Annotated in this window: 52 protein-coding genes, 1 tRNA gene and 2 rRNA genes (2 of these 55 running past the window's edge); 22 read left to right on the top strand and 33 right to left on the bottom strand. The window is 59.4% G+C overall.

All coding sequences use genetic code 11. The features are described 5' to 3' along the window. Window positions 1–2,644: ribosomal RNA gene (locus AC4LE2_RS12210) — 23S ribosomal RNA — on the top strand; it begins 244 nt to the left of the window's first position. Window positions 2,645–2,759: 115 nt separating this feature from the next. Next, a 5S ribosomal RNA gene (gene rrf, locus AC4LE2_RS12205) occupies window positions 2,760–2,875 on the top strand. Window positions 2,876–3,003: 128 nt separating this feature from the next. Here the strand turns inward: rrf and queD are convergent. Next, window positions 3,004–3,360 (bottom strand): 6-carboxytetrahydropterin synthase QueD, encoded by a 357-nt coding sequence (gene queD / locus AC4LE2_RS12200; protein WP_491826015.1) that lies wholly within the window; start codon window positions 3,358–3,360, stop codon window positions 3,004–3,006. A gap of 197 nt (window positions 3,361–3,557) precedes the next feature. Between queD and AC4LE2_RS12195 the strand changes: the two genes are divergently transcribed. The 8 genes from AC4LE2_RS12195 to AC4LE2_RS12160 all read left to right on the top strand — a co-directional run bounded on the left by AC4LE2_RS12195 (window position 3,558) and on the right by AC4LE2_RS12160 (window position 11,881). Continuing rightward, window positions 3,558–3,863 carry a PepSY domain-containing protein gene (locus AC4LE2_RS12195; RefSeq protein ID WP_491826014.1) on the top strand — a complete coding sequence of 102 codons (306 nt, stop codon included), beginning with the start codon at window positions 3,558–3,560 and terminating at the stop codon, window positions 3,861–3,863. After that, window positions 3,864–4,532, top strand: coding sequence for a response regulator transcription factor (locus AC4LE2_RS12190; protein ID WP_491826013.1), 669 nt, complete (start codon window positions 3,864–3,866; stop codon window positions 4,530–4,532). It abuts the gene before it with no gap. Next, window positions 4,529–5,842, top strand: coding sequence for a sensor histidine kinase (locus AC4LE2_RS12185; protein ID WP_491826012.1), 1,314 nt, complete (start codon window positions 4,529–4,531; stop codon window positions 5,840–5,842). Before AC4LE2_RS12190 ends, AC4LE2_RS12185 begins: the two co-directional genes overlap by 4 nt. A gap of 53 nt (window positions 5,843–5,895) precedes the next feature. Continuing rightward, window positions 5,896–7,587: a methyl-accepting chemotaxis protein CtpM gene (gene ctpM, locus AC4LE2_RS12180; RefSeq protein ID WP_491826011.1), complete on the top strand. Its 1,692-nt coding sequence runs from the start codon at window positions 5,896–5,898 to the stop codon at window positions 7,585–7,587. Window positions 7,588–7,681: 94 nt separating this feature from the next. After that, window positions 7,682–8,758 carry an AI-2E family transporter gene (locus AC4LE2_RS12175; RefSeq protein ID WP_491826010.1) on the top strand — a complete coding sequence of 359 codons (1,077 nt, stop codon included), beginning with the start codon at window positions 7,682–7,684 and terminating at the stop codon, window positions 8,756–8,758. Between the two features lie 68 nt (window positions 8,759–8,826). Next, window positions 8,827–10,719, top strand: coding sequence for a penicillin-binding protein 2 (gene mrdA, locus AC4LE2_RS12170; protein ID WP_491826009.1), 1,893 nt, complete (start codon window positions 8,827–8,829; stop codon window positions 10,717–10,719). Window positions 10,720–10,863: 144 nt separating this feature from the next. Next, a complete protein-coding gene (gene wrbA / locus AC4LE2_RS12165) occupies window positions 10,864–11,463 on the top strand; it encodes an NAD(P)H:quinone oxidoreductase (RefSeq protein ID WP_491826008.1) in 600 nt (199 codons plus the stop codon). A 19-nt stretch (window positions 11,464–11,482) separates the two neighbouring features. After that, a complete protein-coding gene (locus tag AC4LE2_RS12160) occupies window positions 11,483–11,881 on the top strand; it encodes a VOC family protein (RefSeq protein WP_491826007.1) in 399 nt (132 codons plus the stop codon). 73 nt (window positions 11,882–11,954) lie between these two features. On the opposite strand, the gene nuoN is transcribed toward AC4LE2_RS12160, so the two are convergent. From nuoN to cspD, 22 genes are all read right to left on the bottom strand, one after another. After that, the gene (gene nuoN, locus AC4LE2_RS12155; RefSeq protein WP_491826006.1) at window positions 11,955–13,424 is read right to left on the bottom strand and encodes an NADH-quinone oxidoreductase subunit NuoN; all 1,470 of its coding nucleotides are present in this window, start codon (window positions 13,422–13,424) and stop codon (window positions 11,955–11,957) included. A 6-nt stretch (window positions 13,425–13,430) separates the two neighbouring features. Then, a complete protein-coding gene (gene nuoM / locus AC4LE2_RS12150; RefSeq protein ID WP_491826005.1) occupies window positions 13,431–14,963 on the bottom strand; it encodes an NADH-quinone oxidoreductase subunit M in 1,533 nt (510 codons plus the stop codon). 40 nt (window positions 14,964–15,003) lie between these two features. Beyond that, complete coding sequence (nuoL, locus tag AC4LE2_RS12145; RefSeq protein WP_491826004.1) at window positions 15,004–16,854, bottom strand: NADH-quinone oxidoreductase subunit L; 1,851 nt, start codon at window positions 16,852–16,854, stop codon at window positions 15,004–15,006. Beyond that, a complete protein-coding gene (gene nuoK / locus AC4LE2_RS12140) occupies window positions 16,851–17,159 on the bottom strand; it encodes an NADH-quinone oxidoreductase subunit NuoK (RefSeq protein WP_491826003.1) in 309 nt (102 codons plus the stop codon). Before nuoK ends, nuoL begins: the two co-directional genes overlap by 4 nt. 3 nt (window positions 17,160–17,162) lie before the next feature. Beyond that, window positions 17,163–17,663: an NADH-quinone oxidoreductase subunit J gene (nuoJ, locus tag AC4LE2_RS12135; RefSeq protein ID WP_491826002.1), complete on the bottom strand. Its 501-nt coding sequence runs from the start codon at window positions 17,661–17,663 to the stop codon at window positions 17,163–17,165. Between the two features lie 9 nt (window positions 17,664–17,672). Then, a complete protein-coding gene (nuoI, locus tag AC4LE2_RS12130) occupies window positions 17,673–18,221 on the bottom strand; it encodes an NADH-quinone oxidoreductase subunit NuoI (protein ID WP_491826001.1) in 549 nt (182 codons plus the stop codon). A 10-nt stretch (window positions 18,222–18,231) separates the two neighbouring features. Beyond that, window positions 18,232–19,233 carry an NADH-quinone oxidoreductase subunit NuoH gene (gene nuoH, locus AC4LE2_RS12125; RefSeq protein ID WP_491826000.1) on the bottom strand — a complete coding sequence of 334 codons (1,002 nt, stop codon included), beginning with the start codon at window positions 19,231–19,233 and terminating at the stop codon, window positions 18,232–18,234. Further along, entirely contained in the window at window positions 19,230–21,947 is a 2,718-nt protein-coding gene (gene nuoG, locus AC4LE2_RS12120) for an NADH-quinone oxidoreductase subunit NuoG (protein ID WP_491825999.1), read from the bottom strand. Before nuoG ends, nuoH begins: the two co-directional genes overlap by 4 nt. Before the next feature lie 116 nt (window positions 21,948–22,063). After that, entirely contained in the window at window positions 22,064–23,431 is a 1,368-nt protein-coding gene (nuoF, locus tag AC4LE2_RS12115; RefSeq protein ID WP_491825998.1) for an NADH-quinone oxidoreductase subunit NuoF, read from the bottom strand. After that, complete coding sequence (nuoE, locus tag AC4LE2_RS12110; protein WP_491825997.1) at window positions 23,428–23,925, bottom strand: NADH-quinone oxidoreductase subunit NuoE; 498 nt, start codon at window positions 23,923–23,925, stop codon at window positions 23,428–23,430. Before nuoE ends, nuoF begins: the two co-directional genes overlap by 4 nt. Before the next feature lie 2 nt (window positions 23,926–23,927). Continuing rightward, window positions 23,928–25,712, bottom strand: coding sequence for an NADH-quinone oxidoreductase subunit C/D (gene nuoC, locus AC4LE2_RS12105; protein WP_491825996.1), 1,785 nt, complete (start codon window positions 25,710–25,712; stop codon window positions 23,928–23,930). Between the two features lie 83 nt (window positions 25,713–25,795). Next, a complete protein-coding gene (locus AC4LE2_RS12100) occupies window positions 25,796–26,482 on the bottom strand; it encodes an NADH-quinone oxidoreductase subunit B (RefSeq protein ID WP_491825995.1) in 687 nt (228 codons plus the stop codon). A gap of 10 nt (window positions 26,483–26,492) precedes the next feature. Further along, window positions 26,493–26,906, bottom strand: coding sequence for an NADH-quinone oxidoreductase subunit A (locus AC4LE2_RS12095; RefSeq protein ID WP_491825994.1), 414 nt, complete (start codon window positions 26,904–26,906; stop codon window positions 26,493–26,495). Window positions 26,907–27,358: 452 nt separating this feature from the next. Continuing rightward, complete coding sequence (locus tag AC4LE2_RS12090) at window positions 27,359–28,099, bottom strand: secretin N-terminal domain-containing protein (RefSeq protein ID WP_491825993.1); 741 nt, start codon at window positions 28,097–28,099, stop codon at window positions 27,359–27,361. Window positions 28,100–28,211: 112 nt separating this feature from the next. Further along, a complete protein-coding gene (locus AC4LE2_RS12085) occupies window positions 28,212–28,637 on the bottom strand; it encodes a GNAT family N-acetyltransferase (protein WP_491825992.1) in 426 nt (141 codons plus the stop codon). After that, window positions 28,630–29,796 carry a ribosomal protein uL16 3-hydroxylase gene (locus tag AC4LE2_RS12080; protein ID WP_491825991.1) on the bottom strand — a complete coding sequence of 389 codons (1,167 nt, stop codon included), beginning with the start codon at window positions 29,794–29,796 and terminating at the stop codon, window positions 28,630–28,632. Before AC4LE2_RS12080 ends, AC4LE2_RS12085 begins: the two co-directional genes overlap by 8 nt. A 76-nt stretch (window positions 29,797–29,872) precedes the next feature. Continuing rightward, window positions 29,873–31,243, bottom strand: coding sequence for an adenylosuccinate lyase (gene purB / locus AC4LE2_RS12075; RefSeq protein WP_491825990.1), 1,371 nt, complete (start codon window positions 31,241–31,243; stop codon window positions 29,873–29,875). 65 nt (window positions 31,244–31,308) lie between these two features. Further along, window positions 31,309–31,932: a high frequency lysogenization protein HflD gene (gene hflD, locus AC4LE2_RS12070; RefSeq protein WP_491825989.1), complete on the bottom strand. Its 624-nt coding sequence runs from the start codon at window positions 31,930–31,932 to the stop codon at window positions 31,309–31,311. Then, entirely contained in the window at window positions 31,929–33,077 is a 1,149-nt protein-coding gene (gene mnmA / locus AC4LE2_RS12065; RefSeq protein WP_491825988.1) for a tRNA 2-thiouridine(34) synthase MnmA, read from the bottom strand. The genes hflD and mnmA overlap by 4 nt, the downstream gene beginning before the upstream one ends. A 68-nt stretch (window positions 33,078–33,145) precedes the next feature. After that, window positions 33,146–33,583 carry an NUDIX hydrolase gene (locus tag AC4LE2_RS12060; protein ID WP_491825987.1) on the bottom strand — a complete coding sequence of 146 codons (438 nt, stop codon included), beginning with the start codon at window positions 33,581–33,583 and terminating at the stop codon, window positions 33,146–33,148. A 53-nt stretch (window positions 33,584–33,636) separates the two neighbouring features. Continuing rightward, window positions 33,637–35,862 carry an NADP-dependent isocitrate dehydrogenase gene (locus AC4LE2_RS12055; RefSeq protein WP_491825986.1) on the bottom strand — a complete coding sequence of 742 codons (2,226 nt, stop codon included), beginning with the start codon at window positions 35,860–35,862 and terminating at the stop codon, window positions 33,637–33,639. Window positions 35,863–36,235: 373 nt separating this feature from the next. Next, complete coding sequence (cspD, locus tag AC4LE2_RS12050) at window positions 36,236–36,487, bottom strand: cold shock domain-containing protein CspD (protein WP_491825985.1); 252 nt, start codon at window positions 36,485–36,487, stop codon at window positions 36,236–36,238. Window positions 36,488–36,711: 224 nt separating this feature from the next. Here cspD and clpS point away from each other — a divergent pair, with 224 nt between their 5' ends. Together clpS and clpA are read left to right on the top strand one after the other, a co-directional pair. Further along, complete coding sequence (clpS, locus tag AC4LE2_RS12045) at window positions 36,712–37,119, top strand: ATP-dependent Clp protease adapter ClpS (protein WP_491828121.1); 408 nt, start codon at window positions 36,712–36,714, stop codon at window positions 37,117–37,119. A gap of 31 nt (window positions 37,120–37,150) precedes the next feature. After that, window positions 37,151–39,421, top strand: a complete 2,271-nt coding sequence (clpA, locus tag AC4LE2_RS12040; RefSeq protein WP_491825984.1) for an ATP-dependent Clp protease ATP-binding subunit ClpA — start codon at window positions 37,151–37,153, stop codon at window positions 39,419–39,421. A gap of 94 nt (window positions 39,422–39,515) precedes the next feature. Here the strand turns inward: clpA and infA are convergent, their stop codons facing one another. The 3 genes from infA to aat all read right to left on the bottom strand — a co-directional run bounded on the left by infA (window position 39,516) and on the right by aat (window position 41,276). Continuing rightward, the gene (gene infA / locus AC4LE2_RS12035) at window positions 39,516–39,734 is read right to left on the bottom strand and encodes a translation initiation factor IF-1 (protein ID WP_003405083.1); all 219 of its coding nucleotides are present in this window, start codon (window positions 39,732–39,734) and stop codon (window positions 39,516–39,518) included. 98 nt (window positions 39,735–39,832) lie between these two features. After that, a complete protein-coding gene (locus AC4LE2_RS12030; protein WP_491825983.1) occupies window positions 39,833–40,540 on the bottom strand; it encodes an arginyltransferase in 708 nt (235 codons plus the stop codon). Between the two features lie 55 nt (window positions 40,541–40,595). Next, window positions 40,596–41,276, bottom strand: a complete 681-nt coding sequence (gene aat, locus AC4LE2_RS12025; RefSeq protein ID WP_491825982.1) for a leucyl/phenylalanyl-tRNA--protein transferase — start codon at window positions 41,274–41,276, stop codon at window positions 40,596–40,598. A gap of 421 nt (window positions 41,277–41,697) precedes the next feature. Here aat and AC4LE2_RS12020 point away from each other — a divergent pair, with 421 nt between their 5' ends. The 6 genes from AC4LE2_RS12020 to cysG are packed head-to-tail and all read left to right on the top strand — an operon-like array spanning window position 41,698 to window position 49,394. After that, window positions 41,698–44,325, top strand: coding sequence for a DNA translocase FtsK (locus tag AC4LE2_RS12020; protein ID WP_491825981.1), 2,628 nt, complete (start codon window positions 41,698–41,700; stop codon window positions 44,323–44,325). A gap of 50 nt (window positions 44,326–44,375) precedes the next feature. Next, on the top strand, window positions 44,376–44,999 hold the full coding sequence (gene lolA / locus AC4LE2_RS12015) for an outer membrane lipoprotein periplasmic chaperone LolA (RefSeq protein ID WP_491825980.1): 624 nt from the start codon (window positions 44,376–44,378) through the stop codon (window positions 44,997–44,999). Between the two features lie 15 nt (window positions 45,000–45,014). Continuing rightward, window positions 45,015–46,340, top strand: a complete 1,326-nt coding sequence (locus AC4LE2_RS12010) for a replication-associated recombination protein A (protein WP_491825979.1) — start codon at window positions 45,015–45,017, stop codon at window positions 46,338–46,340. Beyond that, window positions 46,337–46,711: a fluoride efflux transporter CrcB gene (crcB, locus tag AC4LE2_RS12005; protein WP_491825978.1), complete on the top strand. Its 375-nt coding sequence runs from the start codon at window positions 46,337–46,339 to the stop codon at window positions 46,709–46,711. Before AC4LE2_RS12010 ends, crcB begins: the two co-directional genes overlap by 4 nt. A gap of 16 nt (window positions 46,712–46,727) precedes the next feature. After that, the gene (gene serS, locus AC4LE2_RS12000) at window positions 46,728–48,008 is read left to right on the top strand and encodes a serine--tRNA ligase (RefSeq protein ID WP_491825977.1); all 1,281 of its coding nucleotides are present in this window, start codon (window positions 46,728–46,730) and stop codon (window positions 48,006–48,008) included. Further along, entirely contained in the window at window positions 48,009–49,394 is a 1,386-nt protein-coding gene (gene cysG / locus AC4LE2_RS11995; RefSeq protein WP_491825976.1) for a siroheme synthase CysG, read from the top strand. Here the strand turns inward: cysG and AC4LE2_RS11990 are convergent. The 6 genes from AC4LE2_RS11990 to AC4LE2_RS11965 all read right to left on the bottom strand — a co-directional run bounded on the left by AC4LE2_RS11990 (window position 49,391) and on the right by AC4LE2_RS11965 (window position 52,539). Further along, the gene (locus tag AC4LE2_RS11990; protein ID WP_491825975.1) at window positions 49,391–50,404 is read right to left on the bottom strand and encodes a glycosyl transferase family protein; all 1,014 of its coding nucleotides are present in this window, start codon (window positions 50,402–50,404) and stop codon (window positions 49,391–49,393) included. The two genes, cysG and AC4LE2_RS11990, sit on opposite strands and share 4 nt — an antisense overlap. After that, on the bottom strand, window positions 50,401–50,736 hold the full coding sequence (locus AC4LE2_RS11985) for a TusE/DsrC/DsvC family sulfur relay protein (RefSeq protein ID WP_491828120.1): 336 nt from the start codon (window positions 50,734–50,736) through the stop codon (window positions 50,401–50,403). The genes AC4LE2_RS11990 and AC4LE2_RS11985 overlap by 4 nt, the downstream gene beginning before the upstream one ends. Further along, on the bottom strand, window positions 50,733–51,026 hold the full coding sequence (tusB, locus tag AC4LE2_RS11980) for a sulfurtransferase complex subunit TusB (RefSeq protein WP_491825974.1): 294 nt from the start codon (window positions 51,024–51,026) through the stop codon (window positions 50,733–50,735). Before tusB ends, AC4LE2_RS11985 begins: the two co-directional genes overlap by 4 nt. Further along, entirely contained in the window at window positions 51,026–51,385 is a 360-nt protein-coding gene (gene tusC, locus AC4LE2_RS11975) for a sulfurtransferase complex subunit TusC (RefSeq protein WP_491825973.1), read from the bottom strand. The genes tusB and tusC overlap by 1 nt, the downstream gene beginning before the upstream one ends. A 1-nt stretch (window position 51,386) precedes the next feature. Further along, window positions 51,387–51,779, bottom strand: coding sequence for a sulfurtransferase complex subunit TusD (gene tusD / locus AC4LE2_RS11970; protein ID WP_491825972.1), 393 nt, complete (start codon window positions 51,777–51,779; stop codon window positions 51,387–51,389). Window positions 51,780–51,864: 85 nt separating this feature from the next. Next, on the bottom strand, window positions 51,865–52,539 hold the full coding sequence (locus AC4LE2_RS11965; RefSeq protein ID WP_491825971.1) for a Bax inhibitor-1/YccA family protein: 675 nt from the start codon (window positions 52,537–52,539) through the stop codon (window positions 51,865–51,867). Between the two features lie 259 nt (window positions 52,540–52,798). Between AC4LE2_RS11965 and AC4LE2_RS11960 the strand changes: the two genes are divergently transcribed. After that, window positions 52,799–52,889 (top strand) — tRNA-Ser (locus tag AC4LE2_RS11960). A 12-nt stretch (window positions 52,890–52,901) separates the two neighbouring features. Here the strand turns inward: AC4LE2_RS11960 and AC4LE2_RS11955 are convergent. Next, window positions 52,902–53,846: a LysR family transcriptional regulator gene (locus AC4LE2_RS11955; protein WP_491825970.1), complete on the bottom strand. Its 945-nt coding sequence runs from the start codon at window positions 53,844–53,846 to the stop codon at window positions 52,902–52,904. 147 nt (window positions 53,847–53,993) lie between these two features. Between AC4LE2_RS11955 and AC4LE2_RS11950 the strand changes: the two genes are divergently transcribed. The 3 genes from AC4LE2_RS11950 to pxpB form a co-directional block, all read left to right on the top strand. Further along, entirely contained in the window at window positions 53,994–54,419 is a 426-nt protein-coding gene (locus tag AC4LE2_RS11950) for a VOC family protein (protein WP_491825969.1), read from the top strand. A gap of 178 nt (window positions 54,420–54,597) precedes the next feature. Beyond that, window positions 54,598–55,944 (top strand): MFS transporter, encoded by a 1,347-nt coding sequence (locus AC4LE2_RS11945; RefSeq protein WP_491825968.1) that lies wholly within the window; start codon window positions 54,598–54,600, stop codon window positions 55,942–55,944. Window positions 55,945–55,956: 12 nt separating this feature from the next. Beyond that, window positions 55,957–56,653, top strand: partial view of a 5-oxoprolinase subunit PxpB gene (pxpB, locus tag AC4LE2_RS11940; RefSeq protein ID WP_491825967.1) — the 5' portion only. It continues 77 nt past the right edge of the window; the window shows 697 of its 774 coding nt (coding positions 1–697); its start codon is at window positions 55,957–55,959; its stop codon lies beyond the right edge, outside the window.

The raw sequence follows: 56,653 nt of genomic DNA, 5'->3' as shown, positions 1-56,653 counted from the left end.
GTGGCGAGCGAACGGGGACCAGCCCTTAAGTTGATTTGAGATTAGCGGAACGCTCTGGAAAGTGCGGCCATAGTGGGTGATAGCCCTGTACGCGAAAATCTCTTGTCAATGAAATCGAGTAGGACGGAGCACGAGAAACTTTGTCTGAATATGGGGGGACCATCCTCCAAGGCTAAATACTACTGACTGACCGATAGTGAACCAGTACCGTGAGGGAAAGGCGAAAAGAACCCCGGAGAGGGGAGTGAAATAGAACCTGAAACCGTATGCGTACAAGCAGTGGGAGCAGACTTGTTCTGTGACTGCGTACCTTTTGTATAATGGGTCAGCGACTTATTTTCAGTGGCAAGCTTAACCGAATAGGGGAGGCGTAGCGAAAGCGAGTCTTAATAGGGCGTCTAGTCGCTGGGAATAGACCCGAAACCGGGCGATCTATCCATGGGCAGGTTGAAGGTTGGGTAACACTAACTGGAGGACCGAACCGACTACCGTTGAAAAGTTAGCGGATGACCTGTGGATCGGAGTGAAAGGCTAATCAAGCTCGGAGATAGCTGGTTCTCCTCGAAAGCTATTTAGGTAGCGCCTCATGTATCACTGTAGGGGGTAGAGCACTGTTTCGGCTAGGGGGTCATCCCGACTTACCAAACCGATGCAAACTCCGAATACCTACAAGTGCCGAGCATGGGAGACACACGGCGGGTGCTAACGTCCGTCGTGAAAAGGGAAACAACCCAGACCGTCAGCTAAGGTCCCAAAATCCTGGTTAAGTGGGAAACGATGTGGGAAGGCTTAGACAGCTAGGAGGTTGGCTTAGAAGCAGCCACCCTTTAAAGAAAGCGTAATAGCTCACTAGTCGAGTCGGCCTGCGCGGAAGATGTAACGGGGCTCAAACCAGGTACCGAAGCTACGGGTGTCACGCAAGTGACGCGGTAGAGGAGCGTTCTGTAAGCCTGTGAAGGTCAGTTGAGAAGCTGGCTGGAGGTATCAGAAGTGCGAATGCTGACATGAGTAACGACAATGCGAGTGAAAAACTCGCACGCCGAAAAACCAAGGTTTCCTGCGCAACGTTAATCGACGCAGGGTTAGTCGGTCCCTAAGGCGAGGCTGAAAAGCGTAGTCGATGGAAAACAGGTTAATATTCCTGTACTTCTGGTTATTGCGATGGAGGGACGGAGAAGGCTAGGCCAGCTTGGCGTTGGTTGTCCAAGTTTAAGGTGGTAGGCTGAGATCTTAGGTAAATCCGGGATCTTAAGGCCGAGAGCTGATGACGAGTGTCTCAGGACACGAAGTGGTCGATGCCATGCTTCCAGGAAAAGCTTCTAAGCTTCAGGTAACCAGGAACCGTACCCCAAACCGACACAGGTGGTTGGGTAGAGAATACCAAGGCGCTTGAGAGAACTCGGGTGAAGGAACTAGGCAAAATGGCACCGTAACTTCGGGAGAAGGTGCGCCGGCGAAGGTGAAGGGTTTACCCCGTAAGCCTATGCCGGTCGAAGATACCAGGCCGCTGCGACTGTTTATTAAAAACACAGCACTCTGCAAACACGAAAGTGGACGTATAGGGTGTGACGCCTGCCCGGTGCCGGAAGGTTAATTGATGGGGTTAGCGCAAGCGAAGCTCTTGATCGAAGCCCCGGTAAACGGCGGCCGTAACTATAACGGTCCTAAGGTAGCGAAATTCCTTGTCGGGTAAGTTCCGACCTGCACGAATGGCGTAACGATGGCGGCGCTGTCTCCACCCGAGACTCAGTGAAATTGAAATCGCTGTGAAGATGCAGTGTATCCGCGGCTAGACGGAAAGACCCCGTGAACCTTTACTATAGCTTTGCACTGGACTTTGAGCTTGCTTGTGTAGGATAGGTGGGAGGCTTTGAAGCGTGGACGCCAGTCTGCGTGGAGCCAACCTTGAAATACCACCCTGGCAACCTTGAGGTTCTAACTCAGGTCCGTTATCCGGATCGAGGACAGTGTATGGTGGGTAGTTTGACTGGGGCGGTCTCCTCCCAAAGAGTAACGGAGGAGTACGAAGGTGCGCTCAGACCGGTCGGAAATCGGTCGTAGAGTATAAAGGCAAAAGCGCGCTTGACTGCGAGACAGACACGTCGAGCAGGTACGAAAGTAGGTCTTAGTGATCCGGTGGTTCTGTATGGAAGGGCCATCGCTCAACGGATAAAAGGTACTCCGGGGATAACAGGCTGATACCGCCCAAGAGTTCATATCGACGGCGGTGTTTGGCACCTCGATGTCGGCTCATCACATCCTGGGGCTGAAGCCGGTCCCAAGGGTATGGCTGTTCGCCATTTAAAGTGGTACGCGAGCTGGGTTTAGAACGTCGTGAGACAGTTCGGTCCCTATCTGCCGTGGACGTTTGAGATTTGAGAGGGGCTGCTCCTAGTACGAGAGGACCGGAGTGGACGAACCTCTGGTGTTCCGGTTGTCACGCCAGTGGCATTGCCGGGTAGCTATGTTCGGAAGAGATAACCGCTGAAAGCATCTAAGCGGGAAACTTGCCTCAAGATGAGATCTCACTGGAGCCTTGAGCTCCCTGAAGGGCCGTCGAAGACTACGACGTTGATAGGTGGGGTGTGTAAGCGCTGTGAGGCGTTGAGCTAACCCATACTAATTGCCCGTGAGGCTTGACCATATAACACCCAAGCAATCTGCCAACGGCAGCGCGCAGGGGTGAAGACACACCAGACGCTTGCACACTCACATACCCAGATTCGCCACGACGTGTACGCGCCGCGGCTACCGAATTTCTTGACGACCATAGAGCATTGGAACCACCTGATCCCTTCCCGAACTCAGCAGTGAAACGATGCATCGCCGATGGTAGTGTGGGGTTTCCCCATGTGAGAGTAGGTCATCGTCAAGATTCACACTCAAAACCCCTGATCGCACTGCGGTCAGGGGTTTTGTCTGTTCAATGTTTTAAACCTGCCTGAGCCGAACCTATACCATAAAAAACCGCCTGACTGAAGGCGGCTTTAAAATAGCGCATGGTCACTCGCCGCTGTATTCACACCCACTGGTGCAGGTCTCGTGAATCCTTACCTTGCTCAGCTCAGGTAGTAGGGGCTTGAGCTCAGACCAAATCCACACGGCGAGGTTTTCACTGGTAGGGTTTTCCAGGCCAGGAATATCATTTAGGTAATGATGATCCAGGCGCTCATAAATAGGTTTGAACACGGCCTTGATTTCAGAAAAGTCGCGTATCCAGCCCGTGTGAGGGTCTACTGGTCCAGATAAATGGATACCTATCTTGAATGAGTGGCCATGCAGACGCCCACATTTGTGGCCTGCGGGTACATTCGGTAGTTGATGAGCTGACTCGAACGTAAACTCTTTGAAAATTTCCACGCCAGGAATACCTGTCAAAAAAAGCAAAAAGCCATACTACCAGCATCGAATGCAGTAGGGGTATCTACCGGATTCAGCTTCACTTAAGCACGCGGATATACGCTCCAACCTCACTAAGCCACGCCTCTGATTCTTTATCAATGGCGGCCTCCCTTACCGGGCCTCCCTTACCGGGCGTCCTTACCTGAGGAGCGTACATGCTGCTTATACGCACAGCTGGCATATTTGTGACCCTGTTTGCCCTAGGCCAGGCCACTGCACACGATCTTAATCAAGACGAAGCCCTGCGCTTGCGTCAGCAGGGCGTCATACTACCGTTAGAACGCCTCACTGCGGCTGCATTAGCGCGTCACCAAGGCGCTGCATTTCTTGAGGCCGAGCTTGAGCAGGAGCACGGTCGTTACGTGTACGAGATAGAGGTATTGCTACCCGGCGGGCAGGTGCGTGAGCTGGAGTTCGATGCTGTAACGGGTGACCTGCTTGAGGATAAGGAAGACGACTGAATGCGTGTGTTATTGGTGGAAGACTCCGTACCATTGGCTGATGAGCTCATTGCGCTACTTGGCAGCCATAGCTATGCGGTGGACTGGCGTAGCGATGGGCGAGATGCATTGGTGCAGGGTCAGATCGAGCCCTACGATTGCATCGTGCTCGACTTGGGCCTACCTGGTCTTCCAGGGCTTGACGTGCTTGCGCAATGGCGTGCCTCTGGCCTCACTACCCCCGTACTGGTGCTAACAGCGAGAGGCTCGTGGGCCGAGCGCATAGAAGGCCTCAAGGCCGGAGCGGATGATTACCTCGGCAAGCCCTTTCACCCAGAAGAGTTAGTATTGAGGATGCAATCGCTGCTTCGCCGCTCCAAAGGCCTGCCTAACAACCCTCACCTTCAGGCGGGTGGCTTATCGTTAGATGAGGCCACCCAGACCGTGATGTGCAACGAACAGCCTGTCAGCCTCACTGCGGTTGAGTTTCGGCTACTGCGCTACTTCATGCTTCACCCTGGCCAGATCCTGTCCAAAGCCCAGTTGGCGGACCATTTGTACGATGGCGAAACGGAGCGGGACTCTAATGTAATGGAAGTCCACGTGAACCACTTACGCGGTAAGGTAGGCAAAACCCTTATAGAGACACGGCGTGGCCAGGGTTATCGTTTTGTCACAAGCGCACCATGAAGTCATTGCAGACCAGGCTGAGCGTGGGCTTGCTCAGCGTACTTATTCTGGGCGGTTTGTTGTTTGCCCAAGGTGCGTTATGGCTCTTTGAGAGCGGCGTTCAACGTTACCTCGAAAGCAACTTGCGTAGCCAAAGTGAGAACTTGCTAATTGCACTATTGCGCGGCCCGGACGGGTTGGTACTGGCGCCTGATCGCCTACTACCAGCCTATGATCGGGCGTTCTCTGGCTATTATTTTAAAATCGACTTGCCGGGCCGCCAGATTCGCTCCCGCTCGCTGTGGGATGCTCAACTTCCGGTAAGTCCAACGCCTGGCCTGACCCACGCCGAGGCCCCTGGGCCAGATGGCGAAGAGGTGATCATATTGCGCTCGGACTACCGACGGCTGGGCACGTCGATGTCTATCACCGTTGCTCAGGATTACACCCCCATCCGTGAAAGCTTTGCCCGCTTCAGGCAATGGGGGCTAGCGTTCGGTGCGATGCTACTGATTGCGGTACTTGCTCTACAGCGGCTGATCGTAACCCATGCCATGAAGCCCTTGGACATGGCGCGGTGCCAACTTATGCAGCTACAGCAAGGCAAGCGTGGGGCGCTTCAGCTTGCGGCGCCCTTGGAGCTGGAGCCCCTGATCCTGCAGATCAACCACCTTCATGCTCACACCGAGGACAGCTTGAAAAAAGCGCGCACCGCCTTGGGCAACCTGGGGCATGCGTTGAAAACGCCGCTGGCCGTGTTATTCAGTCAAGTGAATGGGCCACGCCTGCAACAAGACCTGGCGTTGCAGGCCTCGCTGTTAGAGCAATTGCGTCAGATACAGGCCCGGCTGGATAAAGAACTCGCCCGTGCACGCCTGGCAGGCGATGCATTGGTCGGCTCACCCTTTGCCTGTGACGACGAAGTACCTGTGCTGCTCACCATGCTGCGCGCCATCCATGGCACACGGGTCACGCTCCATGCGCAGAGCACCCCAGGCTTGGTATTGCCCTGGGACCGTGAAGACATGCTCGAACTCCTGGGTAATGTGCTGGACAACGCCTGCAAGTGGGCTACCGGTGTGGTCCACGTCTCGGCACGCGCGTCAGGCACAGGTTACTGTTTGACGGTAGACGACGACGGCCCCGGTATTCCTCCCCACGCACGTGAGCAGGTGCTTAGCAGAGGCGAGCGCCTCGACGAGCACATCCATGGGCATGGGCTAGGCTTGGGTATCGTCAAGGATATCGTCGAGGCCTGCCATGGCCAGCTCAGGTTAGAGGATAGCCCACTGGGTGGGCTGCGGGTGTCTGTCGAACTACCTCAACGCTAGACCGCTCAACTTCCAGTAGCCTGTGCCGATAACCGAACATTATTCCCCGGCTTATGAGAACTCCCATGCGCCTTAGTTTAAAGGGCAAGGTCTTGTCCCTTGCCGTTATCCCGGTTGTACTGTTCGCGCTCGTCATCAGCCTGAGCAACTTATGGATCTTGCGCCAGCAAGCGGACCGCGAAATTCAGGAAACCCGTGAGCGCTACCTCAACGATGCCAAAGCGGCACTACAGAATTACGTAGCCGTTGCATTGGGCACCGTTAAGCCCATTTACGACGCAGCAGCAGCAACTGATACCCAGGCCCAGGCGCAAGTCGTCCAGATGCTGTCCAAAGTCACTTATGGCAAGGACGGTTATTTCTTCGGCTACGACTCGAAGGCTGTGCGCCTGTTCAAAGGCAATAGCAGCGAAGGAATAGGGCAGAGCTTCATCGACGCCCGCGACCCTAATGGCGTCTACGTAAACCGCGAGCTGGTAAAGGTCGGCATCGACGGCAGCCATTACGTAACGTACTCCTCTAGCTTGCCAGGCACCCAAAAACTGGTACCCAAGCTTGCGTATACCGAATACCTGTCTAAGTGGGACATGGTAATCGGCACTGCGGTGAACCTCGACGGCATCGACGCGCAGCTTGCCCAGGTGCGTGAAACCGTGCATCAGCGTACGGTCGAGATGCTGACCACTATTCTGGGCATCGCAGCGGTGGTGCTGCTGGTAATCGCCCTGATGGGGTGGGTACTGGCGCGCAACATCGTGCGCCCACTGTCGATGATGAAAGACAGCCTGGACGATATTGCTGCGGGCGAGGGTGACCTTACCCGGCGCCTGCCCATCACCAGCCAGGACGAGCTGGGCCAGTTGGCAGGCTCGTTCAATCGCTTCGCCGACAAGATTCACGGAATGGTCCGGCAAATTGCAGGCATGACCGGCGAGCTAACCGGCCTGGTCAGTGACGTTGCCGACCAAGCCCAGCGCTCCGAGCAAGCCATGGAGCGTCAGCGCCAGGAAACCGATCAGGTGGCCACGGCCGTCAATGAGATGTCCGGTGCCGCGCAGGAAGTGGCCCGCAGTGCACAGGGCGCTGCTACGGCTGCGCAAGATACCGACGCTGAGGGGCGTCAGGCCAAGCAGGTAGTGGACGGCAGCGTTGCGCAGATCCACGCGCTGATTGCCGATATCCGCTTGAGTGGCACGTCGCTCGATACCCTGCAAAATGACGTACGCGCCATTGTTGGCGTGTTGAGTGTGATTCGGTCGATCGCTGACCAGACCAACCTGTTGGCGTTGAACGCTGCAATTGAAGCCGCCCGTGCCGGTGAGGCTGGGCGCGGGTTTGCGGTCGTTGCTGATGAGGTGCGCGCGCTGGCCAGCCGCACGCAGCAGAGTACCCAGGAAATCCAGGGCATGATCGATCGCCTGGAAACAGGTACCCGTGATGCTGTGGACGCCATGCGCCGCTCCAGCGAAGCCGGCGAAGACACCAGCCTGCGTGCCAACGAAGCGGGCCGTTCGCTCGACACCATGAGTGCGCTCATCGAAACCATCCGCAACATGAACGCGCAGATCGCGACGGCGGCCGAAGAGCAAACGGCAGTGGTCGAAGAGATCAACCGCAGCGTTCACCACATTGCAGGGGCGGTGGAGCAGGTAGCCGATGAAACCCGGCACGGTGCTGAAACCTCGCGCAAGCTGGCTGCGCTGGGTCAAGGGTTGGGGCATGTGGTGTCTCAGTTCAAGATCTGACGTCGTCTGCCAGGGCACTTTAGCGCACCCATGTCGGACTAAGCTTCAGGTACCCCAAGGGGGGTACCGAAGGCCTAGCTGACATGGAACGCGCATGAACGAAAACTCTCTCCATTACAAGTGCCTTCTGGTGCTCCTGGTAATGGTCACCGTCGCTTTTATCTGGATTCTCCTGCCGTATTACGGCGCTGTGTTCTGGGCCGTAATTCTCGGTATTTTGTTCGCCCCCCTGCAACGCAAGCTCACCCAGCGCTACAGATGGCCCAGAAACGTCACCTCGGTGGCGACCTTGTCCATCTGCGTGCTGGTAGCGGTACTGCCGGTGATCATTATCAGTGGGCTGTTGGTTCAGGAAGGAACAACGGTTTACAAGAACATTCAAAGCGGCCAACTGGACGTGGCTGCCTACGTGAGCCACTTCAAGCAGGCATTGCCCATGCCGCTTCAGCACCTGCTGGACCGGCTGGGCATGGGCAACTTGGACGGCCTTCGCGAGAAGATCACCGCCAGGGCCCTGCAGGGCAGCGAAGCCTTGACCTCTCAGGCGTTCAGCTTTGGCCAGGGCACCCTGGACTTCATCGTCAGCTTCGGCATCATGCTCTACCTGGTGTTCTTTTTCCTGCGGGACGGCCCTGAACTAGTACGCAAGATGCGCATGGCTGTGCCGTTGGCGGAGCAGCAAAAGCGCCGGTTGCAGTTGAAGTTCACCCGCGTGGTGCGGGCCACCGTGAAGGGCAACATGTTGGTGGCCATTTCCCAGGGGGCGCTGGGCGGAATCATTTTCTGGATACTTGATATCCCCAGTGCCTTGCTGTGGGCCGTCTTGATGGCATTTCTTTCATTATTGCCGGCAGTAGGCGCGGGGGTAGTATGGGCGCCGGTGGCGGCGTGGTTCTTCTTGGACAACGACATCTGGCGCGGTAGCGTACTTACCCTGTACGGTATTTTCGTCATCGGGATGGTAGACAACGTACTGCGGCCGATCCTGGTGGGCAAAGACACCAAGCTGCCGGATTATCTGGTACTGATCTCTACCCTGGGTGGCCTGGCTGTATTTGGCCTTAACGGTTTCGTTATTGGGCCGCTGATCGCAGCGCTGTTCATCTCCACTTGGAGCATCTTCACCAGTAATCGCCCCACCATACAATTGCCCCCTGACCTGCAACGTTGACCGCATGATCTACACATCGAGCGCTCAGCCTGCGGCGGGCGTTTCGATGTGTACCGACGAGCGTTGCCATGCCAGACCCGATTCCCCTGAAAGACCACGACAAGGAACAACGCCTGGTCAATGGTCGGCTGGTGGCGTGTGCCTTATTAGTGATCGGCCTGGCGCTCGCCCTGGTGGGGCGGTTGTACTTCCTGCAAGTGGTGCAATACGACTACCACTCGACGATTTCTGAAAACAACCGCGTCCACGTGCTGCCAATACCGCCCGAGCGTGGCTTGATTTACGACCGCAATGGCGTGGTGCTAGCCAACAACCGCCCCAGTTTCAACCTGACGCTGACGCGCGAGCGGGCCGGCGATACTGCCCAGGTGCTGGATACCCTGGCGCGTCTACTCCAGTTACCTGAGGAAGAACGTCGGCAGTTCGATAAGGACCTGCGCCGGTCACGTCATCCCTTCGAGCCTGTCACGCTGATGTACGAGCTGACTGAAGCCCAGATCGCCTTGGTGGCGGTCAACCAGTTTCTGTTGCCCGGGCTGGAGGTAGAGGCGCAATTCGTGCGCGAGTACCCCTTGGGTGAGCAATTCGCGCACTCCCTCGGTTACGTGGGACGCATCAATGAAAATGAAGCCAAAGTGCTGGACCCGGTGGAGTACCGCGGCACACAGTCTGTGGGTAAGACCGGTGTGGAACGCTTTTATGAAGGCGCGCTGCATGGCCATGTGGGGTTCGAGGAAGTCGAAACCAATGCCCAGGGCCGAGTCATGCGCGTGCTAAGGCACACTGACCCGGTGGCGGGCAAGAACATTACGCTCACCCTAGATGCCACGCTTCAGGTCGCGGCTGAAAAAGCCCTCGCTGGGCGCAGGGGGGCAATCGTTGCCCTTGATCCCCAAACGGGCGAGGTACTGGCAATGGTGAGCGAGCCGAGTTTTGACCCTAATCTGTTCGTTACCGGCATCAGCTACAAACAGTACACCGCCCTTCGTGATTCCATCGACAGGCCGCTGTTCAACCGCGTGCTGCGAGGGCTGTACGCGCCAGGCTCCACCATCAAGCCGGAGGTGGCCGTAGCGGGGCTGGACAGCGGGGTGATCACCGCAGGCACCCGCGTGTTCGACCCTGGTTACTACGAGCTGCCCAACTACGATCATAAATACCGTAACTGGAACCGCAGCGGCGATGGTTGGGTAGACCTGTACGCCGCGATCATGCGCTCCAATGACACCTACTTCTATGAAACCGCCCACCGCCTTGGCATTGACCGCTTGCACGATTACCTGAGCCGTTTCGGCATCGGGCAGAAAGTGTCCTTGGACATGTTCGAGGAGGCGCCAGGCTTGATGCCCTCGGAGCAGTGGAAACGCGCCACACGACGGCAGGCTTGGTTCCCGGGGGAGACCCTGATCCTGGGCATCGGCCAGGGCTATATGCAGGTCACTCCCCTGCAACTGGCACAGGCCACGTCTTTAATAGCAAGCAAGGGTGTGTGGCACCGTCCTCACCTTGCTGAATCCGTAGGGGGGGTCGCCCCTGTGGATATCAACCCTATGCCCAACATTGTGTTACGTGATGCAGGGGAGTGGGAGCAGGTCAACCGTGGCATGCAGGCCGTCATGCACGATGCCCGTGGAATCGCCCGGCAGTCTGCCGCAGGTGCTCAATACCGCATCGCTGGCAAAAGCGGAACCGCCCAGGTGGTCGCGATTCGCCAGGGTGAGCGCTATAACCGCGCCAAAACACTGGAGCGTAACCGCGACAACGCATTGTTCGTAGGGTTTGCGCCTGCGGAGAGCCCCAGAATTGTAGTTGCCGTGATGATCGAGAACGGCGAAGCGGGTGGGCGCGTAGCAGGGCCGGTGGTGCGGGAGGTGTTGGATGCTTGGCTGTTAGACCAAGACGGCCACCTCAAACCCCAGTACGCCAGCCCCTCTGTCGCCCCCAAGGCGCCTGCGACCTGACAGGCCTACGCAAGGCGGCCAGGTAGGGGCGCAATGCACGGCTTCGATCAAAACGTTCGAATCCCTGCGTTTTTATCCTGTCCCAGTCTGTGCGAAGGTTCATCGGCCGGCGTCATTGTGGCGCGGCATCCTAAGGAGCGTCTCATGGCTAAAGTTCTTGTTCTGTATTACTCCACGTATGGCCATATTGAAACCATGGCCAACGCGGTCGCCGAGGGGGCGCGGGACGCGGGTGCAACTGTAGACGTCAAGCGCGTACCCGAGACCGCGCCTGCCGAGGTCGCCAAGGCCGTCCACTTCAAGCTTGACCAGGCCGCCCCGATCGCCACCGTACAAGACTTGGCCAACTACGATGCAATCATTCTGGGCAGCCCCACCCGCTTTGGACGGGTCAGCAGCCAGATGGCCGCCTTCCTGGACCAAGCAGGCGGGCTGTGGGCTTCAGGGGCGCTGAATGGCAAGGTAGGCGCAGCCTTTACCTCCACTGCGTCCCAGCATGGCGGCCAGGAAACCACGCTGTTCTCGCTTATCACCAACCTGCTGCACTTTGGCATGGTGATCGTGGGCTTGCCCTACAGCTACCAAGGCCAGATGAGCATGGAAGAAATCGTGGGCGGCACGCCTTACGGCGCGAGCACGCTTGCAGGGGGTGACGGCTCCCGACAGCCTAGCGAGATCGACTTGGGCGGCGCGCGCCATCAGGGCGAGCTGGTTGCCAAGACTGCGGCCAAGCTGTTCAGCTGACCGCTAAGGGAGGGCCGTTATGTACTCGCACATTATTGTTGGCGCACAGAACCTCCAGCGTATGGCCGCCTTTTACGGCAGTGTCCTGCCTACGTTAGGCCTGGAAGCGATGCCTGACGAGGATGACAGCGGCCCACCCGGCAAAGGGTGGCAGCGGCCAGGGCAGCGTTGGCCGCAGTTCTTTGTGCAAGCGCCATTCAATGGCTTGCCTGCGACCGCCGGCAACGGCACTCAAGTGAGTTTTGCCTGCGCATCCCGTGAACACGTCAACGCCGTATGGGCTGCGGCATTGGCCCACGGCGGAACTGATGAAGGCTCGCCGGGTGTCCGTGACTGTTATGGGCCTGACTATTACGGGGCTTATTGCCGCGACCCTGAGGGCAATAAATTGTGCTTCGTGCACGCCGACGGTTTATAAGCGCTCTACCTGAGGCGCACCACAAAAAAAGCCCGCCAGGCATCGCCAGGCGGGCTTTTTTACGCAGCAGGGATCAGCCCATCAGGTGCAGCCCTGCGTGCTGTACCAAGTCAACCAGCGGTTGTGGATACACGCCCAGCACGAATGCCAGAATGGCGATTGCCAGCAGCATCACGCCGCCGGTGCGCTGTTCCCAATTCAACGGGGCATCTTGGCGCGGAATGCTCGACTCCATCAGGTACATGGTGACCATGACGCGAAGGTAGTAGAACAAGCCGATCGCGCTGCCCAGTACCAGGGCGCCCACCAGCCACCACAGGCCGGATTCAACGCCAGCGGCCATTACGTAGAATTTACCGATAAAGCCCGCCGTGAGGGGGATACCCGCCAGCGACAGCATCATCACCGTAAGTACAGCCGTGAGGTAAGGGCGCCGCCAGAATAGCCCGCGGTACTCGAACATAGCATCGGCATCACGGCCCTTGAACGGTGAGGACATCAAGGTAATCACCCCGAAGGCGCCAAGGCTGGTGATGACATAGGTGACGAGGTACACCCCAATCGCTTCCACCGCCAGGCCTTTGCTGGCCACCAGGGCAATCAGCAGGTAACCGAAGTGCGCGATGGAGGAGTAGCCCAGCAGGCGCTTGAGGTTGGTCTGGTTCAGCGCCAGCAGGTTACCTACCAGAATGGACGCGACTGCAATGACGCTCAGCACAGTGTTGAGTACACCGCTGCTGGCTGCCGGCGACAATTGGAACAGCCGCACGATCACTGCAAAGACCGCCACCTTGCTAGCCGTAGCCAGGAAGGCCGCGACCGGTGCAGGTGCGCCTTCATAAACGTCGGGCGTCCACAGGTGGAATGGAACCAGTGACAACTTGAATGCCAGGCCTACCAACATCATCCCCAGCCCCAACTGGGCCAGCATGCTAGGCAAGCCAGTGGCGGCAAGGGCTGCGCCGATACCGCCAAAGCTCAAGGTGCCTGCGTCTGCATACAGCAATGCCATGCCGAATAACAGGAACGCCGACCCGGCAGCCGACAGCACCATGTATTTGATGCCAGCCTCCAGCGAGCGCTTGTTGAAGAACGCATAGGCGACGAGGCCATACACGGGCACCGACAGCAGCTCCAGGCCAATGAACAGCGACGCCAGGTGCTGGGCACAAACCAGCACCATGCCGCCCGCTGCGGCCAGCAGGATCAGCAGGTACAGTTCTTCCCGGTTGCCGGGGTAGCCCGAGCCCGCATCGCCCAGGTACGCATGCGCCAAGGTCACGCAGGCCAAGGTTGCGACCAGAATCAACGCCATGTACAGGCAGGCAAAATTGTCTACTTGCAGCAAGCTGGTCACGCTCAGGGGCGTCACATTGAGCACGGGCAAAAGCGACAGCAGGGCCAGGTTAAGGCCAGCACACGACAACAGGAAAGTTTGTGAATGGTTACGGCGCCAGGCGATGGCCAGCATTACCACCACGATGGTGACGCTGGTAATCAGCAGTGGCGCCAGCGCCAGAAAGTGTTGAGAGGTCAGTTCCATTGCAGGTTACCGGGCCGATGCAAGTTGAGAGAAAGCCGAGCCGAACCAGTGCTGAACCCCCGCCATGGTAGCGGCTGAGGTGTCCAGGATGGGTTGCGGATACACGCCCAGCAATACCAGCAGCACCGCCAGCACTAAGATCATCGCCAATTCGCGACCGTCCATGCCATGCAGTACGGTATCGGACTTGGCGGGGCCAAAGTAGGCGCGGTGGATCATGATCAATGCGTAGACCGAGCCCACGACCAGGCCGAAGGTCGCGATAGAGGTGACCCAAGGCGCGACCGTGAAGCTGCCCAGCAGAATCAGGAACTCGCCCACGAAGTTACCAGTGCCTGGAAGCCCGAGCGAGGCTGCCGCGAAGAACAGACTGATCGCAGGCAGGTAGCTGATACGCGACCAAAGCCCGCCCATCTCACGCATGTCTCGGGTGTGCAAGCGTTCGTACAGTTGGCCGCTGAGGATGAACAACGCAGCGGCCGACAGGCCGTGAGCGACCATTTGCACCACAGCGCCTTGCAACGCTTGCTGGCTGCCTGAGTAGATGCCAATCAGCACAAAGCCCATGTGTGAAACGCTGGAATAGGCGATCAGGCGCTTGATGTCCGTCTGCGCAAAGGCCAGGAAGGCACCGTAGAAGATCCCTACCAGCCCCAGGCCCATGGCGATCGGCGCGAACTCTGCCGACGCATTCGGGAACAGCGGCAAGGCAAAGCGCAGCAGGCCATAGGCGGCCGTTTTGAGCAAGATACCGGCGAGGTCCACAGAGCCTGCAGTAGGCGCCTGGGCGTGTGCGTCTGGGAGCCAGGAATGCACGGGCACGACCGGCAGCTTCACGGCGAAGGCCACGAAGAAGCCCAACATCAACAAGTACTCAGTGCCCGCTGGCAGCTTCGCTTTGAGCAGGTCACTGTAGTTGAAGGTAATGACGCCTGTGGTATTGAAGTTCACCAGGACCAGCCCCAGGATCGCCACCAACATGATCAGGCCGCTGGCCTGGGTGAAGATGAAGAACTTGGTCGCCGCGTAGATCCGGGTGCGCTTGCCGTCTGACGAGCTGTGACCCCATAGGGCAATGAGGAAGTACATCGGTACCAGCATCATTTCCCAGAAGAAGAAGAACAGGAACAGGTCCAGCGACAGGAACACGCCAATGACACCGCCCAGGATCCACATCAGGTTCAAGTGGAAGAAACCCACATGGCGCTGAATTTCTTTCCACGAGCACAGTACCGACAGCAAACCCAGCAGGCCGGTCAACAGGATCATCAGCAGCGAGAGGCCATCGAGCGCCAGGTGCACGCTGATACCGAAGCGCTGAATCCAGGCCAGCTTGAATTCCACTGCCCAGACCGGGTCAGCGCCGGGCGCAGGTGCCAAGGTGTAATCACCGTGCGCCCAGAGCCATAACCCAAGCGCCAGTTCCAGTGACATTGTCAGCAGAGCGATCCAGCGGGGGAGGGTAGCGCTCGAGCGCTCAGCCATCCAGCACAGGAGTCCGCCGATGAAGGGAATCAGGATCAGCCAAGGCAAAATCATGACGGGTTCGTTTCCTTTCGCAAATTCGCAAGGTTCATAGTCAGGCCGCCATTACTACAGCGCCCAGCACCAGGACGGCGCCAAAGCCGATGGACGCAGCGTACCAGCGCAACTGGCCGTTCTCGGTGCGGCTCATGACGGCATTGCCGCTTTTGACCAGCCGAGGGACCAAGCCGATACCGCGATCCATAGGGTCCTTACGCAGTACATGGCTGATCCATAAGTACGGTTTGACGAAGAGCTTGTCGTACAGCCAGTCAAAGCCCCACGCCGCATACCACCATGCAGACAACAACCGGCCTGGCCCACTGTTGGCAATAGCGGTAGCTACCCGACGTTTGCCAAGGAATAACAGCGCTGCAAGCAGAATGCCCGCCAGTGCGATAGCCCCCGAGGCGATTTCCAGGCTGTGTTTGGCGTCACCACCGGCATGACCCACGCTTTCTGGCAGTACACCCGCCAGCGGCGGATGAATCCAGGCGCCAATGAAGGTGGACAGCACCAACAGCACGCCCAAGGGCAGCGCGTGAGCGATACCGTGACCAGGGTGCGCGTCTGTTTTCGCCTCGCCGTGGAAGGCGATGAAGATCAACCGGAAGGTGTACAAGGACGTCATGAACGCGCCTACCAGGCCGGCGTACAGCAAACCGGTATGGCCGCTGGCAAATGCCTCCCAGAGGATTTCGTCCTTGGAGTAGAAGCCTGCCGTCAGGAGTGGCAAGGCTGACAACGCTGCCCCGCCCACGATGAAGCTGGCGTAGGCCAAGGGAAGTTTTTTCCAGAGCCCGCCCATCTTGAAGATGTTCTGCTCGTGGTGACAACCAATGATCACCGCACCCGAAGCCAGGAACAGCAGCGCCTTGAAGAAGGCGTGCGTCATCAGGTGGAAGATCGCGCCTTCCCATGCGCCTACTCCCAGCGCCAGGAACATGTAACCGATCTGGCTCATGGTTGAGTAGGCCAGGACGCGCTTGATGTCGGTTTGCACCAACGCTGCGAAGCCGGCCAGCACCAAGGTCACCCCACCCACCACGCCCACGAGGTGCAGGATATCCGGCGCCAGTGCGAACAAGCCGTGAGTGCGAGCGATCAGGTAAACGCCTGCGGTCACCATGGTCGCAGCGTGGATCAACGCGGATACAGGTGTCGGGCCGGCCATGGCGTCTGCCAGCCAGGTTTGCAAAGGTAGCTGAGCCGATTTACCCACTGCTCCGCCCAGTAGCATCAAGGTGGCCAGTACGATCCAGAAGTCGCCGACCTTGAAGTGCTCCGGCGCACGCACCAGCAGCTCCTGGATATTCAACGTACCCAGCTGCTGGAACAGGATGAACATGCCGATGGCCATGAATACGTCACCGATCCGGGTGACAATGAAGGCCTTGAGCGCAGCGTTGCCATTATTGCGGTTGCCATAATAGAAACCGATCAACAGGTAGCTGCACAGCCCCACGCCTTCCCAGCCAAAGTAAATGAACAGCAGGTTGTCGCCCAGAATCAGGAACAGCATGCTGGCAATGAACAGGTTGGTATAGGCAAAGAACCGCGAATAGCCTTCTTCGCCCCGCATGTACCAGCTGGCGAACAGGTGGATCAAGAAACCCACGCCAACCACCACACCCAACATGGTGACCGACAGGCCGTCCAGGTAGAGGGTGAAGCTTGGCGCGAAGCCGTCAACCGACATCCAGGTCCAGAGCAGTTGGGTGAAGGCACCACCTGCTGGGGGGGCCAAGTTAAATTGCCAGATCACATAGGCGGCCACGATGGCCGACAAGCCAATGGAGCCGACACCGATCAGCGCCGAGGTGTTTTCCGAGAGGCGGCCCCGAGAGAACGCCAGTAGGAAATAACCCAGCAGAGGGAAGACGAAAGTCAGGAAGAGTAGGTTCATCCGTGCATCTCACTGGCAGCGTCGATATCGAGCGTATGGAAGCGGCGATACAACTGGATCAGAATGGCCAGGCCAATACTGGCCTCGGCCGCGGCCAGGCTGATCACCAGAATAAACATGATCTGCCCGTCCGGTTGTGCCCAGCGGCTACCCGCGACGATGAACGCCAATGCGGCAGCGTTCATCATGATTTCAAGGCTCATCAAGATGAAGAGTATGTTGCGGCGAACCAACAGGCCTACCAGGCCCAGCACGAACAATATGCCCGCGACGGCCAAGCCGTGTTCTAGAGGAATGGCTGGCATAGGTTACTCCTTCGCCTCGTTACGGCCGATATGGAAGGCGGTAATGGCAGCCGCCAGGAGCAGCATGGACGCCAGTTCCACCACCAACAGGTATGGCCCGAACAGGCTGATGCCCACGGCTTTTGGCCCAACGGTGGTTTCCCCCAGCGGGATGTTGCCTGGGCCCGAAAACAGGACGTACATCAATTCCAGCAGTAGCAGCACTGCCAGCAACATTGGGCCTGCCCAGATCCCTGGCTTGAACCAGGCACGCTCTTGCTCGGCGGACGCGGTGCCCAGATTGAGCATCATCACCACGAACACAAACAGCACCATGATGGCGCCAGCGTACGCGATGATTTCCAGGATGCCGGCAAAGGGCGCCCCGAGTGAGAAGAACGTCATGGCGACAGCGATCAAAGAGATGATCAAGTACAGCAAGGCATGGACCGGATTGGTGCCAGTAACAACCCTGAGGGTCGCCAGCACCGCAACGCCAGAGGCGAAATAGAACGCGAATTCCATTGTGGTTCCTTAAGGCAGCAGGCCCTTCACGTTGATCGGCTCGGCTTCGTTCTGCGCAGCGCCCTTAGGCTTGCCAGCAATGGCCATGCCTGCGACGCGATAGAAGTTATAGTCCGGGTTCTTGCCTGGCCCTGAAATCAGCAGGTCGTGTTTTTCATACACCAAGTCCTGACGCTTGTAGTCCGCCATTTCGAAATCCGGCGTCAGCTGGATCGCGGTGGTGGGGCAGGCTTCCTCGCACAAGCCGCAGAAGATGCAGCGCGAGAAGTTGATCCGGAAGAACTCTGGGTACCAGCGGCCGTCGTCTGCTTCAGCCTTTTGCAGCGAAATGCAGCCGACAGGGCAGGCGACCGCGCACAGGTTGCACGCCACGCAGCGCTCTTCGCCATCCGGGTCGCGGGTAAGCACGATCCGGCCTCGGTAGCGCGGGGCCAGATAGACCTCTTCCTCCGGGTACTGCAGGGTGTCGCGCTTGCGGAAGCCATGGCCGAATACCATGATCAGGCTGCGCAGTTGGGTATAGGTGCCATGGGCAATATGGCCGATATATTTGAACATCACGCGTTCCTCAAGTCCCCGCCGGTGTGTTTAACAACACGACCGCGGCGGTTACCAGCAAATTGATCAGGGTCAGCGGGAGGCAGAACTTCCAGCTGAAGTCCATCACTTGGTCATAGCGCGGCCGAGGTATCGAGGCGCGCAGCAGGATGAACAGCATGATGAAAAAGGCGGTCTTGAGCGCGAACCACAGGAACGGTACCTGCGGCAGGATATCGAAGGGGCCATGCCAGCCGCCGAAGAACAGCGTGACCAGCAAGGCAGATACCAGGACGATACCGATGTATTCACCTACGAAGAACATGCCCCATTTCATGCCGGCATACTCGATGTGGTAACCGTCGGCCAATTCCTGTTCCGCCTCGGGCTGGTCGAACGGGTGACGGTGAGTCACCGCTACGCCTGCGATGAAGAACGTACAGAAGCCGAAGAACTGCGGAATGATGAACCACAGGTTCTGCGCTTGGTACTCAACGATGTCGCGCATGTTGAACGAGCCGGCCTGGACAATCACGCCCATCAGCGCAAGGCCCATGAACACTTCGTAGGACACCGTCTGGGCCGATGCCCGCAGGCTACCCAGCAGTGCATACTTGTTGTTGCTCGACCAGCCCGCGAACAGCACCGCATACACCGAAAGCCCGGCCATCGCGAAGAAGAACAGCACCCCAATGTTCAGGTCAGCCACCCCCCAGGTAGGGGTGATGGGAATGACCGAAAAGGCGATGAGCAGGGCGCTCATCGCCACCACAGGGGCCAGGGTGAAGATCACCCGGTCCACGAAGGGCGGGTTCCAGTCTTCCTTGAAGAACATCTTCAGCATGTCAGCCGCGATCTGGAACATGCCGAACGGGCCAACCCGGTTGGGCCCGTAACGGTCTTGCCACCAGCCTAGCAAACGGCGCTCCACGAAGCTGAGCAGCGCACCACAGACCACGACGGCCAGCAAAATGACGATAGATTTCAAGGCCGAGACGATCACGTCGATCACTTCAGGGGTAAACCAGGTCATTGCGCAGCCTCCTGCAAGCGTTCAACGGGCTGCCCGCCAAAGGCCGGGGGGATGCCCGGCAAGCCTTTGGGCAGGGCAACCAGGCCTGCGGCGAGTTGATCATCCACACGCAGCGGCAAACGCAATTCAACCCCCGCCACGCTGAAGCTGAGCAGGGCACCATCGTTCACACCTAGCCGATCAGCTTCCGCTTTGGCCAAGGCAATGTAGGGCGTCGGGATACGCGACTGCACCGGCGCGGCCCGTGAAGAGGTTTCTTCACTGCCGAACAGGTGATACACCGGCACGGCCGTCCAGGTACCCCGCGCTGGCGCGAAGGCCGCTGGCACGCTGGCGAACCAGGAGAGACCATCGCCTCGCGGCTCGATCAGGCGCACACCTGGGTCGCCTGCTCGCAGATGACCGCCCACTTCGTCCTGGAATTTGTTCCAGGCCTGCGGGGAGTTCCAGCCTGGCAACCAGGCGAACGGTACCTGCTGACGGAGTTCCTTGCTCCCGGAGTAACCTTCCATGGAGAAGGCGAACGGGCTGTCGATGTCCTGGCTGGTACGCGGTTCATGCACGCTGATGTTGGCGCGCATTGACGTACGGCCGGAATAGCGCAGCGGCTCACGGGCCAGCTTCTGGCCCTTGATGCGGAACGCCGCAGACGGTGCGGCGCCAACGATACCCGCAAGCTGCGGGGCGCTAGCGGCGCAGGCAGCCGTGACCTGGTCAAGCTGGGTCCAGTCCACCTTGCGCTCAAGCAGCGTGGCGCGCAGGGCATGCAGCCAGCGCCAGCCTTCATGCACGAAGTTCTGGGGGTCCAGGTAATGCGGGTCGAACACCTGGAAGAAGCGCTGTGCGCGGCCTTCCTGACTGACCAGGGTCCCGTCGGCTTCAGCGAAGCTGGCGGCGGGCAGTATCAAGTGTGCGCGGTCGGCCGTAGGGGTTTGCTGGTGGTCCGCCACGATGACCACTTTCGCCGCTGCAAGCGCTGCATCCACCTTCGCCTTGGGCGCGCGGGTGTACAGGTCGTTTTCCAGCACCACGATGGCATCTGCGCGGCCGTCGATCACTGCATCCAACGCAGCGTCGAGGGAGTCACCGCCCAACATGGCCAAGCCCAGGCTGTTGGCCTCCGGCACGATCAGGCTCAGCGAACCGGCCTTGGCACGCAGGGCAAGTGCCTTGGCGATGTTGGCAGCGGCTTCGATCAACGCGTTGGAGCCCAGCGACGTGCCCGATACGATCAGGGGGCGCTTGGCGGCCAGCAGCGCGTCGGCGATACGCTGAACCAGCCCGAGGGTCTCGTCATCCAGGCCAGGCACGGCCGGGGCGCTCGCATCCAGGGCATGGGCCACTGCGAAGCCCAGGCGGGCGAGGTCTTCAGGCGCTGCGTGTACGCATTCCTCGGCAACGTCATCCAGGCGTGTATCCGTCAGGCTGGCGATGAACAGCGGGTACATTTCGTGTTGCCCGATGTTTTTGACCGCAGCATCCAGCCAGGGCGGGACGCGCATGGCTTCAGCCATCGCTTCTGCCTTGCCTTTCACCGATTGCCGCAAGGCCAAGGCCATACGGGCAGCGGTTTGGGTAAGGTCTTCGCCCAGCACGAAGACCGCATCGTGGTCTTCTACCTCTCGCAGGCTTGGGATCGGAAGCGGGCTATTGTTCAGCACCTCCAGCGCCAAGCGGATACGGCTTAGCTCGGCTGCTTCGATGCCGGTGGAGTACCACTCGGCGCCCACCAGTTCACGCAGTGCGTAGTTGCCTTCCAGGCTGGCTCGTGGCGAGCCGATGCCGACGATGGTACGGCCACGTAGCAGTTGAGCGGCCTGATCGAGTGCGGCGTCCACGCCCAGCATGGCGCGTTCCTGACCCAGCATCGGATGCTTGGGGCGGTCCTTGCGGTTGACGTAGCCATAACCGAAGCGGCCACGGTCGCACAGGAAGTAATGGTTGACCGAACCGTTGTAGCGGTTCTCTATGCGGCGCAGTTCGCCGTAGCGTTCGCCCGGGCTGATGTTGCAGCCGCTGGAGCAGCCATGACAGATGCTGGGCGCAAACTGCATGTCCCATTTACGGTTGTAGCGCTCGGAGTGGGTTTTATCCGTGAACACGCCCGTTGGGCACACTTCAGTGAGGTTCCCGGAAAACTCGCTCTCCAGCACGCCATCTTCAACGCGGCCGAAGTACACGTTGTCGTGCGCCCCGTACACGCCCAGGTCCGTACCGCCGGCATAGTCTTTGTAGAAACGTACGCAGCGGTAACAGGCGATGCAGCGGTTCATTTCATGCGCAATGAACGGCCCCAGGTCTTGGTTCTGGTGCGTACGTTTGGTAAAGCGATAGCGGCGCTCGTTATGGCCGGTCATCACCGTCATGTCTTGCAGGTGGCAGTGGCCGCCTTCTTCGCACACCGGGCAGTCGTGCGGGTGGTTGGTCATCAACCATTCCACCACGCTGGCACGGAATGCCTTGGATTCTGCATCGTCGATGGAGATCCAGGTGTTATCGGCCGCCGGGGTCATGCAGGACATGACGATACGGCCACGGGTGTCGTTTTCGTCGGTGTATTGCTTGACCGCGCACTGGCGACATGCGCCAACGCTGCCCAATGCGGGGTGCCAGCAGAAATAGGGAATGTCGAGGCCGAGGGACAGACACGCCTGTAGTAGGTTGTCTGCGCCATCGACTTCGAGCGCTTTGCCGTCTACGTGGATAGTGGCCATGGTTCAAAGGTCTTCGTTGGCCCGGTTGCCCAGGCTTGGCTAATGGAAATCTTGTTCTGCGCCTGGCGCCGAAGCGCGCAGGCGGGGGCGGGGCAAGGCCACCGCCTACGCATCAATCAGGCACCGGCCGGGATGGGCCGTGGTTGGCCAAAGCCCGGAGCCGGGGTCGCCGCTCCCACGGGGGCGATGCCGGCTTCGAATTCTTCACGGAAATACTTGATGGCACTGCCCAATGGCTCCACCGCCCCAGGGGCGTGGGCACAGAAGGTTTTGCCAGGCCCCAGGAAACCTACCAGCCCCAGCAGGGTGTCGATGTCCCCCTGGGCCCCCTGGCCGGTTTCCAGTGCCCGCAGCAGCTTGACCGACCATGGCAGGCCATCCCTGCAGGGGGTGCAGAAGCCACAGGACTCACGGGAAAAGAACTCTTCCATGTTGCGCAGCAGCGAGACCATGTTCACCGTCTGGTCCACGGCCATAGCCAGGCCGGTGCCCATGCGGGTACCTACCTTGGCAATACCGCCGGCGTACATTTGGGCTTCCAGATGCTCGGGCAGCAGGAAGCCAGTGCCAGCGCCGCCAGGCTGCCAGCACTTGAGGGTGTACCCGTCGCGCATCCCGCCTGCGTAGTCTTCGAACAACTCACGTGCGGTTACGCCAAAGGGTAGCTCCCACAGGCCAGGGTTCTTGACCTTGCCGGAAAAGCCCATGAGCTTGGTGCCGTGGTCTTCACTGCCTTCACGCGCCAGCGCCTTGTACCAGTCAACGCCATTACCGACGATTGCCGGAACGTTGCACAGCGTCTCGACGTTGTTAACACATGTAGGTTTACCCCACACGCCTACGGCGGCCGGGAACGGCGGCTTGGAACGCGGGTTGGCGCGGCGGCCTTCCAGTGAGTTGATCAGTGCGGTTTCTTCGCCACAGATGTAACGGCCCGCGCCGGTGTGTACAAACAGTTCGAAATCGAAGCCGCTGCCTAGAATGTTCTTGCCCAGGAGGCCTGCGGCCTTGGCTTCTTCGACGGCACGGTTGAGGTGCCGAGCAGCAGTGGTGTACTCGCCTCGCAGGAAGATATATCCGCGATAGGCCTTCAGCGCCCGAGCGCTGATCAGCATGCCTTCGATCAGCAGGTGGGGCTGCTGTTCCATGAGCATGCGGTCTTTCCAGGTGTTGGGCTCCATTTCGTCCGCATTGCACAGCAGGTAGCGGATGTTCATGGATTCATCTTTAGGCATCAGGCCCCACTTCACGCCCGTAGGAAAACCGGCGCCACCGCGGCCTTTGAGCCCGGAGTCCTTGACCGTTTGCACGATCTCGTCCTGGGTCATCTGTGCCAACGCTTTACGGGCGGCCGTGTAGCCATCCTTGCGCTGGTATTCCTCCAGCCAGACGGGCTCCGCGTCATCGCGCAAGCGCCAGGTAAGGGGATGGGTCTCAGCGGCGCGCGTGATGCGGTTGGCCGGGCCAAACGAAGTGAGGGTCATACGTAGGCCTCCAGCAAGTGGCTAACGCCGTCGGGCATGACGTTGCCAAACGTATCGTCGTCGATCATCAGCGCGGGCGCCTTGTCGCAGTTCCCCAGACAGCACACCGGGAGCAAGGTGAAACGGCCATCGGCGGTGGTTTGGCCAAGGCCGATGCCCAGTTCACGTTGGATCTGGGCTACCACCGATTCGTGCCCGCCGATGTAGCAGACCATGCTGTCGCACACGCGGATGATGTGGCGCCCCACAGGTTGGCGGAATATCTGGCTATAGAAGGTGGCAACCCCTTCAACGTCGCTGGCCGGAATCCCGAGCAGCTCGCCGATGGCATAGAGCGCGCCATCAGGGACCCAGCCGCGTTCCTTTTGTACGATCTTGAGTGCTTCGATAGAGGCCGCGCGCGGGTCTTCGTAGTGGTGCAGCTCGTGCTCGATGGCCGAGCGCTCGGTTTCGCTCAGTGCGAAACGGTCAGTCTGGATAAGCGTCGTGTTCATGCTTAGCGGTCCACATCGGCCATGACGAAGTCGATACTGCCCAGGTATGCAATCAGGTCGGCGACCATGCTGCCGCGGATCACCGAAGGAATCTGCTGCAAGTGCGGGTAGCTGGGGGTACGGATACGGGTGCGGTAGCTCATGGTGCCGCCGTCGCTCGTCAGGTAATAACTGTTGATGCCCTTGGTCGCCTCAATCATCTGGAAGGACTCGTTGGCCGGCATAACCGGCCCCCATGACACTTGCAGGAAGTGAGTGATGAGGGTTTCGATATGCTGCAGGGTGCGCTCTTTAGGCGGCGGCGTAGTCAGCGGATGGTCTGCCTTGTAAGGGCCCGCCGGCATATTGCGCATGCACTGCTCGATGATCCGCAGGCTCTGGCGCATTTCTTCGACCCGCACCATGCAGCGGTCGTAGGCATCGCCTGAGTGAGCCAACGGCACTTCAAATTCGAAGTTCTCGTAGCCCGAGTACGGCCGCGCTTTGCGCAGGTCGAAATCGCAACCCGTAGCGCGCAGGTTCGGGCCAGTGGTGCCCCATTCCAGTGCTTCGCGGGTGTTGTAGGCGGCGACACCAACGGTACGGCCCTTGAGGATGCTGTTCTGCAGCGCCGCCTTGGTGTATTCGTCCAGGCGTTTGGGCATCCAGTCGATGAAGTCTTTGACCAGTTTTTCCCAACCGCGAGGCAGGTCGTGTGCAACCCCGCCAATGCGGAACCAGGCCGGGTGCAGGCGGAACCCAGTGATGGCTTCGATGACCGTGTAGGCCCGCTGCCGGTCGGTGAAGGTGAAGAACACCGGTGTCATGGCGCCCACGTCCTGGATGTAGGTACCCAGGAACAATAGGTGGCTCGTGATGCGGAAGAACTCCGCCATCATGATACGGATGGTATTGACCCGGTCGGGCACGGTAATGCCGGCCAGCTTCTCTACCGCCAGTACGTAGGGCAGGTTGTTCATCACCCCGCCGAGGTAGTCGATGCGGTCGGTGTACGGAATGTAGCTGTGCCACGACTGGCGCTCGCCCATCTTCTCAGCACCACGGTGGTGGTAGCCGATGTCGGGCACGCAATCGACAATCTCTTCGCCGTCAAGCTGCAGGATGATCCGGAAGGCACCGTGGGCGGAGGGGTGGTTGGGCCCCAGGTTGAGGAACATGAAGTCCTCGTTGGCTGTGCCGCGCTTCATGCCCCAGTCTTCAGGGCGGAAGCGCGCGGCTTCCTCTTCGTGCGCCTGCTTGGCGAGGCTCAGGCTGTAGGGGTCAAACTCGGTGGCGCGGGCAGGGTAGTCCTTGCGCAGCGGGTGGCCTTCCCAGGTAGGCGGCATCATGATGCGGCTCAGGTTGGGATGGCCCACGAAAGTAATGCCCAGCATGTCCCACACTTCACGCTCGTACCAGTTGGCGTTAGGCCACAGGTTTGTGATGGTGGGGAGGTTCAGGTCGCCCTCGCTCAACGCCACCTTGAGCATCACATCGCTGTTACGCTCCAGTGACATCAGGTGGTAGAAGACGGTGAAGTCAGCCTCGGGCAGGCCACGGCGGTGGGTACGCAAGCGTTCGTCCACGCCGTGCAGGTCATACAGCATCGAGTAGGGCTTGGGCAGGTCGCGCAGGAACGCCAGCACGTCCTTTATCTGGGCCCTTGGCACCCACAGCACAGGCATGCCCGTGCGGGTGTGCTGGGCAGTGAAGCTGTCAGGGCCGAAGCGGTTGTTCAGTTCAACGACCACATCCTGGTCGTCAGCCTTGTAAGGCGGGATATACAGAGCGGTGTCCGCTGTTGTCATGGTGTCGGTCGCTTTCGCTTTCGGTCAACGTAAAGGATGAGCCCCAGACGCGCGCCTGCCAGCCTGTGGCAGGCGCGCCCGGATCACACTTCGTCTGGGCTGCGCAGGTTGGTGACTTGAATACGCTGTTCGCGCCGCAGGTCTTTCTGGGACGGCATCTCGGCGCGGTAAACACCTTGATCGCCCACCACCCACGACAGAGGGCGCTTCTCCTTGCCGATTGACTCCTGCAACAGCATCAGCCCTTGCAGGAATGCCTCTGGACGAGGAGGGCAACCGGGGACGTAGACGTCCACGGGCAGGAACTTGTCCACCCCCTGAACGACCGAGTAGATGTCGTACATGCCACCTGAGTTAGCGCAAGCACCCATGGAGATTACCCACTTCGGCTCAAGCATCTGTTCGTACAGGCGCTGGATGACCGGCGCCATCTTGATGAACGGGGTGCCAGCGATCACCATGAAGTCTGCCTGCCGGGGTGACGCGCGGATCACTTCAGCCCCGAAACGGGCGATGTCATGGGGTGCGGTAAAGGCCGTGGTCATTTCCACGTAACAGCAGGACAGCCCGAAGTTGTAAGGCCATAACGAGTTTTTACGGCCCCAGTTGACGGCGCCGCTTAAGACGTCCTCAAGCTTGCCCATGAAGACGCTACGGTGAACCTGGTCTTCGAGCATCTTGTCATCGACGATGCCCTGCTTGCCCAGGGGGTAGCGCTGTTCCGGATCCTGAGGAGCATCCGGGTCAATCTTGGTAAGGTTATATTGCATTGCCAAAGCCTCATTGTTTCAGCTTCGCCTGCCGCTTGTGACGACCTTCGGGCGCCCAATCGAGTGCCCCCACTCGCCATAGGTAGACAAGACCCGCCAACAGAATTGCTATGAAAATGAGCGCTTCGACAAAGCCTGCCCACCCGCTTTCGCGAACGGACACTGACCAGGCGAACAAAAAGAGGGCTTCTATATCGAAGATCACGAACAGCATCGCGACCAGATAGAACTTGGCGGACAAGCGGAGCCGGGCGCTGCCAACGGGTAACATGCCTGACTCGAAGGGGTCGTTCTTGCTACGGCCCCAGGCCTTGCCGCCGAGAAGGCTGGACAGGCCAAGCATGAAGGCACAGAGCCCCGCGACACCCAGGAGGAAGATGGCAAAGCCCCAGTTATGGGCGATGAGTCCTGCTGAAGGGGTCATGCTGGCAATCCTTAACAGAGCGCTAGGTCTCTGAATCTAAAGAGGGTATAGCAGTGACGAAATGTCGCAGCCATGGATCGACGAATTTTATGGGCAAACCCGCGGCAAGTAAATTTATAGGATCAAATTAATTCACCCAATGGTGCAAATAGTACACACCTATACCGCGCCATGCCTTGTTGTTAGCGGATTAGAGCGGTTTTGTTCAAAGCTCTTTTCTTTTAACGGCAACAACTTGAGTGTGAATGATAATTGATCGCAACAATGGGTGGTGTCTGTATTAGTTGTAGCTCACTCAAGTGACTATAGCCCCGGTTTGAGTTTATGCCCCAATCAATTGCAGGCCTTAGATCTGAATCAATGAAAGGCCAGATACCGCTATGTTACGAAGACGATAAAGGCATGAGGCCATCAAGCCATGCCCTGCGACTGTACGTCCGCACAGGCCTGCCTCACGGCAGCGCATCGACCCGTACCCGAAGCGTCATGTCGTCACGCCCCTGGGTGCTGTAATAGCGGCTAGTCCCGCTGCGCCCGGCTTGGCTTTGGCTATTGACGCCCGCTACGGTGATCCATTGGCCCAATGGGCCACTAACGCGGGTATCAGTGCTTTGAACATTGACTACGTCCGGGCGCTCTTGGCTCATGCGGTCATTGTTGGCGCTGATGGCCAAGTGCACCGTGTCGCCTGTCACGCTTGCAGTCACGTAAAAGCCTTGGGTGACGTTGCGGTATTCGGTCTGAGTTTGTAGCCGGCCATAGGCGTCCGTCTGAGCGGTAGTCAGGGGTATGCTCTGGCCAACTTGTATCAGCGCGGGGGTGCCTTCACTGGCCTGCACTTGTTGCAGCCCGCCGGTGCGGTTGGCCGTGCCGTACTGGATGATCCGGCCGTTACCCGCACCGTTGGTTGTGGCACGGTTGGCGTCACTGGTGTCCACGCTAATCAGCAGGCGCTTGGCGGGGATGTCCAAGCGTTCGAGCAGTGCCCCCAGCTCGTCCAGCTTGCCAGGCTCGGCATTGACCACCAGCTGGTTGCCCAGCGCACTGATCGTGCCCTGGTTGCCAAGAAACGACCGTAAGGTAGGCAGCAACTCGTCGCTGCTGCGGTAGTGGAGCTCCATTACCTGAGTGGCGGCGTTGGCGAATGAGCCAAACGCCATGAGCAGAAGGGTAATATAAGGGCGCAGCGGCATGGCTAGTTACTCCGCAAGGTGAGCACCTAGTATGACCCAGGCGCCCTACGAAAAGTGGTTGTGTTAGCCACTATCGCTTAGGTTGCCGAGCACCGCCATACCGCCAGATGGGTCAGGCAGCGTGGCGCAGCATTTCCACATGGGCCAGGCCCGCTTCCAGAAACTCGTCGCTGACTACTTCGAAGCCGAACCGCTGATAAAACGCCGTGGCATGTACCTGTGCGGTGAGCTTCAGCGCTTTCATTTCACGCCGCCTGGCCTCCGCAATGACGGCGTGCATTAACGCATCTCCAACGTGCAGGCCGCGCCAGTCCTTTAGCACAGACAAGCGGCCAATGTAGCCGTCCAGTAGCAGCCGAGCGGTACCAATAGGGAAGTCCCCCTGTTCGGCCAGAAAGTGGATCGCGGCATCGTCCTCGGAATCCCACTCCTGCTCGGGCGCTACTGCCTGCTCGGCCACGAACACTGCTTCACGTATGTGATGAATCTTGGCGTAGTCCCGATGCCAGTCTGCCAGGCGGATACGAAGATCATTCATCGGCAAACCCCAGGCTGCCCTGAAGCACGAGTTGGCAGAGCAGGGTCACCGCCTCGTCATCTTTCAGCCAAGGCCCCAGGTTGGTCTGGTGCAGCGCATCCGCAGAGCAGACCAATTGCAGCAGGCCACGCAGGCTGCCGGGCAGCAGGCGGCTCTGGCCGCTGGCAAACAGCATCAGCTCGCTGCCCATTTCCGACCACGCCAGGCGCGCGCTGGGGTTTCGGATCATCACCGCCCCTTGGCTTAAAGCGTCAAGAAGCTCTTCTTCGCTCAGTTGAGACCCTGCCACGCGTTCCGCATAGCGAGGCTCGGTCATGAACTGGCCGAACCAGGTGAGCAGCAATCGATCGTCGCTCATATGGTCCGCCAGCAGGGTTTTGAGCCGGACCAGCGCGTCATGCTGGATCTGATTGGGGTCGTTGGCGGCCTGGATATCAGGGTCGCTGTAGCGTTCATCATCCGGAATGAACTGACTCAGGAAGTCGGTGAAGTGGGTCAGTACTTCACTGGCACTTGGCGCGCGGAAGCCAATGCTGTACGTCATGCATTCGTCCACTGCCGTGCCGTAATGGGCAAGCCCTGGCGGTAGGTAGAGCATGTCGCCAGGCTCCAGTGTCCAGGCGTCGGTTTCCTCGAAGTTCGCCAAGATGCGCAGGTCGGCGTGCTCCAGCAAAGGGCTGTTCGAGGTGCAGGCCTGGCCTACTCGCCAGGTGCGCTTGCCATGGCCTTGGAGAAGGAACACGTCGTAATGGTCGAAATGCGGGCCTACGCCACCGCCAGGGGCGGCATAGCTGATCATCACGTCATCGATACGCCAGGTGGGCAGGAAGCGGAACGGCTCAAGGAGGGCGCCTACCTCAGGCACGAATTGATCCACGGCCTGCACCAGCAGCGTCCAGTCGTTTGCAGGGAGCTGAGCGAAGGCGTCTTCGGCGAACGGCCCGCGGCGCAACTCCCAGGGCTGGTTGCCGTGTTCGAGCACGATACGGGATTCTATTTCTTCTTCGAGTGCCAGCCCGGCCAGCTCGTCGGGGCTGATAGGGTTCTCAAAGTCAGTGAACGCCTGGCGCACCAGTAGCGGTTTTTTCTGCCAGTAATCACGTAGAAATTGTTGCGCAGTCAAGCCGCCGAGCAGTTGAAGAGGTTTATCGGAAGGCATCGTTAACTCGTTGAATGTCGTTGAATCACAGAATGAAAAACGCCCGGCGAGGCCGGGCGTCATGGCGCGGGCGTGGTTAGATTCTGCGGGCCTGCTCGGCCGCATTGCCGATGTAGCTGGCAGGGGTTAGGCGCGCCAGCTCAGCCTTGGCAGCCTCAGGCATATCCAGACCTTCAATGAACGCCTGTAGCGCCTGGGCAGTAATGCCCTTGCCCCGGGTCAGCTCCTTGAGCTTCTCGTAGGGGTTCTCGATGTTGTAGCGGCGCATGACGGTTTGGATGGGCTCGGCCAATACTTCCCAGCAGGCATCCAGATCGGAGGCAATGCGCTGGGCATTGATTTCCAGCTTGCTGATGCCTTTGAGGCTGGCTTCGTAGGCAATAACGCTGTGTGCAAACCCTACGCCCAGGTTGCGGAGCACCGTGGAGTCCGTAAGGTCGCGCTGCCAGCGCGATACCGGCAGCTTGCTGGCCAGGTGTTGGAGCAGTGCGTTGGCGATCCCCAGGTTGCCTTCGGAGTTTTCGAAGTCGATCGGGTTGACCTTGTGCGGCATGGTGGACGAGCCGATCTCACCCGCAACGGTGCGTTGCTTGAAGTAGCCCAGAGAGATATACCCCCACACATCTCGGTCGAAATCGATGAGGATCGTATTGAAGCGGGCGATGGCGTCGAACAGCTCGGCAATGTAGTCGTGTGGCTCAATCTGGGTGGTGTAGGGGTTGAATATCAGGCCCAGTTCGTCTTCGATGAAGGCCTGGGCGTTCGCTTCCCAGTCGATGCCGGGGTAGGCCGAGAGGTGGGCGTTGTAGTTGCCCACCGCGCCGTTGATCTTGCCCAGCAGCGGCACTGCCGCAATCTGGGTGACTTGGCGCTCAAGGCGGTACACCACGTTTGCCAGCTCTTTGCCCAGTGTCGTGGGGGAGGCAGGCTGGCCATGGGTGCGGGACAGCATCGGCACGTCTGCGAAGCGGATCGCAAGCTCTCGGATGGCACCTGTAATCTGGCGCATCAGTGGCAGCAGCACGGTATCCCGGCCTTCACGCAGCATCAGCGCATGGGACAGGTTGTTGATGTCCTCGCTGGTGCAGGCGAAATGAATGAATTCGCTTACGCTAGCCAGTTCTGGAAGGCGAGCGGCCTGCTCTTTGAGCAGGTACTCAATGGCCTTGACGTCGTGGTTGGTGGTGCGTTCGATCTCTTTCACGCGCTCTGCGTGTTCGAGGGCAAAGCCGGTGGCCAACTCATCGAGCAGCGCGGTGGCATCAGCCGAGAACGGAGGTACTTCGGCAATCCCTGGGTGTGCGGCCAGGCGCTGCAACCAGCGCACTTCGACCATGGCGCGGAAACGGATCAGGCCGTATTCGCTGAAAATAGGACGCAGGGCCTCGGTTTTGCCGGCATAGCGGCCGTCAACAGGGGAAACCGCAGTGAGCGAAGAAAGCTGCATGGGGTGTTCTCGGCAGTTGGGCAACGAAAAGGGCGCACATCATACACGAAAAACCAGGCCGCCGATTATCTGTCACGGAGCATGGGATACAGTTCCGCTAGCAGCTTGCGGCGGCTTACCAACAATTGCCAACGATGCCCGCCCAGCTGGCGCCACAAACGTGCGCAGCGTATGCCTGAGAGTAAAAGTGCCCGGATCTTGGACGCGTTATTGAGTTGCTGCAGGTGGCGCATGTCGCCATTGACCTGAATGCGCTGACGTAAGGTGCTGAGGGTGTCCTGGTACAGGCCGCCACACGCAGCCACGACGTTTTCATGAGCAGGGCCAAAATGCTCTACCTGCCCCTGGATCTGAGGCAGCCGCTTGCCAATGGCTTCCAGCATGGCAGGGCGTTTTTGCAACTGCCGTTCGAGGGTGACCATGGACAGGGCGTATCGCAGTGGCTCGCGCTGGAGGGTAGAAGGTTCGCGCTCCAACGCGGCGGCCAAGGCCTTATAGCCATCACGCAGCTGATTATCGGTGCCGCCGAACACATCAAGGGTATCTTTGGGATCGCGTACCAACAGGGTACCCAGCATGCTGCCCAAGGCGGCCTCGCTGATCTGACCGGTCTTGGCTACCTGATCGACAAGGATCGCCGCCTGGAACACCCCCCCAAGTGCAATGAGTTGCTCGTGCAGCGTACTCATGCGATAGCGCTCTGGCGTGGGTAAGCGGGTTCTGCGATTTCAATCACGCCGCCCCCTAGGCAGACCTCGCCCTCGTAGAACACTACCGACTGCCCCGGAGTAACCGCCCGCTGCGGATTATCGAAGGTCACCCTGTAACCCTCAGCCGTCAGGCTCAGCGTGCAGGGTTGATCGGCCTGGCGATAACGAACCTTTGCCGTAAGCTGGCGTGGATGAGTGACGTCTATGGGGTTCACCCAGAAAATACCTGAAGCCGTGAGCGCCTTGGCAAACAGCCAGGGGTGATCGTTGCCCTGGCCTACGATCAGCTCGTTGCGGGCCAGGTCCTTGGCCAGTACGTACCAGGGCTCTTCGCCCGCGCCGTGAAGGCCGCCAATGCCGAGCCCCTGGCGCTGGCCAATGGTGTGGTACATCAGGCCATGGTGGCGCCCGATGACGGCGCCATCGGTGGTTTTGATCTCGCCAGGCTGCGCGGGAAGGTACTGCTTGAGAAAGTCGCTGAAACGCCGTTCGCCGATGAAGCAGATGCCGGTGGAATCTTTTTTCTTGGCAGTGGCCAGCCCATGAAGGTCCGCGATAGCCCGGACTTCAGGCTTTTCGAGCTCGCCCACAGGAAACAGTGTGCGGGCGATCTCGTCGCCACCTACGGCGTGCAGGAAGTAGCTCTGGTCTTTGTTCGGGTCCAGCCCCTTCAGCAGCTCGGTGACGCCGTCGCGGTCACGCCGGCGCACGTAATGCCCCGTGGCAATCAAATTGGCCCCCAGGCTTAGCGCGTAGTCGAGGAACGCCTTGAACTTGATCTCGCGGTTACACAGGATATCGGGGTTGGGCGTGCGCCCGGCCTTGTACTCGGCCAGAAAGTGTTCGAATACGTTATCCCAGTACTCGGCAGCGAAATTCGCCGTGTGCAGCGTGATGCCCAGGCGGTCACACACCGCTTGGGCGTCGGCCAGGTCTTCGCGCGCCGTGCAGTATTCGGTACCGTCGTCCTCTTCCCAGTTTTTCATGAATAGGCCTTCTACCTGAAAGCCTTGTTGCATGAGAAGTAGGGCAGACACGGAGGAGTCGACGCCGCCGGACATGCCGACGATCACGCGCGTATTACGGGGATCCTTGTAGGGATCGGGAAGGGCAGGCTCACGCATGGGCTTGGAAAGAGTTCTGGTGAAAAACGCAGTATTCTAACAGGCCACGCCTGCGCTGGGTAAACGGCTCAGTCCCGGATAAGGTCCAGGCTATGCAGTGGGCCCTTGAGGTAGTCATCAAGGCAGCGCATCACCAGTTCGCTGCGCCAGCGATGGGGTTCGGCGGCCAGCGCCTCGCGCGTTAGCCAGTGTGTTGCGGTGATGTCACGGTCCAGAGGATGGTCCTTGCGACGAAGGGGCTTGGCAGCGAAGCAAATGCGCTGGTACGTCACGCCATTGAAAGGCGCTGTGTACAGGTAGATGCCTACCACCGCCGTCAATTCGACGTCCCAGGCGGTCTCTTCGCGTGTTTCCCGCAGTGCTGCCTGCCGCAGCGTCTCGCCTCGCTCGAAGTGGCCCGCGGGCTGGTTGAGCACCAGGCGGCCCTCTTTGTGCTCTTCGACGAACAGAAAACGGCCGTCGTCTTCGACAACGGTGGCAACGGTAATGTGGGGGTGCCAAGTCATGGGCGAGTATCCCGGTCAGAAAGAAAAACCCCGGCCGGAGCCGGGGTCTTGGGTCACTTCAGCGAAGCGATCGCTTCGTTGAGCGTAGTGCTGGGGCGCATGGCCTCGCTGGCAAGGCTTGCCGTCGCGAAGTAGTAACCGCCGATATCCACCGGCTTGCCTTGAGCGCCGTTAAGCTCCGCAACGATAGTTGCCTCCTGCTCGGTTAACGTCTTGGCCAGCGGCTTGAAACGTGCCTGCAGATCAGCGTCCGCAGTTTGCTCGGCCAGCGCCTGAGCCCAGTAGGTGGCCAGGTAATAGTGGCTGCCACGGTTGTCGATACCGCCTACCTTGCGCGAAGGCGACTTGTTGGTGTCCAGGAACTTGCCCGTTGCCTGGTCCAGCGTGTCTGCAAGCACTTGCGCCTTGCTGTTCTGGGTGGTAGTGGCCAAGTGCTCTAGTGAGGCGGCAAGGGCCAGGAACTCACCCAGTGAATCCCACCGCAGGAAGCCTTCTTCGTTGAACTGCTGCACATGCTTGGGTGCAGAGCCGCCCGCGCCGGTTTCGAACAGGCCGCCGCCGTTCATCAGCGGTACGATGGACAGCATCTTGGCGCTGGTGCCCAGCTCCATGATAGGGAACAGGTCGGTGAGGTAGTCGCGTAGTACGTTGCCAGTCACCGAAATGGTGTCCTGACCTGCACGGGTGCGTTTCAACGAAAACTTCATGGCGTCCACGGGCGACAGTATCTGAATATCCAGGCCCTTGGTGTCGTGCTCCTTGAGGTAGCGCTGCACCTTTTCAATCAGTGCAGCGTCATGGGCGCGCGCTTGATCCAGCCAGAAGATCGCTGGCGTGGCGCTGGCGCGAGCACGGTTGACGGCAAGCTTTACCCAGTCGCGAATCGGCGCGTCCTTGGTCTGGCACATGCGGAAGATGTCGCCTGCCTCTACCGGCTGCTCCATCAGCACCTTGCCATTGGCCGCCAGTACGCGTACCACGCCGGCGGCTTGCACCTGGAAGGTTTTATCATGCGAGCCGTATTCTTCAGCCTTCTGGGCCATCAGCCCTACGTTCGGCACGCTACCCATGGTGGTAGGGTCAAAAGCGCCATTGCGCTTGCAGTCTTCGATAACTGCCTGGTAGATGGTTGCGTAGCAGCGGTCCGGAATGACCGCCTTGGCGTCTTGCAGTTGGCCTTCGGCGTTCCACATCTTGCCTGAATCACGGATCATCGCTGGCATCGAGGCGTCGACGATTACGTCGCTTGGTACATGCAGGTTGGTGATGCCCTTGTCGGAATTTACCATTGCTACCGCAGCACGCACGCCATATACCGCCTGGACGTCAGCCTCGATCTGGGCTTGCGTGTCCGCTGGTAGCGACTTGATGCGGGCGTAGAGGTCGCCGATGCCGTTGCTGCTATTGAAGCCCACTTGGGCCAATGCATCGGCGTGCTTGGTCAGTACGCTCTGGTAGTACTCTTCGACGAACTGCCCGAACATGATCGGGTCCGAGACCTTCATCATGGTGGCCTTGAGGTGTACTGAGAACAGCACGCCCTGTGCCTTGGCGTCTTCAATCTGAGCCGCTACGAAGGCGCGCAATGCCTTACGGTTCATCACGGCGCTGTCGATGATCTCGCCAGCATTTACTTTAGTTTTTTCCTTCAGCACGGTGGTGGTGCCGTCGTCCCCGGCCAATTCGATACTCACAGTGTCGTCAGCGTCGATTACCAGCGCTTTTTCGGTGCCGTAGAAGTCACCCTGTTCCATATGCGCTACATGCGCTTTGGAGTCGTTCGCCCAGGCGCCCATCTTGTGCGGGTGCTTGCGTGCATAGTTTTTCACCGACAAGGGTGCCCGGCGGTCGGAGTTACCTTCGCGCAATACCGGATTAACGGCGCTGCCTTTGATCTTGTCGTAGCGAGCGCGAGTGTCTTTGTCCTGATCGCTGTCACCCGTATCGGGGTAATCCGGCACATCAAAGCCCTTGGCCTGCAATTCCTTGATCGCTGCCTTGAGCTGGGGAATGGACGCGCTGATGTTGGGCAGCTTGATGATGTTGGCCTGCGGCGTCGTCGCCAGCTCGCCTAACTCGCCCAAGTCATCCGCAACGGCTTTGTCGCCCAGGCGCTCCGAAAACGCGGCCAGAATACGGCCAGCCAGGGAGATGTCGCGGGTTTCGACACTGATGTCAGCGGTCTTGGTGAACGCTTCGACAATAGGCAGGAGGGAATAGGTGGCGAGGGCAGGGGCTTCGTCGGTGAAGGTATAGATGATCTTGGATCGGGTGGGCATGTCGGGTTAACTCTCTGTTTTGCTGAGCATGCTAAGCATCTCGTTATACGGGATAGCGCTCCGGCGCTTGCCGCGTACAGCGCTCGCGACGGGCGTCGAGAAGCCTTGCGGTGATGTTGGGTGCATCAGTCGAGCGTCAAACGGCCGGGCCAAGGTGCAGGCCCGAACAGGTTCACACGTGCCGCGGGCGCCCCTGTGTGAAGGGGAACGCCGCCATGACCAGTGGTCACGCAACCGAGTATATCAAACCCATGGAAAGGCGCACCTAGGTCGGCGTGATACAAAACAAAGAGGCTTGGATGGGCGGGAGAAGGTGGGTAGTAGGGCTGGTTGCCATGGTGAGAGGCAACCAGTCATCAGTCGAGACGCGGCGTCAGGCAGTAGAGGTTAAAGACGCTGGGGTGGTGACGGTCGCCGTTTCGGTTACCGCTGAAATGTCGATGGCATGCAGGCCTTTAGGCCCTTGAATAATATTGAATTTGACAGGTTGCCCAGCCTTGAGCGTTTTGTATCCGTCCATGGTTATAGCGGAGAAATGGGCGAAAAGATCTTCCGATTTTCCGTCCTCAATGATAAATCCGTAGCCCTTGGCATTGTTGAACCACTTGACTTTACCGCTTTGCATGCTCATATCCCTCTGCAAAGGACCCCATCTCTGGAGTATTATCCACCAGGCCCACACGTCGGCCGAAAATTTTATTTGACTGTGCGGACCTTTCCTCCCCAATCTGGGTTCTACTGTTTGTAACACCGTTTTGCCGATAGTCAAGGTCATGCGGCGGCCGAGTCACAATCTGTCCACACGTCTCACCACTACCTTCAAATCGCTCAACGATGATCACTTCCGAAATGCATGCGACCAATCACATTCGTCTAACCTTCAAGCAAGATCGGCACGGCCTGTATGGGTACGGCCATCACAGGCTAGGTCCTGACAGCCCCGACCCTCTGGAAGATGATGCTTCCGGCGTAGCGGTGGAAGCGTCACGGCCCTCGCTACAGGCACCGCCGATGTACAAGGTGGTGTTATTCAATGACGACTACACCCCGATGGATTTCGTGGTGGAAATCCTGGAGCTGTTTTTCAACCTGAACCGCGAGCTGGCAACGAAAGTAATGCTGGCGGTCCACACGGAAGGGCGCGCAGTCTGCGGGCTCTACACCAGGGACATCGCGGAAACGAAAGCAATGCAGGTGAACCAGTACGCCAGGGAAAGCCAGCATCCGCTACTCTGTGAAATCGAGAAGGACGGTTGAAATCCGGCCACTTGGGTTATGAGGTGAAGCTATGTTAAACCGCGAGCTCGAAGTCACCCTGAATCTGGCCTTCAAGGAGGCTCGTTCAAAGCGTCATGAATTTATGACCGTCGAGCATCTCTTGCTGGCCCTTTTGGACAATGAAGCTGCCGCCACGGTATTGCGTGCGTGCGGCGCCAACCTTGACAAGCTCAAGCATGATCTGCAGGAGTTCATTGATTCCACGACGCCCCTTATCCCGGTGCATGACGAAGATCGCGAGACTCAACCGACGTTAGGGTTCCAGCGTGTGTTGCAGCGCGCCGTCTTCCATGTGCAAAGCTCGGGCAAGCGTGAAGTGACCGGTGCCAATGTCCTGGTCGCCATTTTCAGCGAGCAAGAAAGCCAGGCGGTGTTCCTGCTCAAGCAGCAGAGCGTTGCGCGTATTGATGTCGTCAACTACATCGCTCACGGCATCTCCAAGGTGCCTGGTCATGGTGAGCATTCCGAAGGAGAGCAGGAAATGCAGGACGATGAGGGCGGTGAGTCTTCTTCTTCCAGCAACCCGCTGGACGCGTATGCCAGCAACCTGAACGAGTTGGCGCGTCAGGGGCGCATTGACCCGTTGGTGGGGCGCGAGAGCGAGGTTGAGCGCGTTGCGCAGATCCTCGCCCGCCGTCGCAAGAACAACCCGTTGCTGGTCGGCGAAGCTGGCGTGGGCAAAACGGCTATTGCCGAAGGCCTTGCCAAGCGAATCGTGGATAACCAGGTGCCTGACCTGCTCGCGAGCAGCGTTGTGTATTCGCTTGACCTCGGTGCCTTGCTGGCCGGTACCAAGTACCGTGGTGACTTCGAAAAACGCTTCAAGGCGTTGCTAGGTGAGCTGCGCAAGCGCCCTCAAGCCATATTGTTCATCGATGAGATTCACACCATCATTGGTGCGGGCGCAGCGTCGGGTGGGGTAATGGATGCATCCAACCTGCTTAAGCCGCTGCTCTCATCGGGCGAAATTCGCTGCATTGGTTCTACCACCTTCCAGGAATTCCGCGGCATTTTCGAGAAGGACCGGGCCTTGGCCAGGCGCTTCCAGAAAGTAGATGTCTCCGAGCCTTCCGTAGAAGACACCATCGGTATCCTGCGAGGTTTGAAGAACCGCTTCGAGCAGCACCACAGCATCGAGTACAGCGATGAAGCGTTGCGTGCGGCCGCTGAGTTGGCCTCTCGGTATATCAATGACCGGCATATGCCAGACAAGGCCATTGACGTGATTGACGAGGCAGGGGCTTACCAGCGCCTGCAGCCGGTCGAAGCGCGCGTTAAACGCATCGAGGTGCCCCAGGTAGAGGACATCATCGCCAAGATCGCGCGTATTCCCCCAAAACACGTGAGCAGCTCCGACAAAGAATTGCTGCGTAATTTGGAGCGTGACCTCAAGCTCACAGTGTTCGGTCAGGATGCTGCGATCGATTCGCTGTCCACGGCTATTAAGCTGTCGCGTGCAGGCCTCAAGGCACCCGACAAACCTGTAGGGTCGTTCCTGTTCGCAGGCCCTACCGGTGTCGGTAAAACGGAAGCGGCTCGCCAGTTGGCCAAGGCCTTAGGCATCGAGTTGGTGCGCTTTGATATGTCCGAGTACATGGAGCGTCATACGGTCTCTCGTTTGATTGGTGCCCCTCCAGGGTATGTGGGCTTCGACCAGGGTGGTTTGCTGACCGAGGCCATTACCAAGCAACCTCACTGCGTGTTGTTGCTCGATGAAATCGAGAAGGCCCACCCGGAAGTCTTCAACCTGCTGCTGCAGGTCATGGACCACGGTACCTTGACCGACAACAACGGGCGCAAGGCTGACTTCCGTAACGTCATTCTGATCATGACCACTAACGCAGGTGCAGAAACGGCTTCGCGCGCCTCCATTGGCTTCACGCACCAGGATCACTCGTCTGATGCGATGGAGGTGATCAAGAAGAGCTTCACGCCTGAGTTCCGTAACCGCCTGGACACCATCATCCAGTTTGGTCGGCTCACGCACGAGGTCATCAAGAGTGTTGTCGACAAGTTCCTTACCGAACTTCAGGCTCAGCTCGAAGACAAGCGCGTACTGCTGGAAGTTACAGATGCGGCGCGCAGCTGGCTTGCGGCAAGCGGCTACGATGCCCAGATGGGCGCGCGACCGATGGCCAGGCTTATTCAGGACAAGATCAAGCGGCCGTTGGCTGAAGAGATCCTGTTCGGTGAGCTGGCTGAGCACGGGGGGGTGGTGCACATCGACATCAAGGATGGCGAGATGACCTTCGACTTCGAAACCACGGCCGAAATGGCGTAAAAAAGCACCGGCGGGGACACCTCGCCGTTGTGTGGGTGTACTCCAGAAACGAAAAGCCCGGCTTTTATTGCCGGGCTTTTTCGTTGCCGTGCCGTTAGCGAGCGCGGTAGGTAATGCGACCTTTGCTCAGGTCATAGGGCGTTAGCTCAACGCGGACCTTATCGCCAGTCAGGATGCGGATGTAATTCTTGCGCATTTTTCCAGAGATATGCGCGGTAACGACGTGCCCGTTTTCCAACTCCACACGGAACATGGTGTTAGGCAGGGTGTCGGCGACAGTGCCTTCCATTTCGAAGCTGTCTTCTTTCGACATGCAGTAAAGCCCTCGGTATCCAGTAAGTGGCCCGGTGCAACTGCGCCAGGCAAAAGCGGCGCATATTGTGCCCGAAAAACAGACCGCGCGCCAAGCACTCAGTTCAGCCCGACCCACCGTTGATTGATCAACAGCTCGATAGGGCGGTATTGCGTCTTGTAACTCATTTTCTGGCAGTTCTTGATCCAGTAGCCCAGATAGACTGCAGCGAGCCCTAGCCGTACAGCTTCACCTATCTGCCACAGAATAGCGAATCGGCCCAGGCTGCGCCTTTCTTCTTCGGGCTCGTAAAAGGTATAGACCGCTGACAGACCGTTAGGCAGAAGGTCGGTTACTGCCACAGCCAGCAGACGCGACCCGGCACGAAACTCATAGAACGTAGAGAAGGGCAGGTCCCGCACCAGGAAGGCTGAGAATTGCTCGCGGCTGGGCGGGTACATGTCGCCGTCCGAATGACGTTGTTCGATGTACCGACGGTATAGGTCGAAATACTCATCGGTATAACGTGGTTGCGCGGCCACTACGGTGATGTCTGCGTTGCGCTTGAAGATGCGTTGATGCTGGCGGCGAGGCTCGAAGCGCTCGGCTGGAATCCGCGCAGGTACGCAGGCGCTGCAACGCTGGCAGTGAGGGCGATAAAGGTGATCGCCACTGCGGCGAAAGCCCAGCTCTGAAAGGTCGGCGTAGATGCCCACGTCCATGGGCTGGCTCGGGTCCAGAAAAAGTGTTGTTGCTTGTTGGTCCGGCAAGTAGCTGCAGGCGTGAGGTTGAGTGGCATAAAACTTCAAGCGCGCCAGCTCGGTCATGATCAGCCCTCGATCGAAACGTACACCTGAGTGTATGTCAGGCAGCGCACCTCGCCTAGTCAGCCCATCGGGCGCTGTTAGATTGATCCAGGTACTGCTCCAGGTACTGAGCAAAGGCTGCGCGGCTGATCTCCCTGGCTCCCAGGCTATGAAGGTGCGACGTGTGCATCTGGCAGTCGATCAGTACGAAGCCGTGCTGCTCCAGGTACTGCACAAGTGTCGCGAAGGCCACCTTGGAGGCATCGGTTGCCCGGCTGAACATCGATTCGCCAAAGAACAGCCGACCCATGGCAATGCCGTATAAGCCGCCCACCAGCTCAGTTCCTTGCCACGCTTCCACGCTGTGCGCCACACCTTGCTGGTGGAGCGCGATGTAGGCTTGTTCAATGGCCGGCGTGATCCAGGTGCCTTCAGCATAGGCGCGCGGCGCAGCACAGGCGCGAATAACAGCAGCGAAGTCTTGGTTCAGCGTCACCGTGAACCGCCCTTGGCGCATGACCTTGCGCAGGCTGCGCGAAAGGTCAAGCTCTGCAGGCTTGAGCACCATGCGAGGGTCGGGCGACCACCACAGAATCGGCTGGCCCTTTTCGTACCAGGGGAAGCACCCATGGCGGTACGCTGCCACCAGCCGGTCTACGGTCAGGTCGCCGCCTACGGCAAGCAGCCCGTTGGGTTCGCGCAGGGCACGTTCCAGGGGCGGGAAGGTGAGGTCGTCGCGGGTTAGCCAAGTGAGCATGGTGAAGGCCGCAGTACCAGAGTGAAGAGGGGAGGGCAGTATTGCGCCGGTGTCGGCCAGCGTCGAGGCCTATGCGCAGGTAATTATCCACTAGGCCGCTCTACGCGGTTCGTTCCAAGCCGTTGAGCTTCGCATGTCAGGCGCGCGCCATGGAATCCATGAAGCTTCGAGCAGGAAGCTAAAATATTCACTTAACCCTTTGTCAGCGTTCATAAAACATGGTGAAATCAGGCCCATTTCCGTGCTGCCTGACCTGAAGGGCCGAAACAAGGCAGCCATCGCTTGCGGTGTTCGTAGTGGCAGGATGCCACCCTATGACACCCATACTGTAAATCCGTACAATGGTCGGCCATGAACGGAACCGGCCGCGATACAGTTTTTTTAGCCCTGATCGCGCGCACCGCGCAGGAAAGAATGCGTTTTGAAGAAGTCCACTGTTAAACCCGTCCCCGTGCCCCTTTGGCGGCAACAGATGCACTACCGTCTCAAGGAAGGCGCGCTCATTGCTGTGGCAGCGCTGTGCCTGTACCTCTGGATGGCCTTGCTCAGCTACGACCAGGGCGACCCTGGCTGGAGCCACACCGGCACCAGTGTCGGTCAGGTGCAGAACGCCGCAGGCCGCGCAGGCGCCTATGCCGCCGATATCCTTTTCATGGTGCTGGGCTACTTTGCCTACATCTTCCCGTTGTTGCTGGGCGTGAAGGCCTGGCAAATCTTCCGCGAGCGCCATCAGGCCTGGCAGTGGAGCGGCTGGCTGTTTTCCTGGCGCCTGATCGGCCTGGTGTTTCTGGTGCTGTCCGGCGCGGCGCTGGCGCACTTGCATTTTCACTCAGGCAATAGCCTACCGGCTTCCTCTGGAGGGGCCTTGGGCGAAAGCCTTGGGGACCTCGCCCGTAATGCACTGAACGTCCAGGGCAGCACGCTCATGTTCATTGCTTTGTTCCTGTTCGGCCTCACCGTGTTCACCGACCTGTCTTGGTTCACCGTGATGGACATGACGGGCAAAATCACCCTTGATCTCATTGAGCTTGTGACGGGCGCCGCGAGCCGTTGGTGGTCTGCACGCACCGAACAGCGCAAGCTGGTGGCCAGGTTACGGCCTGAACCACCTGTGCGGGCCCCTGAGGAGCCATCAGGGCGTCGCGAAGGCCGTGCCGAGCCACGGCTAGAGCCTATGGCCGACATCAAGCCTGCGGCGCCTGTGATTCACGCTGCGCCGGTGGTTGAGCCGCGCCCCGTCACACCCGTAGCGCCCCTGGCACCGAGGGCTCGTGTACCTGTCTCTGAAGCTGCGCTGCGCATGCCGTGGGATGACGAGGAAGACGTATTGGAGAGTTTCACGGCGACCGATCACCAGCCAGTGCTGGAAGCGCCGCGGGTAGTGCCTGCGCCAGCTGCTCAAATAAGTGCGCCTGTCATGCCGCCCATCATCGCGCCTTACGCACAACCGCCCGCCGTTGCAGCGCCTACGCCCAAGGCAGAACCGATACGCCGGCCCTTCCCTGAAAAGCCTCAGCCGCCTCAGCCGCCTCAGGTGGACGCAGCGCTCGAAGGCACGATTCCGCCGCTATCGATCCTGGACCCCGTGCAGAAGAAGCAAGTGCAGTATTCGCCGGAGTCCTTGGCAGGCGTAGGGCAACTGCTGGAAATCAAGCTAAAGGAGTTTGGCGTAGAGGTCACCGTGGACTCGATCCACCCAGGCCCGGTGATTACGCGTTATGAAATCCAGCCCGCTGCTGGCGTGAAGGTGAGCCGCATCTCCAACTTGGCCAAAGACCTGGCTCGCTCTATCGCGGTCACTAGCGTGCGCGTCGTGGAAGTGATCCCCGGCAAAACGACCGTGGGCATCGAGATTCCCAATGAAGATCGGCAAATCGTCCGCTTCTCCGAGGTGTTGTCCACGCCGCAGTATGACGATGCGCAGTCCCCTGTCACGCTTGCCCTCGGTCACGACATCGGCGGCAAGCCGGTAATTACCGACCTGGCCAAGATGCCCCACTTGCTGGTGGCAGGTACCACGGGCTCCGGTAAGTCCGTGGGTGTAAACGCAATGATCCTGTCCATCCTGTTCAAGTCGACGCCTCAAGACGCCCGGCTGATCATGATCGACCCCAAGATGCTCGAACTGTCCATCTACGAAGGCATTCCGCACCTGTTGTGCCCTGTGGTCACCGACATGAAAGACGCCGCCAATGCGCTGCGTTGGAGCGTGGCCGAGATGGAGCGCCGCTATAAGCTTATGGCGGCCATGGGGGTGCGTAACCTGGCCGGTTTCAACCGCAAGGTGAAGGACGCCGAAGAGGCGGGCCACCCATTGGGCGACCCGCTGTACCGCCGAGAAAGCATGGAAGACGAAGCGCCACTGCTCAAAACCCTTCCTACCATCGTGGTGGTGGTGGATGAGTTTGCCGACATGATGATGATCGTTGGCAAAAAGGTAGAAGAGCTTATCGCACGTATCGCCCAGAAGGCGCGTGCGGCGGGCATTCACTTGATTCTCGCGACCCAGCGCCCTTCGGTGGACGTGATCACGGGCCTTATCAAGGCAAACATCCCTACGCGCATGGCCTTCCAGGTGTCTAGCAAGATAGATTCGCGCACCATCATCGACCAGGGTGGCGCCGAGCAGTTGCTGGGGCATGGTGACATGCTCTATATGCCCCCTGGCACTAGCCTGCCGATCCGCGTTCACGGTGCCTTCGTCTCCGACGATGAGGTTCACCGCGTGGTAGAGGCGTGGAAGATGCGTGGCACCCCCGATTACAACGACGATATCCTCAACGGTATCGAAGAGGCCGGCTCAAGCGGGTTCGAGGGCTCAGGTGGGGGGGACGGTGACGACAGCGAAAGCGACGCGCTCTATGATGAAGCGGTTGCGTTCGTACTCGAAAGCCGTCGGGCATCGATTTCGTCTGTTCAGCGCAAACTGAAGATTGGTTACAACCGTGCCGCTCGCATGATCGAGGCCATGGAAATGGCCGGTGTGGTTACGCCCATGAACACTAACGGCAGCCGCGATGTGATCGCCCCGGGGCCGACGCGCGACTGACTTCCCGGCACCTACGGGTGCCGGTTCGCCTACCTGACAAGAGGATTACCATGCGCCTGATTCGCATGCTGTTGGTGTCTGCCCTGGCCCTGGCCAGCGTTTCTGCTACGGCGGATGACCACGCCGTCAAGTCTCTTACCCAGCTGTTAGAAAAGTCCCAGACCCTAACCGGTCGTTTTTCCCAGCTCACATTGGATGGCGGCGGCACGCAGTTGCAAGAGACCAGTGGGGAAATGGCCCTACAACGCCCTGGCCTGTTCAATTGGCACACCGATGCGCCTCAAGAGCAGTTGATGGTATCGGATGGCAAAAAGGTATCGCTGTGGGACCCTGACCTTGAGCAGGTAACTATCAAGACCTTGGATCAACGGCTAACCCAAACCCCGGCGCTGCTGCTATCCGGCGACGTCTCCAAAATAAGCCAAAGTTTTGATATCACCTCCAAAGAGGCAGGGGATGTTGTGGATTTCGTCCTCAAGCCTAAAACCAAAGACACCCTATTCGACTCCCTGCGGTTGTCGTTCCGCCGTGGGCTCATCAACGACATGCAGTTGATCGACGGCGTAGGCCAGCGTACCAATATCCTGTTCATGGGGGTCAGGGCTAACGAGCCGGTGCCTGCTAGCAAGTTCACGTTCGTCATCCCCAAGGGTGCCGACGTGATCCAGGAATAGGGCAGCCCCGCCTCGATGGACCTCTTTAGCTCGCCGCCACCGGCCCAGCCCTTGGCGGCGCGATTGCGTGCCAGCACCCTGGATGAGTATGTGGGGCAGCAACACCTGTTGGCGCCTGGCAAGCCGCTCAGAGAAGCATTGGAGCAGGGTGCATTGCACTCGATGATTTTCTGGGGGCCACCGGGGGTGGGCAAAACCACCCTCGCACGCTTGCTGGCCAAAGTGTCCGACGCTCACTTTGAAACGGTCTCTGCCGTGCTGGCTGGAGTAAAGGACATTCGTCAGGCCGTCGATATTGCTCGCCAGCAAGCGGCTCAATATGGCCGTCGTACCCTGTTGTTCGTAGATGAGGTGCATCGCTTCAACAAGTCCCAGCAGGACGCCTTCCTGCCCTATGTGGAAGATGGCACGCTTATTTTCGTAGGCGCCACGACCGAAAACCCATCTTTCGAGCTCAATAATGCCCTGCTTTCAAGGGCGCGGGTTTACGTCCTCCAAAGCCTGGACGAAGCGGCGATGCGTCAGTTGGCGCACCGTGCTCTCACCGAGCCCAAGGGGCTTGGGGATCGAAAGCTCACCCTGGCCGAAGAGGCGTTCGCGCTGCTGATGGCCGCTGCCGATGGCGACGGCCGTCGTTTCCTGAACCTGCTGGAAAACGCTTCTGACTTGGTAGAAGACGGCGACACCATCGATCAGGCTCTGCTGCAGGGTTTGCTGGGCGATAGCCTGCGGCGGTTCGACAAGGGCGGCGAAGCCTTCTACGACCAGATTTCAGCGCTGCACAAATCCGTAAGAGGTTCCAGCCCCGATGGGGCGCTCTACTGGTTTGCACGCATGATCGACGGCGGCTGCGACCCACTGTATATCGCCCGTCGCGTGGTAAGGATGGCCAGTGAAGACATCGGTAATGCCGACCCCCGTGCGCTGGGTTTGTGCCTGGCGGCCTGGGATGTTCAGGAGCGCCTCGGCAGCCCTGAAGGGGAGCTTGCCGTAGCACAGGCGATTGTCTACCTGGCCTGTGCGCCCAAGAGCAACGCGGTGTATACCGCTTTCAAGGCGGCCAGGGCGGACGCAGCCGGCCTTGGCTCCCAAGAGGTGCCACTACATCTGCGTAACGCGCCTACCAAACTGATGAAGCAACTGGGTTATGGCGAGCATTACCGCTACGCCCATGACGAGCCCGATGCGTACGCCGCAGGCGAGGACTACTTCCCTGAAGGCATGACGCCGCGGCATTATTATCAGCCCGTGCCCCGTGGCCTCGAACTGAAGATAGGCGAAAAACTTCGGCACCTCGCCGAACGGGATCGCGCGAGCCCCTTGCAGCGGAGAAAACCATGATCCAAAGCGTTGTTTCAGTAGCCCTGTTCGGGATCGCCGGTGGGCTATTACGCTTTGTGACGGGTGCCTGGGTATCGGCACACTATCCGCGGCATTTCTTTCTGGCCACCTTGGCGGTTAACATCGCCGGGTGCCTGATCATCGGCGCCTTGTACGGTGCCTTTCTGGCTCGCCCCGAGGCACCGCTTTACCTGAAGGCCGGTTTATTGGTGGGGTTCGTAGGTGGCCTGACCACCTTTTCCTCTTTTTCCCTCGACACACTACGCTTGCTGGAAGGTGGTCAAGCCCCGCTGGCCATCGGTTATGCCGCCGCGAGTGTGTTCGGCGGCCTGCTCGCTACCTGGGCCGGCCTGTACCTGACAAAAATCTGATCAACGAGAGAACCACATGCTCGACTCCAAACTGTTACGCGGCCAACTGCAAGACGTCGCCGAGCGCCTCGCCACGCGCGGCTTCAGCCTTGATACTGCCCGAATCGAAGCGTTGGAAGCTCAGCGCAAAGTGGTGCAGACGCGCACCGAGCAGCTTCAGGCCGAGCGCAACAGTCGTTCCAAATCCATAGGCCAGGCCAAGGCCCGTGGTGAGGATATCGCCCCCTTGATGGCGGACGTAGAGCGTATGGCCCAGGAGCTGGCCCAAGGTAAAACCGAGCTGGATGACATCCAGGCCCAATTGGATACCATCCTGTTGGGGCTACCTAATCTGCCTGACCCGTCCGTCCCTGTGGGCAAGGATGAAGACGACAACGTTGAAGTGCGCCGTTGGGGCACCCCCCCTACGTTCGATTTCGACACACAAGACCACGTAGCTCTGGGCGAGCGTTTCGGTTGGCTGGATTTCGAAAGCGCCGCCCGCCTGTCTGGCGCGCGCTTTGCGGTGTTGCGTGGCCCAATTGCCCGCCTGCATCGCGCGTTGGCCCAGTTCATGATCAATCTGCATGTGGGTGAACATGGCTATGAAGAAGCCTATACCCCGTACCTGGTGCAGGCCCCGGCCTTACAGGGCACCGGCCAGTTGCCCAAATTCGAGGAAGACCTGTTCAAGATCGCACGTGAAGGCGAGGCGGACCTGTACCTGATTCCTACGGCTGAGGTTTCCCTCACCAACCTTGTCGCCGACCAGATCCTGGACGCCAAGGCGCTACCGCTCAAGCTCGTAGCGCACACGCCGTGCTTTCGCAGCGAAGCCGGCGCCTCGGGCCGTGATACCCGTGGGATGATTCGTCAGCACCAGTTCGATAAGGTTGAGATGGTGCAGGTGGTCGAGCCTGGCAAGTCGATGGAGGCGCTGGAAAGCCTGACGGCCAACGCGGAGCGTGTGCTGCAGCTGCTTGAGTTGCCATACCGGGTATTGGCCCTGTGCACCGGCGACATGGGCTTCAGCGCTGTCAAAACCTACGACCTTGAAGTCTGGGTGCCCAGCCAGGGCAAATACCGGGAGATTTCGTCCTGCTCCAACACGGGCGATTTCCAGGCGAGGCGCATGCAAGCTCGCTGGCGCAACCCGGAAACCGGCAAACCTGAATTGGTGCATACCCTTAACGGCTCTGGCCTGGCCGTCGGCCGTACGTTGGTCGCCGTGCTGGAAAATTACCAACAGGCCGACGGTTCGATCCGCGTGCCTGAGGTACTGAAGCCCTACATGGCCGGCCTTGAGGTTATCGGCTAAATGGACTACCTGCCGCTGTTTCACAAGCTGTCCGGGCGCACAGTGCTAGTGGTAGGCGGTGGCGAGATCGCGCTGCGCAAGTCGCGCCTGCTGGTCAGCGCCGGCGCGCGGCTGCGAGTGGTCGCGCCGCAGGTCGAGGGCCATTTGGCCGAGCTGGTTCATGGCAGTGGTGGCGAGGTGCAAGAGCGAGGCTACGCACCGGGTGACCTTGACGGCGTCGTGCTGGTGATTGCCGCCACGGACGATACGCCCCTCAATGCCCAGGTGTCGGCTGACGCTCAGCGCCAGTGTGTGCCGGTCAATGTGGTGGACGCGCCGGCCCTGTGTACGGTCATTTTTCCTGCCATCGTGGATCGCTCGCCTTTGGTTGTGGCCATTTCCAGCGGGGGTGATGCCCCCGTGCTGGCGCGGCTGATTCGGGCACGGCTTGAGTCCTGGATCCCTGCGGCTTACGGCGAACTGGCCAAGCTGGCTGCAGGCTTCAGAGACAGGGTCAAGGAGCGGTTCCCGCACGTGAACCAGCGCAGGGCCTTCTGGGAGGAAGTCTTCCAGGGGCCTATTGCCGAGCGGCAGCTGGCAGGACGTTCCACTGAAGCCGCTGCCATGTTGGCTGAACGGGTAGAGGGCGCGCCGCCCCACGCCCCTGGCGAGGTGTACCTGGTAGGCGCTGGGCCAGGCGACCCGGACCTGCTCACCTTCAAGGCGCTGCGCCTGATGCAACAGGCAGACGTGGTGCTGTACGACCGTCTGGTGGCGCCTGCGATCCTGGACCTGTGCCGTCGTGACGCCGAGCGTATCTACGTAGGCAAACGGCGCGCCGAACATGCCCTGCCTCAAGATCAAATCAACCGCCAGTTGGTAGACCTTGCTCAGCAAGGTAAACGAGTGGTTCGGCTAAAAGGCGGCGATCCGTTCATCTTCGGGCGTGGCGGGGAAGAAATCGAGGAGCTGGCGGCTCACGGTATTCCCTTCCAGGTGGTACCGGGTATCACTGCCGCCAGCGGCTGTGCAGCCTATGCCGGGATTCCGCTGACGCACCGTGACTACGCGCAGTCCGTGCGGTTTGTGACAGGTCACTTGAAGGACGGCAGTACCGACTTGCCGTGGCTGGACTTAGTTGCCCCGGCGCAGACCGTAGTGTTCTACATGGGGTTGGTAGGGTTGCCGGTGATTTGTGAGGGTATGATCCGCAATGGCCGCTCGCCCGACACGCCAGCGGCCTTGGTACAACAGGGCACTACCGTCCATCAACGCGTATTTACCGGCACCCTTGCAGATCTGCCCGCACTGGTTGCCCAGCACGACGTACACGCTCCCACCCTGGTAATCGTTGGGGAAGTGGTACGCCTTCGCGATAAGCTTGCCTGGTTCGAAGGCGGCGCCTAAGCTGCGGTGTCTCGATTGGCCCACCACGCGTTGGCGGTTTCAAACGCCTCCTCGCGCGGTGTGCCTATCCCTCGAAGGGCGAGGGCCATGGTTGCGGTAACGGCCAGCTCTCCATACCGGTCTTGAGCGTCGCCCCGCCATACAGCGCTCAATTGGGCAGGGTCAAGGTAACCCGGCTTCAAATGCCGTTGGGCAGACAGCTGTGGCCATTCCTCATCCCAGGCGTCGCCCCCTTCGGTGCCGTAGAGGTGACACGCCGCATCAGGATTCACCTCCAGTTCGCCGCCGTCCCCTTTGATCACAATCGACGTATCCCCTAGCAGACGGCTGGCTTCTCGGTGAGCCGCCTGGTAGCCGGGGTGAAAAATACTTTGCAGCCCACAACGTGCATTGAGCGGGTTCAGTACCCTGGCCAGGGAGTGGATGGGGGAGCGCAGGCCCAACGTGTTACGCATGTCAATCATGCGCTGCAAGGGGCCGGCCCAGTCGCTCAGTGGCGCGAAGGCTACCCCGTGAGCCTCTAAGGCAGCCGAGACCTCCGCCCAGTCACGGCACAGCGGGATATTCAAGGCGCCCAGCAAATGTTCGGTGTACAGCCGGCCTGCCGTATGAGCGCCTCCGCCATGCATGAACACGCGCATGCCATTGAGGCCCAGGCATTTCACGGCCAGCATGTACCAGGAGAGATGGCGTTTTTTCCCCGCATATGAAGGCCAGTCGATGTCTACTTGCAACGGCGGCGCACTCACCCTGGCGCGTACCGCCTCAGTGAAGCCTGCCAGCTCTTCTGCACTCTCTTCCTTGTGCCGTAGCAGCATCAAGAAGGCGCCGAGTTGGGTGTCTTCTACTTCCCCGTCAAGCACCATGCCCATGGCACGCATGGCTTCTTCTCGGGTAAGCGGGCGAGCCCCGCGCTTACCTTTGCCCAGAATGCGTACAAATTCGGCAAATGGATGCTCGGCGGGTGTGGTCAGGCGCAGCGGTTCGGGCGTGGTCACAGGGTTACTCATATGCAATTAGCCGGTTTGGGCAAACCCGCCAGCTTGGCAGCCAGCTTGGCAGGGGTGCCTTTGAACAGGTGATTGAGGTAGGCACTATTGCCTTTTTCCGCTCCCAACTGTGCGGCCACGTATTTCACCAGGGGGCGTGTGGCAGGTGACAGCTGGAAGGTGTCGTAGAATTGCCGCACGACCGCCAGCACTTCGTGGTGCGCTGGCGTGAGCGGTATACCTTCACGCGAAGCCAGCGCTTCGGCCACCTCCGTTGACCAGTCGGCCAGATTAACGAGAAACCCTTCTTTATCCACGGCGACGTGTGCATCGCCTACCGTCAGGCTATTCACGACCATGTGTTAACTCGGTCATACGCCAACGAAAGCGCTACGAACTGCGCGTAATCTACGGGGTTAGCCGCCGTTGCCGACAGCCCTCGTGCCTGGCAATCCTCCTGCAGTGCATACAGGTGCGGCACAGGTACCTCACGCAAGCGTGCCTCTAAGGCGTTACCGGCTCGCAGGGCCTGTACTGCCTCGCCGCACAGCAACAGACCATCGCCCGAGCCTAGTACGCGCAGGCAGCTGTTGAGACGGCCGTCTTCAAACGGGGAGCTGGACACAATATGCAGGGTAGCCATCAGAGTGTGATTACCTCGTCGAAACGGTTGAACAGCGAAGGCAGGCCCTCAGCAGATACCACTTGGGCCTGTAAGGCCAGCGCGCTAGCGGCCACACCGCGCGCCTCCAGGCTAAGGGCGCAAGCGAAGAGGTCAGTGACGCCAAATAGTGGCAAAGCGCTGAGGTTAGCGCCCAGGTCTTTTACGTCCACTGCGTGAGGTTGCTGCCCTGGGAGCAGTTGGAAGACGCCGTCGTCCATGAACAGCATCGCGACAGGGAGGTCGTACGCGCCAGCAGCCAAGGCGATGTCTAGCGCCTCCCGGGCCGCCAGGCCGCTCCAGGGTGCACGCCGACTTACGATAAGCAATGACTTGGCCACCTCAATCGCCTCCAAAACACATGAGCCGGTCGGCTTCCTGAGCGGCCTCGTGCAATTGGCCCAAGCCCGACAGCTCCAGGGGCGGTAATACATTCACGCCCGGCCGCTCCCACCGTTGGGCCTCTTCGGCATTCAGGGTGCCACGTCGCAAGCCTGCAGCGATGCACACCACCCCGTCCACGCCATGATCGCTAATGAGTTGCCTCCATGCCGCGGCGATGTCTACTTCGTCCTGAGGCGCGATAACGTTCGACGACGCGTTATAAACGCCGCCCTGGTAAAAGAACACACGCACGATGTGGTGGCCTGCGGCGAGTGCTGCTTCGGTGAAACGCAGCGCACGGCGAGAGGAGGGCGCGTAGGGAGGAGAAAACACGGCGATGGCAAATTTCATGGGGCTTCCAGGCGCGATAACGCCACAATTCTAATCCGTCGCCCACAAAAAAGCCCGCCGAAGCGGGCTTTTAGACAAGGCCGACTTAGTCGTCTCGGCCACCCATCAAGCCAAACAACTGCAGCAGGCTGACGAACAGGTTGTAGATCGATACGTACAGGCTCACGGTCGCCATGATGTAGTTCCGCTCACCGCCATGAATGATGGCACTGGTCTGGAACAGGATGCAAACCGAAGAGAACAGTACGAAGCCGGCGCTGATCGCCAGATGCAGACCACTTATCTGAAAGAAGAACCCGGCAACGGTTGCGCCCAGCAGTACGAAGAAACCAGCGGTGATGAAACCCGACAGGAAGGACATGTCCTTGCGGGTAATCAGCACGTAGGCCGATAGGCCACCGAAGACCAGTGCGGTCATGGCGAAGGCCGAGCTGACGATCTCTGCACCGCCTGCCATACCCAGGTAGCGGTTGAGGATAGGCCCAAGGATGTAGCCCATGAAACCTGTGAGGGCGAAGGTGGAGACGATGCCCCATACGGAATCCTGGAGCTTGTTGGTGAGGAAGAACAAGCCGTAGAAGCCGATCAGCACCACGAAGACGTTGGGGTAGCGCACGTTCATCTGTTGCGCCACGAACGCCATCAGGGCGCTGAACGCCAGGGTGAGGGCTAGCAAGCCGTAGGTATTGCGAAGCACGCGGCTAACTTCAAGCTCCGCCCCCTTCGCACTGTGACTGACAATGTAGTCTTGTTCGCGCATTGCGAAACTCCTTAAAGGTCGTTGATGAGGCGATTGAACAGGCCTTTGGGCCTGGGGGCAAGCGCCATATCCGCCCCTGACACCTATAGTTGCAAATGAGCATACCAAAGCGACCTTATAACACCAGTTGAAGTGTTTGACAGGTTGTTTCATTCGGGTATGATGGCGCCCGCAAAGCAACGAGGTGGTGCCCAGTGGTTCAAAGCGGCGGCCCTAGCGTCCGTACCTTGGAATTTTCGGGTTCTACCTCAGATGCACCGGGAAATTGGCAGAGTGGTTGAATGCACCGGTCTTGAAAACCGGCGTACGTTAATAGCGTACCCAGGGTTCGAATCCCTGGTTTCCCGCCACAAATCATGGAATCAAGGGTCTGGCTCAGCGCCAGGCCCTTTTTTTTGTCTGTCATTTAGACAGGCGCGCTCCACACTGCCCGAACCGTCCTTCGCAGCCAAGGCCTCAATCATCCGAGCAAGCACCATCACCGGCTCGTTCACATTACGTTTGGCAGGGTATACCAGGCCAATTTCCCGGTAAAACGTGTGTTCTTCAAGGTCGAGGGCACGTACGCCGGGCGGCCAGGCTTTATGCCCGAGCGTTTCGGGTACCAGCGCAACGCCCAGCTCATTGCCTACCAATTTTGCAATAGCGTCCAGTTCGTCCAGCTCACACACTTCCCGAGGGGTAATGTGCAGCTTTCGCAGAAAGCGGTCTACCTGGCGCCCACCGAAGGAGGCGCGGTCGTAGCGAATGAAAGGCTGCGAGGTAATCAGGTTTTGCCAGCTATGCCCTGGTGTCTTTTTGGGCACCAATAAACGATAAGGCTCGCGCGCCAGCGGCACCCAGGTAAGGTCGCTCTGGAGTGAAAAGACGGGGTGGATAATTACCGCCATGTCGATTTCGCCCGCGTCCACCTGGTCTAGAAGCTCCATCGACAACCCAGGCAGTACCCGTGTTCGAGAATGAGGGCACTGGCGGTGAAAGGCGGCCAGCGCCCCTGGCAAAATCATCCGCTGGATCGAAGCGATCGCGCCCAAGGTCACCCGCTGCGGAGCTTGGGTTTCAGGCGTGAAGGCGCCAAGGTTGCTATACAGCTTCACCATTTCCTGCGCTTGAAGCAGGGTCTGATACCCAATGGCGTTAAGCACGGCATTGCGCCCGGTGCGGTCGAACAGCTGCACGCCCAGCTCAGCCTCCAATCGCGCAATCTGAGCGCTCACCGCCGCCTGGGTCAGGCCAATTTTCTGCGCGGCGGCCGCGAAGGTACCCTCTCGCGCCACAGCAATCAGGGTCTTGAGTTCGCGGATCATTGATAAAAATCCTTTGTTAAAACCAAAAAAATATATTGTTTTTTTTGTTGGTAGGCCACCCCTATGATTCATTCAAAGCGTAGGCCGCCGATGCTAAATACGGCGGGCCCTGAACGCCGCAGTAACACGACAAGACCGGAGCCACTGATGAGCCTTTCTCCTTTTCACCTCGCAATTCCCGTGTATGACCTTCCGGCCGCGCGATCTTTCTACGGCGAGACCTTTGGCTTGGCGGAAGGGCGTTCCAGCGCCCAGTGGGTCGATTTCGATTTCTATGGTCATCAACTCGTCATCCATGAGCACCCCAAGACCACCAACCAGGAAGCGGCACATACCAACCCGGTGGACGGCCACGATGTACCGGTTCCGCACTTCGGCATCATCCTGGGCTGGGAGGAGTGGGAGGCGCTGGCCGATCGGTTGAAGTCGCGTGGGACCCAGTTCGTGATCGAGCCCTATGTACGCTTCCAGGGCCAGGTGGGTGAGCAGGCCACCATGTTCCTGTTTGACCCCTGTGGTAATGCCTTGGAGTTCAAAGCGTTCAAGGACATGAGTCAGCTGTTTGCCAAGTAATGCCCAGGCGGCCCGGTGGTACGTTACCGGTGCCGCCGCCTCACAATAAGAATGACCGCCCGTTCTATTTCCTTGCTGTGTTCCTACTGCCCATCACAACCGGTTTGCTGACTGCAAACAGATGAAACAGGCGGCATACCGCCTTACTAACAATCGTTGGTTCCGTGAATGGTGATCTATGTCCCGCGTACTAGCCCCCGAGGCGTCCGCAGCGGTGTCTGCTGCTGCCGCAACGTCCGCTTCGCTTCCGGCCTACGACCCTGCAGTCAGCCGTAAGGCAGCCATAGCGGCAGCCACTGGCACGGCAGTCGAATACTACGAATTCGGCATCTACGGCTACATGGCAGCGATCATCGCGCCTTTATTCTTCCCCAGTGAAAACGCCGCCGCCGCGCTGCTGGCATCGCTGGCGGTGTTTGGTAGTGCATTTCTGACCCGGCCGCTTGGCGGCATCGTGCTCGGCCGCTTGGGCGACCGGATAGGCCGGCGGGGTGTGCTGATGACCACCGTAATTGGCATGGGCGCCTCTACCGCGCTGATCGGACTGCTGCCAACGGCGGCTCAAGGGGGCTTATTAGCGCCCATCCTGTTGGTGGCTATCCGCCTGACCCAAGGCTTTTTCGCAGGCGCGGAAGTGGTGGGGGCGGCCGCCTTCGTCGCGGAGTCATCACCCGCGCATCGGCGCGGTTTTTTCGGTGCATTCACCCCGGTCGGCGTGGCCATCGGCGGCGGCATCGCGGCGTGCGTGTGTGGCCTGATCACAGTGTTGCTTACCCCTGATGCGCTACAGGCCTGGGGCTGGCGGCTTCCGTTCTTCCTCTGTGTGCCCTTGGTGCTGCTGTCCTGCAAGCTGCGTCACAGTGTTGAGGAAACCCCCGAATACCAGGCGTTCTTGCAAAAGGAAAAACCACCCGCCGCGCCGGTTCGCGAGGTCCTGAGCCAGCATTTGAGCAAGATCGTGCGGGTAGTGATTCTGGCGTTCGGTCAAAACGTGGGGTACTTCATCGGCATCGTGTTTATGAACATCTACCTGACCACGTACCTGAAGTTCGACAAGTCGAACGTGTACTGGATGATCGCCTCGATCAGCTTTTTGGTAGCCGCGATGATGCCGTTCTGGGGTGGGGTATCGGATCGCCTTGGCCGTCGCCGCACGTTAGCGATCGGGTTTAGCGGTTACATCCTGCTGGTCGTACCCATGATGGCGGTGATGAACGGCGCATCGCTCTGGGTCGCAGCCTTCGCCTTGCTGATTGCAACCTTGCCGATGCCCATCATTCAGTCGGTCGGCTACCCCACGTACGCGGAGCAGTTTCCTACTCGTATTCGGTATACCGGCATGGCGATCTCGGTCAACCTTGGGGCCATTCTGGGCGGCGGGCTGGCGCCTTATCTGTCCTCAGCGCTGATTGGCAGTACCGGCAACCTGCTCATGCCTGGTTACTTTCTCGCGGGGGCTGGGATGTTGAGCCTGTTGTCGTTGATCTTCCTCAAAGAAACGGCCGGAACGCCCCTTGAACGCTAGGATCGACACACCGTGCCCCAGATAACCTCATCAACCGCAGCCTTGGCCCAAGCGGCTGCCCGGCGCTGGATGCTATCGCCGCTAGGGGACAGTTGCCTGCTAGTGACCGCGGGCCAGGCGTTCACCCTGGAGAGCAATCGTCAGGTAGCCCGCTGGGCGCGGCAGCTCGATCTGGCCGTTACCACAGGTGAGCTGGTGGGCGTTACGGATATCGTGCCGGCCATGGTTTCACTGGCTGTGCATTATCGGCCCGAGCAGGTGGCATGCCCGCACGATGAGTGCCCCTTCGAGGCACTTGGCGCGCAAATAGACACGCTGTTAAGCCTAGAAGCCGCAGGGGAGGGGGTTCATTCCAGGCTGGTCGATATCCCAGTGTGCTACGGCGGCGAGCATGGCCCCGACCTGCACGAAGTAGCGGCGTTGCTTGACCTCACCCCAGCGCGCCTCATCGAGCTGCATGCCAACTCAGCCCTTGACGTGCTGATGGTAGGGTTCGCGCCAGGGCACCCCTACATCGGCATGCTCGACGAGCGCTTGAACCCCCCGCGCAAGGCGACCCCGCGTACTCGCGTCGCAGTGGGCAGCATTGGTTTGGCCAACCGCCAATCGGTGATCTATCCGCTTGAGTTACCTGGTGGCTGGAACCTGATCGGCCGCACCCCTTTGACGCTGTTCGATGCCTACCGCCCCAAACCCTGCCTGCTGCGAA

The sequence above is a fragment of the Pseudomonas sp. 9.3L genome, assembly GCF_058536285.1.
The sequence above is the reverse complement of the archived record's forward strand: the minus strand, read 5'-3'. Positions and strand labels throughout refer to the sequence as shown.

Excerpts from the sequence above, each read along its gene's own strand:
- AC4LE2_RS12195 (WP_491826014.1), top strand. The coding sequence starts at position 3,558 with ATGCTGCTTATACGCACAGCTGGCATATTTGTGACCCTGTTTGCCCTA.
- AC4LE2_RS12190 (WP_491826013.1), top strand. The coding sequence starts at position 3,864 with ATGCGTGTGTTATTGGTGGAAGACTCCGTACCATTGGCTGATGAGCTC.
- AC4LE2_RS12185 (WP_491826012.1), top strand. The coding sequence starts at position 4,529 with ATGAAGTCATTGCAGACCAGGCTGAGCGTGGGCTTGCTCAGCGTACTT.
- ctpM (WP_491826011.1), top strand. The coding sequence starts at position 5,896 with ATGAGAACTCCCATGCGCCTTAGTTTAAAGGGCAAGGTCTTGTCCCTT.
- AC4LE2_RS12175 (WP_491826010.1), top strand. The coding sequence starts at position 7,682 with ATGAACGAAAACTCTCTCCATTACAAGTGCCTTCTGGTGCTCCTGGTA.
- mrdA (WP_491826009.1), top strand. The coding sequence starts at position 8,827 with ATGCCAGACCCGATTCCCCTGAAAGACCACGACAAGGAACAACGCCTG.
- wrbA (WP_491826008.1), top strand. The coding sequence starts at position 10,864 with ATGGCTAAAGTTCTTGTTCTGTATTACTCCACGTATGGCCATATTGAA.
- AC4LE2_RS12160 (WP_491826007.1), top strand. The coding sequence starts at position 11,483 with ATGTACTCGCACATTATTGTTGGCGCACAGAACCTCCAGCGTATGGCC.
- nuoN (WP_491826006.1), bottom strand. The coding sequence starts at position 13,424 with ATGGAACTGACCTCTCAACACTTTCTGGCGCTGGCGCCACTGCTGATT.
- nuoM (WP_491826005.1), bottom strand. The coding sequence starts at position 14,963 with ATGATTTTGCCTTGGCTGATCCTGATTCCCTTCATCGGCGGACTCCTG.
- nuoL (WP_491826004.1), bottom strand. The coding sequence starts at position 16,854 with ATGAACCTACTCTTCCTGACTTTCGTCTTCCCTCTGCTGGGTTATTTC.
- nuoK (WP_491826003.1), bottom strand. The coding sequence starts at position 17,159 with ATGCCAGCCATTCCTCTAGAACACGGCTTGGCCGTCGCGGGCATATTG.
- nuoJ (WP_491826002.1), bottom strand. The coding sequence starts at position 17,663 with ATGGAATTCGCGTTCTATTTCGCCTCTGGCGTTGCGGTGCTGGCGACC.
- nuoI (WP_491826001.1), bottom strand. The coding sequence starts at position 18,221 with ATGTTCAAATATATCGGCCATATTGCCCATGGCACCTATACCCAACTG.
- nuoH (WP_491826000.1), bottom strand. The coding sequence starts at position 19,233 with ATGACCTGGTTTACCCCTGAAGTGATCGACGTGATCGTCTCGGCCTTG.
- nuoG (WP_491825999.1), bottom strand. The coding sequence starts at position 21,947 with ATGGCCACTATCCACGTAGACGGCAAAGCGCTCGAAGTCGATGGCGCA.
- nuoF (WP_491825998.1), bottom strand. The coding sequence starts at position 23,431 with ATGACCCTCACTTCGTTTGGCCCGGCCAACCGCATCACGCGCGCCGCT.
- nuoE (WP_491825997.1), bottom strand. The coding sequence starts at position 23,925 with ATGAACACGACGCTTATCCAGACTGACCGTTTCGCACTGAGCGAAACC.
- nuoC (WP_491825996.1), bottom strand. The coding sequence starts at position 25,712 with ATGACAACAGCGGACACCGCTCTGTATATCCCGCCTTACAAGGCTGAC.
- AC4LE2_RS12100 (WP_491825995.1), bottom strand. The coding sequence starts at position 26,482 with ATGCAATATAACCTTACCAAGATTGACCCGGATGCTCCTCAGGATCCG.
- AC4LE2_RS12095 (WP_491825994.1), bottom strand. The coding sequence starts at position 26,906 with ATGACCCCTTCAGCAGGACTCATCGCCCATAACTGGGGCTTTGCCATC.
- AC4LE2_RS12090 (WP_491825993.1), bottom strand. The coding sequence starts at position 28,099 with ATGCCGCTGCGCCCTTATATTACCCTTCTGCTCATGGCGTTTGGCTCA.
- AC4LE2_RS12085 (WP_491825992.1), bottom strand. The coding sequence starts at position 28,637 with ATGAATGATCTTCGTATCCGCCTGGCAGACTGGCATCGGGACTACGCC.
- AC4LE2_RS12080 (WP_491825991.1), bottom strand. The coding sequence starts at position 29,796 with ATGCCTTCCGATAAACCTCTTCAACTGCTCGGCGGCTTGACTGCGCAA.
- purB (WP_491825990.1), bottom strand. The coding sequence starts at position 31,243 with ATGCAGCTTTCTTCGCTCACTGCGGTTTCCCCTGTTGACGGCCGCTAT.
- hflD (WP_491825989.1), bottom strand. The coding sequence starts at position 31,932 with ATGAGTACGCTGCACGAGCAACTCATTGCACTTGGGGGGGTGTTCCAG.
- mnmA (WP_491825988.1), bottom strand. The coding sequence starts at position 33,077 with ATGCGTGAGCCTGCCCTTCCCGATCCCTACAAGGATCCCCGTAATACG.
- AC4LE2_RS12060 (WP_491825987.1), bottom strand. The coding sequence starts at position 33,583 with ATGACTTGGCACCCCCACATTACCGTTGCCACCGTTGTCGAAGACGAC.
- AC4LE2_RS12055 (WP_491825986.1), bottom strand. The coding sequence starts at position 35,862 with ATGCCCACCCGATCCAAGATCATCTATACCTTCACCGACGAAGCCCCT.
- cspD (WP_491825985.1), bottom strand. The coding sequence starts at position 36,487 with ATGCAAAGCGGTAAAGTCAAGTGGTTCAACAATGCCAAGGGCTACGGA.
- clpS (WP_491828121.1), top strand. The coding sequence starts at position 36,712 with ATGCATGCGACCAATCACATTCGTCTAACCTTCAAGCAAGATCGGCAC.
- clpA (WP_491825984.1), top strand. The coding sequence starts at position 37,151 with ATGTTAAACCGCGAGCTCGAAGTCACCCTGAATCTGGCCTTCAAGGAG.
- infA (WP_003405083.1), bottom strand. The coding sequence starts at position 39,734 with ATGTCGAAAGAAGACAGCTTCGAAATGGAAGGCACTGTCGCCGACACC.
- AC4LE2_RS12030 (WP_491825983.1), bottom strand. The coding sequence starts at position 40,540 with ATGACCGAGCTGGCGCGCTTGAAGTTTTATGCCACTCAACCTCACGCC.
- aat (WP_491825982.1), bottom strand. The coding sequence starts at position 41,276 with ATGCTCACTTGGCTAACCCGCGACGACCTCACCTTCCCGCCCCTGGAA.
- lolA (WP_491825980.1), top strand. The coding sequence starts at position 44,376 with ATGCGCCTGATTCGCATGCTGTTGGTGTCTGCCCTGGCCCTGGCCAGC.
- AC4LE2_RS12010 (WP_491825979.1), top strand. The coding sequence starts at position 45,015 with ATGGACCTCTTTAGCTCGCCGCCACCGGCCCAGCCCTTGGCGGCGCGA.
- crcB (WP_491825978.1), top strand. The coding sequence starts at position 46,337 with ATGATCCAAAGCGTTGTTTCAGTAGCCCTGTTCGGGATCGCCGGTGGG.
- serS (WP_491825977.1), top strand. The coding sequence starts at position 46,728 with ATGCTCGACTCCAAACTGTTACGCGGCCAACTGCAAGACGTCGCCGAG.
- cysG (WP_491825976.1), top strand. The coding sequence starts at position 48,009 with ATGGACTACCTGCCGCTGTTTCACAAGCTGTCCGGGCGCACAGTGCTA.
- AC4LE2_RS11990 (WP_491825975.1), bottom strand. The coding sequence starts at position 50,404 with ATGAGTAACCCTGTGACCACGCCCGAACCGCTGCGCCTGACCACACCC.
- tusB (WP_491825974.1), bottom strand. The coding sequence starts at position 51,026 with ATGGCTACCCTGCATATTGTGTCCAGCTCCCCGTTTGAAGACGGCCGT.
- tusD (WP_491825972.1), bottom strand. The coding sequence starts at position 51,779 with ATGAAATTTGCCATCGCCGTGTTTTCTCCTCCCTACGCGCCCTCCTCT.
- AC4LE2_RS11965 (WP_491825971.1), bottom strand. The coding sequence starts at position 52,539 with ATGCGCGAACAAGACTACATTGTCAGTCACAGTGCGAAGGGGGCGGAG.
- AC4LE2_RS11955 (WP_491825970.1), bottom strand. The coding sequence starts at position 53,846 with ATGATCCGCGAACTCAAGACCCTGATTGCTGTGGCGCGAGAGGGTACC.
- AC4LE2_RS11950 (WP_491825969.1), top strand. The coding sequence starts at position 53,994 with ATGAGCCTTTCTCCTTTTCACCTCGCAATTCCCGTGTATGACCTTCCG.
- AC4LE2_RS11945 (WP_491825968.1), top strand. The coding sequence starts at position 54,598 with ATGTCCCGCGTACTAGCCCCCGAGGCGTCCGCAGCGGTGTCTGCTGCT.